This window comes from Pseudoduganella buxea (genome assembly GCF_009720835.1).
Lineage (GTDB): Bacteria > Pseudomonadota > Gammaproteobacteria > Burkholderiales > Burkholderiaceae_D > Rugamonas > Rugamonas buxea.
The window spans coordinates 1-57,084 of record NZ_WNKZ01000006.1 but is presented as its reverse complement, the minus strand read 5'-3'; the positions used below and the strand labels follow the sequence as shown (position 1 = coordinate 57,084).

The 57,084-nt window shown below is 66.9% G+C and carries 50 protein-coding genes (1 of these 50 only partly in view); 31 read left to right on the top strand and 19 right to left on the bottom strand.

Annotated features, from left to right (window positions below; translation table 11 throughout):
* Positions 1-411, bottom strand: the 5' portion of a protein-coding gene (gene hemL, locus GM672_RS03855) for a glutamate-1-semialdehyde 2,1-aminomutase (RefSeq protein WP_155469205.1). It extends 882 nt beyond the left edge of the window; the window shows 411 of its 1,293 coding nt (coding positions 1-411); the start codon lies at positions 409-411; its stop codon lies beyond the left edge, outside the window.
* Positions 412-419: 8 nt separating this feature from the next.
* Complete coding sequence (gene thiD, locus GM672_RS03850; protein WP_170299917.1) at positions 420-1,286, bottom strand: bifunctional hydroxymethylpyrimidine kinase/phosphomethylpyrimidine kinase; 867 nt, start codon at positions 1,284-1,286, stop codon at positions 420-422.
* Positions 1,287-1,393: 107 nt separating this feature from the next.
* Between thiD and GM672_RS03845 the strand changes: the two genes are divergently transcribed.
* The 6 genes from GM672_RS03845 (at position 1,394) to GM672_RS03820 (ending at position 11,008) form a co-directional block, all read left to right on the top strand.
* On the top strand, positions 1,394-1,546 hold the full coding sequence (locus GM672_RS03845; RefSeq protein WP_155469263.1) for a rubredoxin: 153 nt from the start codon (positions 1,394-1,396) through the stop codon (positions 1,544-1,546).
* 188 nt (positions 1,547-1,734) lie between these two features.
* Entirely contained in the window at positions 1,735-2,130 is a 396-nt protein-coding gene (locus tag GM672_RS03840) for a response regulator (RefSeq protein ID WP_155469203.1), read from the top strand.
* A 16-nt stretch (positions 2,131-2,146) separates the two neighbouring features.
* Positions 2,147-2,512 carry a response regulator gene (locus GM672_RS03835; RefSeq protein ID WP_155469202.1) on the top strand — a complete coding sequence of 122 codons (366 nt, stop codon included), beginning with the start codon at positions 2,147-2,149 and terminating at the stop codon, positions 2,510-2,512.
* Positions 2,513-3,112, top strand: a complete 600-nt coding sequence (locus GM672_RS03830) for a chemotaxis protein CheW (RefSeq protein ID WP_155469201.1) — start codon at positions 2,513-2,515, stop codon at positions 3,110-3,112.
* Between the two features lie 38 nt (positions 3,113-3,150).
* On the top strand, positions 3,151-5,457 hold the full coding sequence (locus GM672_RS03825; protein WP_155469200.1) for a methyl-accepting chemotaxis protein: 2,307 nt from the start codon (positions 3,151-3,153) through the stop codon (positions 5,455-5,457).
* A 19-nt stretch (positions 5,458-5,476) separates the two neighbouring features.
* Positions 5,477-11,008 (top strand): hybrid sensor histidine kinase/response regulator, encoded by a 5,532-nt coding sequence (locus tag GM672_RS03820; protein WP_229417541.1) that lies wholly within the window; start codon positions 5,477-5,479, stop codon positions 11,006-11,008.
* 140 nt (positions 11,009-11,148) lie between these two features.
* On the opposite strand, the gene GM672_RS03815 is transcribed toward GM672_RS03820, so the two are convergent.
* Positions 11,149-12,450, bottom strand: a complete 1,302-nt coding sequence (locus tag GM672_RS03815) for a S41 family peptidase (protein WP_155469199.1) — start codon at positions 12,448-12,450, stop codon at positions 11,149-11,151.
* Between the two features lie 28 nt (positions 12,451-12,478).
* On the bottom strand, positions 12,479-13,924 hold the full coding sequence (locus GM672_RS03810) for a cryptochrome/photolyase family protein (protein ID WP_155469198.1): 1,446 nt from the start codon (positions 13,922-13,924) through the stop codon (positions 12,479-12,481).
* Positions 13,925-14,129: 205 nt separating this feature from the next.
* Between GM672_RS03810 and GM672_RS03805 the strand changes: the two genes are divergently transcribed.
* From GM672_RS03805 to GM672_RS03780, 6 genes are all read left to right on the top strand, one after another.
* Positions 14,130-14,786: a YqgE/AlgH family protein gene (locus tag GM672_RS03805; RefSeq protein ID WP_155469197.1), complete on the top strand. Its 657-nt coding sequence runs from the start codon at positions 14,130-14,132 to the stop codon at positions 14,784-14,786.
* A 77-nt stretch (positions 14,787-14,863) separates the two neighbouring features.
* Positions 14,864-15,202 (top strand): Holliday junction resolvase RuvX, encoded by a 339-nt coding sequence (gene ruvX, locus GM672_RS03800; protein WP_371867024.1) that lies wholly within the window; start codon positions 14,864-14,866, stop codon positions 15,200-15,202.
* Between the two features lies 1 nt (position 15,203).
* Positions 15,204-15,725, top strand: coding sequence for a bifunctional pyr operon transcriptional regulator/uracil phosphoribosyltransferase PyrR (pyrR, locus tag GM672_RS03795; RefSeq protein WP_155469195.1), 522 nt, complete (start codon positions 15,204-15,206; stop codon positions 15,723-15,725).
* Positions 15,718-16,683 carry an aspartate carbamoyltransferase catalytic subunit gene (locus GM672_RS03790; protein WP_155469194.1) on the top strand — a complete coding sequence of 322 codons (966 nt, stop codon included), beginning with the start codon at positions 15,718-15,720 and terminating at the stop codon, positions 16,681-16,683. The genes pyrR and GM672_RS03790 overlap by 8 nt, the downstream gene beginning before the upstream one ends.
* A 16-nt stretch (positions 16,684-16,699) precedes the next feature.
* A complete protein-coding gene (locus tag GM672_RS03785) occupies positions 16,700-18,016 on the top strand; it encodes a dihydroorotase (RefSeq protein WP_170299916.1) in 1,317 nt (438 codons plus the stop codon).
* 12 nt (positions 18,017-18,028) lie between these two features.
* Positions 18,029-18,853, top strand: coding sequence for a lysophospholipid acyltransferase family protein (locus GM672_RS03780; RefSeq protein WP_155469193.1), 825 nt, complete (start codon positions 18,029-18,031; stop codon positions 18,851-18,853).
* A gap of 40 nt (positions 18,854-18,893) precedes the next feature.
* Here GM672_RS03780 and GM672_RS03775 read toward each other — a convergent pair whose 3' ends face one another.
* Positions 18,894-19,754, bottom strand: coding sequence for a symmetrical bis(5'-nucleosyl)-tetraphosphatase (locus GM672_RS03775; RefSeq protein WP_155469192.1), 861 nt, complete (start codon positions 19,752-19,754; stop codon positions 18,894-18,896).
* 111 nt (positions 19,755-19,865) lie between these two features.
* Between GM672_RS03775 and rfbB the strand changes: the two genes are divergently transcribed.
* The 10 genes from rfbB (at position 19,866) to GM672_RS03725 (ending at position 31,633) form a co-directional block, all read left to right on the top strand.
* On the top strand, positions 19,866-20,939 hold the full coding sequence (rfbB, locus tag GM672_RS03770; protein WP_155469191.1) for a dTDP-glucose 4,6-dehydratase: 1,074 nt from the start codon (positions 19,866-19,868) through the stop codon (positions 20,937-20,939).
* Positions 20,936-21,847: a glucose-1-phosphate thymidylyltransferase RfbA gene (rfbA, locus tag GM672_RS03765; RefSeq protein ID WP_155469190.1), complete on the top strand. Its 912-nt coding sequence runs from the start codon at positions 20,936-20,938 to the stop codon at positions 21,845-21,847. Before rfbB ends, rfbA begins: the two co-directional genes overlap by 4 nt.
* Positions 21,844-22,389, top strand: a complete 546-nt coding sequence (gene rfbC / locus GM672_RS03760; protein WP_155469189.1) for a dTDP-4-dehydrorhamnose 3,5-epimerase — start codon at positions 21,844-21,846, stop codon at positions 22,387-22,389. The genes rfbA and rfbC overlap by 4 nt, the downstream gene beginning before the upstream one ends.
* Complete coding sequence (gene rfbD, locus GM672_RS03755) at positions 22,386-23,249, top strand: dTDP-4-dehydrorhamnose reductase (protein ID WP_155469188.1); 864 nt, start codon at positions 22,386-22,388, stop codon at positions 23,247-23,249. Before rfbC ends, rfbD begins: the two co-directional genes overlap by 4 nt.
* Before the next feature lie 145 nt (positions 23,250-23,394).
* Positions 23,395-24,489 (top strand): MraY family glycosyltransferase, encoded by a 1,095-nt coding sequence (locus GM672_RS03750; protein ID WP_155469187.1) that lies wholly within the window; start codon positions 23,395-23,397, stop codon positions 24,487-24,489.
* 72 nt (positions 24,490-24,561) lie between these two features.
* Positions 24,562-24,870: an H-NS histone family protein gene (locus GM672_RS03745; protein ID WP_155469186.1), complete on the top strand. Its 309-nt coding sequence runs from the start codon at positions 24,562-24,564 to the stop codon at positions 24,868-24,870.
* A 207-nt stretch (positions 24,871-25,077) separates the two neighbouring features.
* Entirely contained in the window at positions 25,078-26,460 is a 1,383-nt protein-coding gene (locus tag GM672_RS03740; RefSeq protein WP_155469185.1) for a phosphomannomutase/phosphoglucomutase, read from the top strand.
* A gap of 33 nt (positions 26,461-26,493) precedes the next feature.
* Positions 26,494-27,471 carry a lipopolysaccharide heptosyltransferase I gene (gene waaC / locus GM672_RS03735; protein ID WP_155469184.1) on the top strand — a complete coding sequence of 326 codons (978 nt, stop codon included), beginning with the start codon at positions 26,494-26,496 and terminating at the stop codon, positions 27,469-27,471.
* Positions 27,471-28,754, top strand: a complete 1,284-nt coding sequence (waaA, locus tag GM672_RS03730) for a lipid IV(A) 3-deoxy-D-manno-octulosonic acid transferase (RefSeq protein WP_155469261.1) — start codon at positions 27,471-27,473, stop codon at positions 28,752-28,754. The genes waaC and waaA overlap by 1 nt, the downstream gene beginning before the upstream one ends.
* 116 nt (positions 28,755-28,870) lie before the next feature.
* Positions 28,871-31,633, top strand: a complete 2,763-nt coding sequence (locus GM672_RS03725; protein WP_170299915.1) for a glycosyl hydrolase 115 family protein — start codon at positions 28,871-28,873, stop codon at positions 31,631-31,633.
* 72 nt (positions 31,634-31,705) lie between these two features.
* On the opposite strand, the gene GM672_RS29925 is transcribed toward GM672_RS03725, so the two are convergent.
* The 7 genes from GM672_RS29925 to GM672_RS03690 all read right to left on the bottom strand — a co-directional run bounded on the left by GM672_RS29925 (position 31,706) and on the right by GM672_RS03690 (position 39,669).
* A complete protein-coding gene (locus tag GM672_RS29925) occupies positions 31,706-32,782 on the bottom strand; it encodes a M48 family metallopeptidase (protein ID WP_308807487.1) in 1,077 nt (358 codons plus the stop codon).
* Positions 32,728-33,420 carry a lysophospholipid acyltransferase family protein gene (locus tag GM672_RS03715; RefSeq protein WP_371867023.1) on the bottom strand — a complete coding sequence of 231 codons (693 nt, stop codon included), beginning with the start codon at positions 33,418-33,420 and terminating at the stop codon, positions 32,728-32,730. Before GM672_RS03715 ends, GM672_RS29925 begins: the two co-directional genes overlap by 55 nt.
* 67 nt (positions 33,421-33,487) lie before the next feature.
* Positions 33,488-34,081 carry a D-glycero-beta-D-manno-heptose 1,7-bisphosphate 7-phosphatase gene (gene gmhB, locus GM672_RS03710; RefSeq protein ID WP_155469182.1) on the bottom strand — a complete coding sequence of 198 codons (594 nt, stop codon included), beginning with the start codon at positions 34,079-34,081 and terminating at the stop codon, positions 33,488-33,490.
* A gap of 7 nt (positions 34,082-34,088) precedes the next feature.
* Positions 34,089-36,191 (bottom strand): glycine--tRNA ligase subunit beta, encoded by a 2,103-nt coding sequence (gene glyS / locus GM672_RS03705; protein WP_155469181.1) that lies wholly within the window; start codon positions 36,189-36,191, stop codon positions 34,089-34,091.
* Positions 36,192-36,199: 8 nt separating this feature from the next.
* On the bottom strand, positions 36,200-37,108 hold the full coding sequence (gene glyQ, locus GM672_RS03700) for a glycine--tRNA ligase subunit alpha (protein ID WP_155469180.1): 909 nt from the start codon (positions 37,106-37,108) through the stop codon (positions 36,200-36,202).
* 138 nt (positions 37,109-37,246) lie between these two features.
* Complete coding sequence (gene lnt / locus GM672_RS03695) at positions 37,247-38,728, bottom strand: apolipoprotein N-acyltransferase (RefSeq protein WP_229417539.1); 1,482 nt, start codon at positions 38,726-38,728, stop codon at positions 37,247-37,249.
* A 62-nt stretch (positions 38,729-38,790) separates the two neighbouring features.
* Positions 38,791-39,669 (bottom strand): CorC family transporter, encoded by an 879-nt coding sequence (locus tag GM672_RS03690; RefSeq protein ID WP_155469178.1) that lies wholly within the window; start codon positions 39,667-39,669, stop codon positions 38,791-38,793.
* A gap of 152 nt (positions 39,670-39,821) precedes the next feature.
* Between GM672_RS03690 and GM672_RS03685 the strand changes: the two genes are divergently transcribed.
* A complete protein-coding gene (locus tag GM672_RS03685) occupies positions 39,822-40,847 on the top strand; it encodes a transporter (protein ID WP_188915951.1) in 1,026 nt (341 codons plus the stop codon).
* 240 nt (positions 40,848-41,087) lie between these two features.
* On the opposite strand, the gene ybeY is transcribed toward GM672_RS03685, so the two are convergent.
* The 3 genes from ybeY to miaB are packed head-to-tail and all read right to left on the bottom strand — an operon-like array spanning position 41,088 to position 43,982.
* A complete protein-coding gene (ybeY, locus tag GM672_RS03680; RefSeq protein ID WP_155469177.1) occupies positions 41,088-41,564 on the bottom strand; it encodes an rRNA maturation RNase YbeY in 477 nt (158 codons plus the stop codon).
* On the bottom strand, positions 41,548-42,603 hold the full coding sequence (locus tag GM672_RS03675) for a PhoH family protein (protein WP_155469176.1): 1,056 nt from the start codon (positions 42,601-42,603) through the stop codon (positions 41,548-41,550). Before GM672_RS03675 ends, ybeY begins: the two co-directional genes overlap by 17 nt.
* Positions 42,600-43,982, bottom strand: a complete 1,383-nt coding sequence (gene miaB, locus GM672_RS03670) for a tRNA (N6-isopentenyl adenosine(37)-C2)-methylthiotransferase MiaB (RefSeq protein WP_155469175.1) — start codon at positions 43,980-43,982, stop codon at positions 42,600-42,602. Before miaB ends, GM672_RS03675 begins: the two co-directional genes overlap by 4 nt.
* 426 nt (positions 43,983-44,408) lie before the next feature.
* Between miaB and GM672_RS03665 the strand changes: the two genes are divergently transcribed.
* Positions 44,409-44,774 (top strand): hypothetical protein, encoded by a 366-nt coding sequence (locus tag GM672_RS03665; protein ID WP_155469174.1) that lies wholly within the window; start codon positions 44,409-44,411, stop codon positions 44,772-44,774.
* Positions 44,775-44,846: 72 nt separating this feature from the next.
* Here the strand turns inward: GM672_RS03665 and GM672_RS03660 are convergent, their stop codons facing one another.
* Both GM672_RS03660 and GM672_RS03655 read right to left on the bottom strand, forming a co-directional pair.
* A complete protein-coding gene (locus tag GM672_RS03660) occupies positions 44,847-45,689 on the bottom strand; it encodes an HDOD domain-containing protein (protein WP_155469173.1) in 843 nt (280 codons plus the stop codon).
* The gene (locus GM672_RS03655) at positions 45,686-45,859 is read right to left on the bottom strand and encodes a hypothetical protein (protein ID WP_155469172.1); all 174 of its coding nucleotides are present in this window, start codon (positions 45,857-45,859) and stop codon (positions 45,686-45,688) included. The genes GM672_RS03660 and GM672_RS03655 overlap by 4 nt, the downstream gene beginning before the upstream one ends.
* Before the next feature lie 157 nt (positions 45,860-46,016).
* On the opposite strand from GM672_RS03655, the gene GM672_RS03650 reads away from it, so the two are divergent.
* The 4 genes from GM672_RS03650 (at position 46,017) to GM672_RS03635 (ending at position 49,548) form a co-directional block, all read left to right on the top strand.
* The gene (locus GM672_RS03650; protein WP_155469171.1) at positions 46,017-47,582 is read left to right on the top strand and encodes a sensor histidine kinase; all 1,566 of its coding nucleotides are present in this window, start codon (positions 46,017-46,019) and stop codon (positions 47,580-47,582) included.
* Positions 47,583-47,664: 82 nt separating this feature from the next.
* Positions 47,665-48,216, top strand: coding sequence for a DUF1697 domain-containing protein (locus tag GM672_RS03645; RefSeq protein ID WP_155469170.1), 552 nt, complete (start codon positions 47,665-47,667; stop codon positions 48,214-48,216).
* Between the two features lie 30 nt (positions 48,217-48,246).
* Entirely contained in the window at positions 48,247-48,639 is a 393-nt protein-coding gene (locus tag GM672_RS03640) for a DUF3224 domain-containing protein (protein ID WP_155469169.1), read from the top strand.
* A gap of 60 nt (positions 48,640-48,699) precedes the next feature.
* A complete protein-coding gene (locus tag GM672_RS03635; RefSeq protein ID WP_155469168.1) occupies positions 48,700-49,548 on the top strand; it encodes a ChaN family lipoprotein in 849 nt (282 codons plus the stop codon).
* Between the two features lie 42 nt (positions 49,549-49,590).
* On the opposite strand, the gene GM672_RS03630 is transcribed toward GM672_RS03635, so the two are convergent.
* Both GM672_RS03630 and garD read right to left on the bottom strand, forming a co-directional pair.
* Entirely contained in the window at positions 49,591-50,406 is an 816-nt protein-coding gene (locus tag GM672_RS03630) for an NAD-dependent epimerase/dehydratase family protein (protein WP_155469167.1), read from the bottom strand.
* A 97-nt stretch (positions 50,407-50,503) separates the two neighbouring features.
* Positions 50,504-52,063 (bottom strand): galactarate dehydratase, encoded by a 1,560-nt coding sequence (garD, locus tag GM672_RS03625; RefSeq protein ID WP_155469166.1) that lies wholly within the window; start codon positions 52,061-52,063, stop codon positions 50,504-50,506.
* A gap of 220 nt (positions 52,064-52,283) precedes the next feature.
* Here garD and GM672_RS03620 point away from each other — a divergent pair, with 220 nt between their 5' ends.
* From GM672_RS03620 to GM672_RS03610, 3 genes are all read left to right on the top strand, one after another.
* Complete coding sequence (locus GM672_RS03620; protein WP_155469165.1) at positions 52,284-52,991, top strand: FadR/GntR family transcriptional regulator; 708 nt, start codon at positions 52,284-52,286, stop codon at positions 52,989-52,991.
* A 318-nt stretch (positions 52,992-53,309) separates the two neighbouring features.
* Positions 53,310-56,009, top strand: coding sequence for a TonB-dependent receptor (locus tag GM672_RS03615; RefSeq protein ID WP_155469164.1), 2,700 nt, complete (start codon positions 53,310-53,312; stop codon positions 56,007-56,009).
* Between the two features lie 109 nt (positions 56,010-56,118).
* Complete coding sequence (locus tag GM672_RS03610; protein ID WP_155469163.1) at positions 56,119-56,937, top strand: rhamnogalacturonan acetylesterase; 819 nt, start codon at positions 56,119-56,121, stop codon at positions 56,935-56,937.
* The last annotated feature ends 147 nt before the right edge of the window (positions 56,938-57,084 follow it).

The window sequence follows — 57,084 nt, the reverse complement described above, 5'->3', positions numbered from 1 at the left end:
GATCTTGTCGCGGCCCGTGGCGCCGCGTGCCAGGCGCAGCGCGCTCATGGTCGCTTCGGTGCCGGAAGAGACCAGGCGCACCTGCTCGATGGACGGCACCAGGCGGCAGATTTCCTCGGCCATCAGCACTTCGGCCTCGGTCGGCGCGCCGAAGGACAGGCCGCGCGTGGCCGCTTCCTGCACTGCCTGCACCACGTCGGGATGGGCGTGGCCGACGATGGCCGGGCCCCAGGAACCGATGTAGTCGATATAGCGCTTGCCGTCGGCATCCCAGAAGTAGGGCCCTTCGGCGCGGGTGATGAAGCGGGGCGTGCCGCCCACGGAGCGGAACGCGCGCACCGGCGAATTGACGCCGCCAGGCGTGGTCTTCTGGGCGCGCTCGAACAGCGTGTCGTTCTTTGAAATCGTCATTGCTTGTCCTATGTTGGTGCGGCTGTTTTGTTGGCTTGCGCCGCCTGCGGGTGCAGCGCATAAAAACGGTTCGGTACCAGCCGGCCCATGCCGTAGCGGCGCGCATGCTGCAAGGTGCCGTGGGTGTATTGCTGCGCCAGCTGGACGGCGCCGGGCACGTCGACGCCCCGGGCGATATGGGCCGTGATGGCGGCCGACAAGGTGCCGCCGCAGCCGATGAACGGCCCGGCCAGGTGCTGCCAGCGGTCGTGGCGCACGATGCCGCCGTCGCCGTACAGGGTGTTGGCGCGCAGGCCCGTCTCGGCACGCGACGTGCCGGCGGGCGTGCCCGTGACGAGCACGTAGCGGCAGCCCAGGTCGATCAGGTGCTGGGCGTCGTCGGCGACGGTTTCGCCGTTGGCCAGGTCGCGCCACGTCTCGGCCAGGTGCCCCAGCTCCACGTGCGACAGCATCAGCAAGGTCGCCTGCGGCACCAGCAGCTGGCGCAGCACGGTGAGCAGCTCTTCCGGATCGGTATCCTCGGCCAGGGCCGGCAGCTGCGAGCCGAAGGGATCGAGCACGAGCGGCGCATCCGGGTAGTCCGACACCACTTCGGCGATCAGCGAGATATGCTCCATATGGTCGAGCGCACCGATCTTGAAGGCGGCGAACTGCGCATCCTCCAGCACCATGCGGGCCTGGTCGGAGACCCAGTCCGGCTCCACGTGCTGCTGCTCTTCCACCTTGGCGCTGTCGCCGATCAGGAGGGACGTGGTAACCGCCATGCCTTGGCAGCCCAGAGCCGCGAACACCCCAAGGTCGGCATGTACGCCGATCGCGCCGATCGGGTCGGCCACACCGAAGGTCAGAATAAGTGGAGAAGTTTGGTTTTGCACGGCCAGTAGATTAAGATACCTGATTCGGCATTTTACTTGATTGAGGATGGCAGAACGTGAGCAGCAATACCTTGGATAATGGTGCGACGCAGGAATTCAAAAGCTGGATGTGCCTCATTTGCGGCTGGATCTACGACGAAGAGGCCGGCTTGCCGGAGGAGGGCATCGCGCCGGGCACACGCTGGGCCGACGTGCCGATGAACTGGACCTGCCCGGAATGCGGCGCCCGCAAGGACGATTTCGAAATGGTCATGCTGTAATGACGATGCCGGCGCGGCGCCGTGTTCCGACGCGATGCCGGCGGCGCGTGAAAACGCTTCATATTCCCTAGTATAGAAAACCCGTCCGCCATGGGGCGCACCCCTGTGCTATCGTGCTGGCAAAGGCGCGAGGATGGGCGCGATCAGGGGGTGCCGGCCGGGCACGATGGGGTGGATGACAAAGTGATATGACGACAACGCCGCAAGCGACAGGTTTGAAAATCATGGTGATCGACGACAGCAGCACGATTCGCCGGTCCGCCGAAATCTTTCTCAGCCAGGCCGGCTATCAGGTGGTGCTGGCCGAAGACGGCTTCGACGCGCTTGCCAAGATCAACGACCACCATCCCGCGCTGATCTTCTGCGACATCCTGATGCCCCGCCTGGACGGCTACCAGACCTGCGCGCTGATCAAGAAGAGCGCGAAGTTCCATGCCGTGCCTGTATTGATGCTGTCCTCCCGGGACGGCCTGTTCGACCGCGCCCGCGGCGCCATGGTCGGCTCGTCGGCCTATCTCACCAAACCCTTCAGCAAAGACAGCCTGCTGGCCGCCGTGCGCGAGCACGCCGGCACAGGCCAATAAGACCAGCGAGGCAAGCATGGCCATAAAAAAGATACTGATCGTCGACGATTCGCCCACCGAGCGTTACTACCTGACCGATATCCTCGTCAAGCAGGGCTACCAGGTGTCCACCGCCGAGAATGGCGAGGAAGCGCTGGCGCGCATCCGCACCGACAAGCCGGACCTGATCCTGATGGACGTCGTGATGCCCGGCGCGAACGGCTTCCAGGTGACGCGCTCGATCGCGCGCGATCCGGAACTGCAGGACGTGCCGGTGATTATCTGCTCCAGCAAGAACCAGGAAACCGACCGCATCTGGGGCCTGCGCCAGGGCGCCAAGGAATACCTGGTCAAGCCGGTGGACGCGGCCGATTTGCTGTCCAAGATCGCGGCGCTGGGTTAAATGGCGAACGGCGGGCAGGAGATCCTGACGGGCGACGATGGCAGCGCCACGCATGAAGCGAACGATGCCGGTGCACCGGACGGTGCCGAGCGGCGCAGCCGCCTGCGCCAGTACCAGGTGGGCCTGCTCGAGCGGGTGCAGGCGGCGCAGAGCGGGGCCGTCGATACGGGGCGTGCCCTCGGGGTGCTGATCGGCACGCGGCGCTACCTGCTCGAGCTGACGCAGGTGGGCGAGATCGTGCCGAACCAGCCGGTGGCGGCCGTGCCGCTGACGCGCGACTGGTACCTGGGCCTGACCAATGTGCGGGGCAACCTGACGGGCGTGGCCGACCTGGCCCGCTTCCTGGGCGGACCGGCCATTGCGCCGGGGCCGGACACGCGGCTGGTGACCTTCGGCGCGGGTCTGGGGTTTCCCTGCGCGCTGCTGGTCTCGCGCGTGCTGGGCCTGCGCCGGCTGAGCGACATGACGGCGCAGGCCATTGATGCGTCCACCGACGGCTGGTGCGCGCAGACGTTTACCGACAGCGAAGGCCAGGCGTGGCAGCGGCTCGACCTCGGGCAGCTGGTGCACGATCCACGTTTCCTGCACGTGGGCCGATAGCCCGGCCGGGCACCTCAGGTTGAAAACAAGGGGATGTGATGGGTTTTAAGTTTTTCTCGCGGGCCGCCCGGCAGCAGGGGCATGACGGACCGGGATCGGAATTCGGCGGCTTCGGCGATTCGCAGTTCGCCGGCCAGGCAGGCGCCGCGGGCGGCGCGGCCGGCACTGCGGATGAACCGCTGCGCCTGCGCGACGCCCTGCGCCGGCGGGGCGGCGAGGCGCCGGCCGGGCAGGTGCTCGACAGCGCCTCGGGCTTCCGGCTGCCGCTGATCGGCCACCTGCCGCCGTCGCGCCAGTTGAATTACCTCGTCACGGCGCTGGCTGTCAGCCTGGCGCTGTCGGCGGCCTTCGTCGCGCTGAACGTGCACCACAGCGCCATGGGCGCGCTCAGCACGCAGATGGCGGGCGACGCGCTGATGCACTCGCAGCGCATCGGCAAGGCCGCGCCGAACGCCGTGCAGGGCAATGCCGAAGCGTTCCGCCAGCTCGACGAGAGCCGGCGCGAACTGGCCAACGACCTGCGCCTGATGGCCCAGGGCGGCACCTACCAGGGCCGCAGCGTTGGCGCGGCCGGCGGCGACCTGCAGGAAGCGGTGGCGCAGGCGCGCGCCAAATGGAGCGCCACCGACAAGGCGGCCGAGACCATCCTGAACCAGCGCGGCGCGCTGGCCGGCGTCGACAAGACGCTGCAGCAGATGAATGCGGCCTCGCCGCAACTCTTGGCCCTGACCGAGGAAATCGCCGCAGCCAAGCTGCAGCGTGGCGCCACCGCCCGCGAGATGGCGGCGCTGGGCCGGCTGACGATGCTGACCCAGCGCATGAGCAGGAGTGCCGGTGAGTTCCTCACTTCCGGCGGCATCAGCTCGGAAACGGCATTCCAGCTGGGCCGCGACGTCACCGTGTTTCGCACCACGGTGGATGGCTTCCTGAACGGCAGCGCCGCCCTCGGGCTGGCCGCCACGCGTGACGAAGCCCTGCGCCAGCGCCTCGAAGCGTTGCGCGCCCAGTTCGAACCCTACCAGGCCCAGGCCGATGCCATCCTGGCCCGGCTCGACAAGTTCGCCGCCGCCAAGAGCGCCGAGCGGCTGATCTTCGCCCAGAACGAGGACCTGCGCCAGCGCCTGGCCGGCCTGCTGGAACGCTACCGGCATGAACAGGAGGCGCTGAACTGGACCTTCTGGCTGATGATCGCCGGCGGCATGATGACCCTGCTGACGGGAGCGGCGATCGGCCGCGTGCTGCTGCAGGATTCGAACAACCGCACCCGTGGCGCCGAGCGCCGCCGCCTGGAAGCGGAAGCGATGCGCCTGACGGCCCAGCAGCAGGAAGAGGCGGCCAAGGCCACCAATGCGCAGAACCAGGCGGCCATCCTGCGCCTGATGAACGAGCTGCAGGAAGTGGCGGACGGCGACCTGACGGTGCAGGCCACGGTGTCCGAAGACATCACGGGCGCCATTGCCGACTCGGTCAACTACACGGTCGAGGAGCTGCGCGGGCTGGTGGGAAGAGTCACCGTCACGGCCGAACACGTGACGGCCGCATCGACCCAGGCCCAGGGCATTTCCAGCGACCTGCTGCACGCCTCGCAGGAGCAGGCCCGCGAAATCCGCGATGCCAGCGCCACCGTCGTGCGCATGGCGCAGGACATCACCGACGTGTCGCGCTCGGCCAGCGAATCGGCCGACGTGGCGCGCCAGTCCGTGGCCGCCGCGCGGCAGGGCGCCACGGCCGTGCAGAACGCCATCCTGGGCATGCACGAGATCCGCGAGCAGATCCAGGAAACGTCGAAGCGCATCAAGCGGCTGGGCGAATCGTCGCAGGAGATCGGCGAGATCACGGAACTGATTTCCGACATCACCGAGCAGACCAATGTGCTGGCACTGAACGCGGCGATCCAGGCCGCATCGGCAGGCGAGGCCGGGCGCGGCTTCTCCGTCGTGGCCGAGGAAGTGCAGCGCCTGGCCGAACGGTCGGCCGAAGCGGCCAAGCAGATCGGCGCGCTGGTGCGGACCATCCAGGCCGACACGCACGACGCCGTGGCGGCCATGGAGAAATCGACCCAGGGCGTGGTCGAAGGGGCACGCCTGTCCGACGCCGCCGGCGCCGCGCTGACGGACATCTCGCAGGTGTCGAACCGGCTGGCCGAACTGATCCAGGGCATCTCCCATTCGACCGGCATGCAGGCCACGTCGGCCACCGGCGTGGCACACAATATCCAGCATATCCTGCAGGTGACGGAACAGACCAAGGAGGGCACGCAGCAGACGGCGCAATCGGTGCACAAGCTGTCCGTGCTGGCGCAGGAGCTGAAAAACTCGGTGTCGCGTTTCCGCATTTCATCCTGAGTACTAGCCTGAGGCAAGCATGATCCAGAACGATTTTTCGATTCCACCTCCGTTCGATACCGGCCCGCTGTCCTGGGTCATGGGCGAGATCCGCGAAGCGCTGGGCCGTTCCCGCACGGCCCTGTTCGAGGCGGGCGGGCTGGAGCCGGAAGATCAGGCCACGGCGCTGCGCCATGCCAAGTCGCACCTGCACCAGGCCCACGGCGCGCTGCTGATGGTCGACGTCGAGGGCGTCGTGCTGCTCACGCAGCTGGCCGAGGAAGCACTGGAACGCTTCAAGAACGGCACCCTCAAGTGCAGCACGGACAACGTGCAGGTGGTGGCCCGGCTGTACCAGGCCATCGTCGAATACCTGGAAGAGCTGCTTGACGGCGAGCCGTTCCAGCCGGTGCGGCTGTTCCCGTACTACCGCGCGCTGCAGGAGCTGTTGGGCGCGCAGCGCATCCACCCGGCCGACCTGTTCTTCCCCGACCTGTCGCGCTGGCCGGAACTGCCGGCTGCGGGCGCGCCGGCACCGGCCGATTTCGGCGCGCTGCGCCAGCGCTTCGAGCGCGCGCTGCTGCCTTACCTGAAGTCGGGCGAAGCGGCGCACGCGGCGGCGCTGCGCGACGTCGTCGCCGAAGTGGCGGCGGCCCAGGGCGAGCGCCGGCCGCATGCATTCTGGCTGGCGCTGCAGGGCTTCGCCGAACTGGTGGCCAGTGGCCAACTGGGCGCCGGCCTGTATGCCAAGCAGCTGTTCGGCTTGATCAACCTGCAGCTGCGCCGCCTGGCCCAGGGTGCGCCGGAGACGCCGGAAGCGGGACTGCGCGATGCGCTGTTCTTCATCGCCGCCGCCGATCCGGCCACCTTGCCGCCGCTGGCACTGGAGCTGCGCCGGGCCTGGGCGCTGGACGGCCTGGTGCCGCCCGATTACGACGTCAAGCGCTACGGCCAGATCGACCCGGATGCGCTGGCGCGCGCCCGCGAAGGCCTGGCCCAGGCCCGCGCCGTGTGGCAAAGGCTGGAGCAGTCCGGCCCGGCGCCGGCGCTGACGGCCGAATTCGGCCAGGCCCTGGCCCTGGTGGCCGCCGCCAGCGACAAGCTGAACCTGCCGGCACTGGGCGCGCTGATGCGCCAGCTGGTCGTCACGGCCAACACGGTGGTGCCGGCCGGGCGCAGCGAGGAACTGGGCCTGGAGATGGCGACGGCCCTGCTGTTCGCCGGCCATGGGCTGGAACAGATCCGCCACCTGCCGGGCGACTTCACGGCCAACGCCGACACCATCGGCGCGCGCCTGGAGGCCCTGGTGGCGGGCCAGGTGCCGCCGGAACCGGCCCAGTGGCAGAGCGGCCTGACCCAGCGGCTGCGCCAGGACGACACGGTGGTGGCGCTGTCGCTGGAGATGAAGACGGCCCTGCGCCACGTCGAGAAGGTGCTCGACGAGTACCACCTCGACCCGGCCCGGGCGGGCGAACTGCGCGCGCTGGACGGCGTGCTGCACCAGCTGGAAGGGGCGCTGGCGATCGCCGACCAGGACGACGCCGTGGCGGCGGCCCGCCACGTGCGCGGCGCCATCGCGAAACTGGCGGACGACAGCAGCGATGCGGCCACGCTGGACGCCATTGCCCAGAACGTGGGCGCGCTGGGCTTCTTCGTCGACATGCTGGCGCAGAACGCCGACGGCGCGCGCGAACGCTTCGCCTTCGATGCGGCCCAGGGCACGTTCCGCGCCGTACCGTTCCGCAAGATCGCCGGTCCCGATACCATTCCCGTGCTGGAGGAGCAGGTCGCCGCGCCCGCGCCGCAGGCCGTGCCCGAGCCGCCGCCGGAGCCGGCACCGGCGGGCCGCGCCGACCAGGCCATCGAGGCCGAACTGCTGGAGATCTTCATCGGCGAGGCCCAGGAAGTGCTGGCCTTCGTCGGCAGCACCCTGGCCCAGCCCCGGCTGGATGCCGGTTCGGTGGAAAACCTGGCCATGCTGCGCCGTTCATTCCACACGCTCAAGGGCAGCGGCCGGATGGTGGGCCTGAACCAGTTCGCCGACGCCGCCGGCGCCGTCGAGAAGACGATGAACGTGTGGCTGGCCGAGGCCCGCCCCGTCAACGAATCGCTGTTCGGCCTGCTGGAATGGGTGGCCGCCGAATTGAACGGGTGGGTCGACGAGCTGGTGGCGAAGGGTGTCTCGCCCCGTAACGCGACCGCGCTGGTGGAAGCGGCCACGCGCGTGCGCGACGGCGAGCCGTTCGTGCTGCCGCGCGACAGCCGCAGCGTCGAAGCGCCGGCGGCGCCGCCGTACGTGACGGACGAACACGCGGCCGCCGTACCGGTGGAGCAAGCCGATACCGAAGCGCACACCGAAGCCGAAGCCTTCACCGCAGCGGCCGCGCCGGACGAGAACATGACCTTCATCGGCCGCCTGGCCGTGCCCACGCCGTTGTTCGACATCTACGTCGCCGAGGCCCGGCAGCTGGTGGCCCGCATCACGCGCGACTTCGCGCTCTGGCGCCAGGCGCCGGGCAGCAGCGTCGATCCGGACACCCTGCAGGCCGTGCACACGCTGACGGGCACGTCCGCCACGGTGGGTTTCAAGGCCCTGCGCGACCTGTCGTATGCGCTGGAACTGGTGCTGCAGGCGCAGCAGGAGCCGGCCGCCTCGCCCGATCCGGCCCAGCACGACCTGTTCGATTTCGCCATCGAGCGCATGCGCCAGCTGGTGCACGCGTTCGCCGGCGGCGACATGCCGTCCGACCAGCCGGAGCTGATCGCCGCGCTGGACAAGCTGCGCGAGGACCTGGCACGCGCGCCGCAAGCGGATACGGCACTCGACGCGCAGCTCGACAACCTGCTGGCCGAGATGGAAGCGCAGCCGGTGCCGCCGACGCAGGAGCTGGACGACGCCGACGAAGCCGACGACACCCCGCAGCCGCCCGAACCCATCGACGAACTGGCGGCGCGCCTGGACGCGCTGTTTGCCGATACCTACAAGGCCTTGCTGGCCGAACCGCCCCCGGCGCCGGAACGGGGCGCGCCAGCGCCCAAGCCGCAGGTGGCGACGCAGGACGAAAGCATCGACGACCTGTTCGCCGCCGCCTTCGACGACGCCTTCGCCGAACCGCCCCTGACGCAAGCCGCGCCCGTGACCGAGTCCTGGGATGCGGGCGTGGTGGTCGAGCCGCCCGCGCCGCCGGCCGTGGAGACGCTGGTCGGCAGCGCACCGGCACAGGCCGAGCCGGAACCGCCGGCGGCGGCCGAGGTGCCGGTGCAGCCGGAGGACCTGGCAGGGGACGAGCAGGACGTCGAGATCGTCGTGCTGGCGACCAGTTCCGATGCGCTGGCCACGCTGGTGGACGACGAACTCGATGCCGACCTGCTGCCCGTGTTCCTGGAAGAGGGCGCGGACCTGCTGCCCCAGGTGGGTGCCGCGTTGCGCGCCTGGCAGCAGGCGCCGGGCGAGACGGTCCACGCCAACACGCTGCAGCGCGTGCTGCATACCTTGAAGGGCAGCGCGCGCATGGCCGGCGCCATGCGCCTGGGCCAGCACGCCCATGAAATCGAAACGCACGTGGAAAGCATGGCCAACGCCGGCAGCGCCACGCCGCACGCGTTCGAAGAGCTGCTCGCGCACTACGATCACGCGTTGCTGCTGTTCGAGCAGCTGCAGCATCCCCGCAGCGCCGCCGCGGCGCCGGCGTCCGATTCGCCGGTGCACGTCGCGCCTGCCCAGCCGCAAGGCGCGCCGGCCGATGCCGGTGATGCCGCCGCCCAGGTGCCGCTGGTGCGCGTGCGGGCCGACCTGCTCGACCGCCTCGTCAACCAGGCCGGCGAAGTGGCGATTTCCCGCTCGCGGCTGGAAAACGAAGTGGGTACGCTGCGCACGGCCTTGTCCGACTTCCAGGAAAACCTGGCGCGGCTGCGCCGCCAGTTGCGCGAAGTGGAAGTGCAGGCCGAATCGCAGATCGCGTCGCGCCTGTCGGTGGCCGGCGAACGGGAATTCGATCCCCTCGAATTCGACCGCTTCACGCGGTTGCAGGAGCTGACACGGATGATGGCCGAAAGCGTCGACGACGTCGGCTCCTTCCACGACAGCCTGGTGCGCTCCGTCGACAGCGCCAGCGACGACCTGGTGCAGCAGGCGCGCATGACGCGCGAGCTGCAGCGCGACCTGATGCGGGTGCGGATGGTCCCCTTCGGCAGCATCGCCGAGCGGCTGTACCGGGTGGCGCGCCAGAGCGCCAAGGAGCTGGACAAGCGGGTCAACCTGGACCTGCGCGGCGCCGGCGTCGAAATGGACCGGGGCGTGCTGGAACGGATGGCGGCCCCGTTCGAACACCTGCTGCGCAACGCCATCGTGCACGGCATCGAGCCACGCACGGCGCGTGCCGCCGCCGGCAAGGCCGAAACGGGCGAACTGCTGGTGCAGGTGAGCCAGCAGGGCAACGAGATCGTGCTGGCGTTTTCCGACGACGGTGCGGGCCTGGACCTGGACCGCATCCGCGCCAAGGCCCGCAGCCTCGGGCTGCTGGGCGAGGATGCGGCGCTGGACGATGCGGCCGTGGCCGACCTGATCTTCCAGCCCGGCTTCTCGACGGCCGACACCCTGACGGAACTGGCCGGACGGGGCGTCGGCATGGACGTGGTGCGCTCCGAAGCCCAGGCCCTGGGCGGGCGCGTCGAAACCGTCAGCACGGATGGGCAGGGCACGCGCTTCACGATCCACCTGCCCCTGACCCTGGCCGTGACGCAGGTGGTGCTGCTGGCCGCCGGTGGCCGCACTCACGCGCTGCCGGCCGTGCTGGTCGAGCAGGTGCTGCAGGTACGGGCCGGCATGCTCGAGCGGGGCACCCTGGACGTGCACGGCCAGGCGCTGCCCGTGCATTATCTGCCCACCCTGCTGGGCGACACGGGCGCGCGGCCGCTGGCGCAGCGCTCCCACCCCGTGCTGGTGCTGCGCGCCGGCGCCGAGCGGCTGGTGGTGCAGGCCGACGAAATCCTCGGCAACCGCGAAGTGGTGGTCAAGAACATCGGCCCGCAACTGGCCCGCGTGCCGGGCCTGGCCGGCGCCACCGTGCTGGGTTCGGGCGAGATCGTATTAATCCTGAACCCCATCCTGCTGATGCAGCACGTGGCGCAGCATCCGGAACTGCAGGTGGCGGCGCCGGCCGCTGGTGTCGACCCGGCCGCCAAGGCGGCGGCCAGCACCATCATGGTGGTGGACGATTCGCTGACGGTACGCAAGGTCACGCAGCGGCTGCTGGAGCGGGAAGGCTACACGGTGCTGCTGGCCAAGGACGGCGTCGACGCGCTTGAACAGCTGCACGAGCGCCAGGGCGGCGCCTTGCCGGACCTGATGCTGGTCGATATCGAAATGCCGCGCATGGACGGCTTCGACCTGACCCGCAACGTACGGGGCGATGCCCGCACGGATGACATCCCCATCATCATGATTACCTCGCGCAGCGCCGACAAGCACCGCAACTACGCCATGCAACTGGGCGTCAACGCCTACTTCGGCAAGCCGTTCCAGGAGTCGATCCTGCTGGGCGCCATCGCCGGGCTGCTGCCGGCAGGCTGAGCGCGGCGGCGGTGCCAGGAGAAGTCCGGGACAGTCCCGGACTTCTCCGACACGCCACGACCAGAATTCGGGGACAGTCCCCGAATTTTCCCAAGTGCCCCGGACTTTTCCGGGACTGTCCCCGAATTTTCCCGGGAGGCTTAGGCCTTGTCCGGTTCGAGCAGGGCGCCGGGCGGGCCGCCGGCGGGCGGATCGAGCACGAAGCGGGGCACGGACAGGGCCAGTCCCGAATTGGGCAAGGTGAAATTGCGCACGCCGCCTGATTGCGCGCGGCGGGCCGCGCCGCCGGTGCCGGCCAGCGTGGCGAAGCCGAAGTCGCGCATCACGTTGGCGAACAGGATGGCCGAGGAATACGTGGCCGGCCCGATGGCGACGCGCACCTTGCCGGCGAAACGCAGCGGGTGGTCCGGCTGCGGCGGACGCCACGTCGTAATTTCGCCCGTGACGACGTCGCCGGCCCGCTCGCCCTTCGCCGCATTCGTCTCCAGCACCTTCTTGCGATACGTCGATCCCGTGCGGTAGGGCTGCGTCGCCAGGCAAGGCAGCAGGCCGTCGAGCCAGACGGCGTCGTCGCCGCCGCCGTTGGCCGAAATGTCGATCACCAGGCTGCGCGTGCGGCGTTCGCGCAAGGTGGCGAACGCTTCGCGCAGGAAGGCCTGCACGCGCGCGGGATCGGTGGGCCCGAACGAGCCCACCGTCAGCACGGCGCTGCCATCAGGCTCGAAGTCGAGGCTGAACTGGCGTTCGAACGACGCCTCCTGTTGCAGCAGGTCGGGCGTGGCCGCGCTGGCGGGCGTGAAGACGGTCCACGTGCGGCCGTTGTGCGTCAAGGTCAGGTGGTGGCTGGCCGGCGCGCCGCGCAGCTTCCAGTGGTAGAACCACCAGCGCCGGCCCAGCAGGTGCATGCGAAAGCGTGCCGTGTCGCCGTGCACCCGCGCCAGCAGCGCCGCCGTGACGGCGCCGGCCGGTTCGCCGTCGATGGCGACGATGCGCGCGCCCCGCAGCGGCGTGGCCGCGCCGCCCAGCAGGGTGTCGATGGCGAGGCCGCTTGCGTCCAACGTCACCTCATAGGGGAACAGGGTGCCGCCGCCGTCCAGGTGGGCATGCACGGCGCCGCGCCAGTCGGGCCACGTCACGCACAGGTGGGCGTCGGCGAACAGGGGATTGATGGTCGCCAGCAGGGCCCAGGCGGCGTCGCGCGTCATGCCGTCCGTGATCCTGGCCGCCAGCCCGGCCAGCCCTGCGTCGAGCGCGGCGGGGTCAACGGAGAAGCGCAGGTCCGGATGGGTGTCGGCCAGCGTCTTGCGCAGGAAGGCCAGGTCGGCCTGCAGCTGCGCGGCCGTGAGGCCAGGGGAAGCTGCCGGCGCGCGCGGTGCGAAGGCCGCCAGGGCGGCCAGGGAAGTCAGGCCGGCGAGGGCACGGCGGCGGGCGTGATCGGGCATGGGATGGCGGCGGGTTGTGGAGCCGATACTATACGCCGGCCCCGGCCTTGACGACGGCATAGCGGGCCAAGGTGCGTTGCCGCGCCACGTCGTGCTGGACGATGGGGGCCGGATAGTCCGGCGCCTTGCCCGGCGCCAGCCACGGCGCGTGGATTTCCTTTGCGGTCAGCGTCGCCAGTTGGGGCAGGAAGTGCTTGATGAAGCTGCCGTCGGCATCGAATTTCTGCGACTGCGTGACGGGATTGAAGATGCGGAAGAACGGTTGGGCGTCGCAGCCGGATGACGCAGCCCACTGCCAGCCGCCGTTGTTCGAGGCCAGTTCGTAGTCGTTCAGCTTCAGCGCGAAGTACGCTTCGCCCCGACGCCAGTCGATGCCGAGGTCCTTGACGAGGAAGCTGGCCGTCACCATGCGCAGGCGGTTGTGCATGAAGCCCGTGCGGTTCAGTTGCAGCATGGCCGCGTCCACCAGCGGGTAGCCGGTACGCCCTTCGCACCAGGCGGCGAACAGCTCGTCCGCTTCCGGGCCGCTTTCCCACTCGACCTTGTCATAGACCGGCTTGAACGACGAGCGCACCACGTAGGGGAAGTGGAACAGGATCTGCTGGTAGAACTCGCGCCAGATCAGTTCCGACACCCAGATGGCGCCGCCGTCGCCGGCCGCGCCCCGCTCGGCCAATTCGCCCACGGTGCGCAGCAGGTGGCGGACCGACACGGTGCCGAAGCGCAGGTGCAGCGACAGCTGCGACGTGCCCGGCACGGCGGGATAATCGCGCGCCGTGCCGTAGGCCGCCAGCTTGGGCAGGAAGGCCTCGAAGGCTTCGGCGCCGCCTTGCATGCCTGGCGTGACGCCAACGGCAGCCAGGTCGACCTCGTCGAAGCCGATCTCCGCCAGCGCCGGCAAGGTGCTGCGCCCCGGTGCCAGCTGGGCCGCATGCGGGTCGACATGCCAGGGCGCCAGCACCTGCGGGTCGAGGTTGCGTTGCTTGAGCCAAGCGTTCTTGTAGGGCGTAAAGACGGTGAGGGGCCGGCCGGCCTGGGACAGCACCTCGCTCTTTTCGAAGATGACCTGGTCCTTGTAGGCGTGAAAAGCGCGCCCGGCCTGTTCCAGCGCGGCCGCGACGGTCGCGTCGCGTGCGATGGCGGCGGGATCGTAGTCGGCATTGACGTACACGGCGCCGGCGTTCAACGCTTCAGCCAGGGCCGGGATGACGGTGCGGGCGTCGCCATGGCGGGCCAGCAGGTGGCCGCCCAAGCCTTCCAGCTCGGCCGCCAGTTCCGCCAGCGAGGCGTGGATGAAGGCGACGCGGCGGTCGTCGCGCGGCAGCTCGTCGAGGATCGGCGTGTCGTAGACGAAGGCGCAGTACACGGCGCCGCCGTCCTGGCGGGCCTGCACCAGCGCATGGTGCAGGGCGGCGTGGTCGAAGGCGCGCAGGTCGCGGCGGAACCACACCAGGGTCGAATTTCTTGTAGGCATCTAATTTGTTCCAGGTCAAACGACAGGTGGAATTATTGCCTACAATCAGCCTTGCATGGCGCAGTGCAGGCCCCCGAAGTCAGATTCAGTGGCCGATCCGGCAATTCATAGTAAACTGTCGGTATGTCGTACGAAATTTCCATACGGGAAGCTTCCGTGCGGTGTATTCCGACCACGATACAGCCCCCAGCAGAGAGAGCAGCGTATGAAGAAAAGCAAAGTGAGCAAACCTCTACCTGTTCCTGGCCTGTTGCAGGGAAACAGTGACCCTTTGCAGCAATCTGACGCGATGACGACGCCTGCCTTGAACCTGGCCAATCATTTCCTGATCGCCATGCCATCCATGCAGGACCCCGTGTTCGGCGGCACCGTCGTTTACGTGTGCGAGCATAATGAAAACGGCGTGCTGGGCGTGGTCATCAACAAGCCCACGGACATGACGATGGAAACCCTGTTCGAGCGCATCGACCTGGAAGTGACGGCCGGGCGCGAGTCCATGGAAAAGAAGCCCATCATGTTCGGCGGCCCCGTACAGGACGACCGCGGCTTCGTGCTGCACACGCCGGGCGCGCGTTATTCGTCGTCGCTGACGGTCACGGGCGAGGTCGCGTTCACGACGTCGATCGACGTGCTCGAAGCCGTCGCCCGCGGCGCCGGACCGGAGCGCATGCTGGTGTCGATCGGCTACGCGGGCTGGAGCCCGGGCCAGCTGGAAGACGAAATCAGCCGCAACGGCTGGCTGACCGTGGGCGCCGATCCCGGCATCCTGTTCGAAACGCCGATCGAGGAGCGCTACGTCGCCGCCATGAAATTGCTGGGCATCGACCCGCTGATGCTCACCTCCGAAGCGGGCCACGCCTGACGTTCATGCCCGATCCAGTGACCGCACCAGAAACAGTATTCGGCTTCGACTTCGGCATCAAACGTATCGGCGTGGCGATGGGGAACACGATGATCGGCCACGCCAGTCCGCTGGCCGTCATCAAGGGCGAGGACAACCAGACCCGCTTCGCCGCCATCAAGGCATTGATCGACCAGTGGCACCCGGCGAAGATCGTCGTCGGCCTGCCGCTGCATCCGGACGGCGCGGAACACGAGATGACGGCGCGCTGCCGCCGCTTCGCCAACCAGCTGCACGGCCGCTTTGCCCTGCCCGTCGAGCTGGTCGACGAGCGCTATTCCTCCGCCGTGATTTCGGCCAAGCGGGGCGAAGTCATCGACGACCGCGCCGCCGCCATCATCCTGCAACAGTATTTTGATCAGCATCCACCACACTGACATGTCCCAATCCAATCCGAATACCCTCGATGCCGAGGCGCTGTATGCCGCCCTGCTGGAACAGGTCCGCGCCGGCATCGCCGGGGCCCACGAGCCGGCCATCGTCGGCATCCACTCCGGCGGCGCCTGGATCGCCGAGCGCCTGGCGCGCGACCTGGACCTGACGCAGCGCCTGGGCGTGCTCGACGTCTCGTTCTACCGCGACGACTACGCCAAGAAAGGCCTGCCGGCCGAAGTGAAGCCCACCAACATCGGCTTCGACGTCAGCGGCGCCACCATCGTGCTGGTCGACGACGTGCTGTACACGGGCCGCACCACGCGCGCCGCCATCAACGAGCTGTTCGACTACGGCCGCCCGGCGCGCATCATGCTGGCCGCCCTGGTCGACCGGGGCGAGCGGCAACTGCCGGTGGCGGCCGATTTCGTCGCCGCCCACACCCGCATGGGCGAGGGCGAGGCGCTGCGCCTGCAGCAGGCCGAAACGGGACAATTCAAACTGACCATCGAACGCGATCATGCTTAATCCGCAACTGAACAAACACGGCGAGCTGCAGCACCTGCTCACCACCGAAGGCCTGCCCCGGGCCATCGTCAACCAGATTCTCGACACGGCGTCGTCCTTCGTCGGCGTGTCCGACCGCGAGGTCAAGAAGGTGCCGCTGATGCGCGGCAAAAGCGTATTCAACCTGTTCTTCGAGAACTCCACGCGCACCCGCACCACGTTCGAGATCGCGTCGAAGCGCCTGTCGGCCGACGTCATCAACCTGAACATCCAGGCCTCGTCGGCCAGCAAGGGCGAGTCCCTGCTCGACACCATCGACAACCTGTCGGCCATGCACGCGGACATGTTCGTCGTGCGCCACGCTTCGTCGGGCGCGCCCTACCTGATCGCCAAGCACCTGCACGACACGCGCCAGAACCATGTCCACGTCGTCAACGCGGGCGACGGCCGCCACGCCCACCCGACCCAGGGCCTGCTGGACATGTACACGATCCGCCACTACAAGCAGGACTTCACGAAGCTGCGGGTGGCCATCGTCGGCGACATCCTGCACAGCCGCGTGGCCCGTTCCGACATCCACGCGCTGACCACCCTGGGCGTGCCGGAAATCCGCGCCATCGGCCCGCACACCCTGCTGCCGGGCGGCCTGGAACAGCTGGGCGTGCGCACCTTCACGAACATGGACGAAGGCCTGAAGGACGTCGACGTCATCATCATGCTGCGCCTGCAGAGCGAGCGCATGAGCGGCGCGCTGCTGCCGTCGGCGCAGGAGTATTTCAAGAGCTACGGCCTGACCCAGGAACGCCTGGCGCTGGCCGCGCCGGACGCCATCGTCATGCACCCGGGCCCGATGAACCGGGGCGTGGAGATCGAATCGGCCGTGGCCGATGGCCCGCAGGCCGTGATCCTGTCGCAGGTCACGTTCGGCATCGCGGTGCGCATGGCGGTGATGAGCATCTTGGCCGGTAATCAAGGTTAAACCCAGGGGTAATGCAGTGACGTCTATACATATCAAGAACGGCCGCGTGATCGATCCGGCCAACGGCGTGGACGCCGTCCAGGACCTGTTCATCGCCGACGGCAAGGTCGCCGCGCTGGGCCAGGCGCCCGAAGGCTTCACGGCCGCGCGCACCTTCGATGCCACCGGCCTGGTGGTGGCGCCCGGCCTGGTCGACCTGTCCGCGCGCCTGCGCGAGCCGGGCTACGAATACAAGGCCACCCTGGAATCGGAAATGCAGGCCGCCATGCAGGGCGGCGTGACCAGCCTGGTCTGCCCGCCGGACACGGACCCCGTGCTGGACGAGCCGGGCCTGGTGGAAATGCTGAAGCACCGCGCCCGTGGCCTGAACCAGGCCCACGTGCATCCGCTGGGCGCGCTGACGATGGGCCTGAAGGGCGCGGCCCTGACGGAAATGGCCGAGCTGACGGAAGCGGGCTGCATCGGCTTCTCGCACGCCGAAGTGCCCGTCGAGGACACCACCGTGCTGCTGCGCGCGCTGCAGTATGCCAACACCTTCGGCTACACCGTCTGGCTGCGCCCGCAGGACGCCCATATCGGCAAGGGCGGCGTGGCCCACAGCGGCCCGCTGGCGTCGCGCCTGGGCCTGTCCGGCGTGCCCGTGATGGCCGAGACCATCGCCCTGCACACCATCTTCGAACTGGTGCGCGCCACCGGCGCGCGCGTGCACCTGTGCCGCATCTCGTCGGCGGCCGGCCTGGAACTGGTGCGCGCGGCCAAGGCCGAAGGCCTGGCCGTGACGTGCGACGTCGGCGCCCACCACGTGCACCTGACGGACGCGGACATCAATTTCTTCGACCCGAACGCGCGCCTGACGCCGCCGCTGCGCAGCCAGCGCGACCGCGAAGCCATCCGCGCCGCCCTGCTGGACGGCACCATCGACGCGATCTGCTCGGACCACACGCCCGTCGACGACGACGAGAAGCTGCTGCCCTTCGGCGAAGCCTCGCCCGGCGCCACCGGCCTGGAACTGCTGCTGTCGCTGGCCCTGAAATGGGCCGAGGACATCGGCGGCCACCACGGCCCGGGCGACGCGCTGTTCAAGGCGCTGGCGCGCGTGACGTCGGCACCGGCCCGCGTGGCCGGCCTGGATGCGGGCCAGCTGGCCGTCGGCAGCATGGCCGACGTGGTGCTGTTCGATCCGAGCGCGCGCTGGCTGGTGGAAGCGCCGGCGCTGGCCAGCCAGGGCAAGCACACGCCCTTCCTCGGCTACGAGATGGTGGGCCAGGTCCGTGCCACCATCGTCGCCGGCCACGTGGCGTATGAACGGAAGGCCGGCGCGGCCAGCCGCTGAAGAGAGTCCAGCATGCTCCTCGCCCTGCGCGTGATCCGTCTCGTCCTGCACCTGCTGACCGGGATGGCCATCTGCGCCTTGCTGTTCCCGTGGATCGACCGCGACGCGCGTGAAGTGCACGTGCGGCGCTGGTCGCGCCACCTGCTGGCCATCTGCAATGTGCACGTGCAGATCACGGCCGGCAGCGCGGCGCCGAAAGCGCGTGCGCTGGTGGTGGCCAACCATGTGTCGTGGCTGGATATCTTCGTGCTCAACGCGCTGTATCCCTGCCGCTTCGTGGCCAAGGCCGAGATCCGTTCCTGGCCCCTGGCCGGCTGGCTGGTAGAGCAGGCCGGCACTGTCTTCATCGCGCGCGGCAACCGGCGCGACCTGCGCCGCGCCTTCGAGGGCCTGGTGCAGGCACTGAAGGCGGGCGAGCGGGTGGCCTTCTTCCCGGAAGGGACGACGGCACCGCAAGGCACGCTGTTGCCGTTCCACGCCAACCTGTTCGAGGCGGCCGTCGATGCCAAGTGCCGCGTGCAGCCGTATGCGATCAGCTACGTGGACGACCAGAAGAAACCCCATCCCGGCGTCGAGTTCATCGGCGAGACCACCTTCGTGCAAAGCGTGCTGACCATCCTGGGCGGGCGGCCGATCCGCGCGCGCGTGACGATCCTGCGCTCGATCAAGGGCGAAGGCGCGCACCGCCGCAAGCTGGCCGAAGCCAGCGAGACGGCCATCCGCAAGGCACTGGGCATCGCCGACGAAGTGCCGGCAGACGAAGCCGACACGGAGCCACACGACGACGAGGACGAGGTTGACGAGGCCCCGGCAGCGCAGGCAGCCCGCCGGGCCTGACGCCCGCTATTGCTTGAAAAATGGGGACAGACCCCATTTTTCAGGCAACTTTCCCCACCGCCTTGCGAAACTCCGGGCAGTCCACCTGCAGCAGCGAGCGGTCGTCCAGGCACACGGCCGAGAGCTTGCCGCCCCACACGCAGCCGCTGTCGAGCGCGATCAGCCCCGGCTCGATGCGCAGGCCCAGCGCCGACCAGTGCCCGAACACGACGGTAACGTCCTGGGTGCGCCGGCCGGGTACGGCGAACCACGGCATCAGGCCCGTGGCGGGGTCGACCGTGGCGCTTTCTTTCAACTTGAAATCCATCACCCCATCGGCCGTGCAGAAGCGCATGCGCGTGAGTGCGTTGACGATGCAGCGCAGGCGCGCGCCACCGCGCAAGTCGTCGTCCCAGCGGTCCGGCAGGTTGCCGTACATCTCGGCGAGGAAATCCGTCCAGCCGTCGCCGCGCAGCGCCGTTTCCACTTCGCCCGCCAGGGCCATCGTCTGCTGCGCCGTCCATTGGGGCAACACGCCGCCGTGCACCAGCAGGTGATCGTGGCGCAACAGGGCCATGGGCCGGTGGCGCAGCCACTCCAGCAAGGGCTCGCGGTCGGGCGCGGCCAGGATGGGGTCGAGGGTATCGGAGCCGGAACCGGGGCGGATATCATTGGCCACGGCCAGCAGGTGCAGGTCGTGGTTGCCCAGTACGGCATCGATGCGGCCGCCGCTGCCCTGGGCCAGCGCCTGCACATAGCGCAAGGTGGCCAGCGAATCGGGGCCGCGGTTGATCAGGTCACCGCAGAACAGAATCGTCGGGGGCGCCTGTCCCAATTCGCTTTCGCATGCGAGAATAGCTTCCACAAGCGTTATGGTTTCGGCATGGCAACCTTGCAGGTCACCGATGACATAAGTTCGCATGGACTTCGTCCGCATAGCATTCCAGGTAGCACGATTGCATTTGCACGGCGGCGCGTGCGTCACAGACAATCGAGGTTATTACTAAATCAACATGTTAGAGTGGGATACTAAATGATTTTCGTGACTGGTGGGGCCGGTTTTATCGGCTCGAATTTCGTGCTGGACTGGCTGGCGGGGTCGGATGAACCCGTCCTTAACTTCGACAAGTTGACCTACGCGGGCAATGTCAACAACCTCGCCACGCTGAAGAACGACGCGCGCCACATCTTCGTGCGCGGCGATATCTGCGACGGGCAGCAGGTGCTGGCGCTGCTGCAGGAGCACAAGCCCCGTGCCATCGTGCACTTTGCGGCGGAAAGCCATGTGGACCGCTCGATCCACGGTCCGGCCGAATTCATCAATACCAATATCAACGGCACCTTCGCCCTGCTGGAAGCGGCGCGGGCCTACTGGAGCGCGCTGGACGACGAAGCCAAGGCGGCCTTTCGCTTCCTGCACGTTTCCACCGACGAGGTGTACGGCACGCTGGGGCCGAACGATCCGCCGTTCTCCGAGACCACGGCATTCGCGCCGAACAGCCCCTACTCGGCGTCGAAGGCGGCCTCGGACCACCTGGTGCGCTCGTATCACCACACGTACGGCTTCCCGACGGTGACGACGAACTGCTCGAACAACTACGGCCCCTACCACTTCCCGGAAAAGCTGATCCCGCTGATCATCACCAACGCGCAGGCCGGCAAGCCGCTGCCCATCTACGGCGATGGCCAGCAGGTGCGCGATTGGCTGTATGTCAGCGACCACTGCACGGCGATCCGGCGCGTGCTGGCCGACGGCCGGCTGGGCGAGACGTACAACGTCGGCGGCTGGAACGAGATGGCCAACCTGGACGTGGTGCATACCCTGTGCGACATCCTCGACACGCTGAAACCGAAGGCCGACGGCACCAGCTACCGTGAACAGATCACCTACGTGAAGGATCGCCCGGGCCACGACCGCCGCTACGCCATCGACGCGCGCAAGCTGGAACGCGAACTGGGATGGAAGCCGGCCGAGACCTTCGAGACGGGCATCCGGAAAACCGTGCAGTGGTACCTGGACCACCCGGACTGGGTGGCCGACGTGCAGTCCGGCGCCTACGCCAAGTGGGTGGAAACCAATTACTTCAACCGCGAGGCCGGCCAATGAGCGCAACCCTCGATCCGATCCAGCACCGCAAGGGCATCATCCTGGCCGGCGGCTCGGGCACGCGCCTGTATCCCGTCACCACCAGCGTCTCCAAGCAGCTGCTGCCGATCTACGACAAGCCGATGATCTACCACCCGCTGACGACCCTGATGCTGGCGGGGATGCGCGAGATCCTGATCATCTCGACGCCGCAGGACACGCCGCGCTTCCGTGAGCTGCTGGGCGACGGCAGCCAGTGGGGCCTGCAGCTGTCGTATGCCGTGCAGCCGTCCCCGGACGGGCTGGCGCAGGCCTTCATCATCGGCCGCGACTTCGTCGGCGACGCGCCGTCGGCGCTGATCCTGGGCGACAATATCTATTACGGCAACGACCTCGACGCGCTGCTGCGCAGCGCCGCCTCGGAGCCCAGCGGCGCCACCGTGTTCGCCTATCACGTGCACGACCCGGAACGCTACGGCGTGGTTGAATTCGATGCGCGGCGCCAGGCCGTCAGCATCGAGGAAAAGCCGGCCGTGCCGAAGTCGAACTACGCCGTCACGGGGCTGTACTTCTACGACAACCAGGTGTGCGATATCGCCGCCTCCATCAAGCCGTCCGCGCGGGGCGAGCTGGAAATCACGGACGTCAACCAGGCCTACCTGGACAAGGGCCAGCTGCGCGTGGAGCTGATGGGGCGGGGCATGGCGTGGCTCGACACGGGCACGCACGACTCGCTGCTGGACGCCTCGCAGTTCATCGCCACCATCGAGAAGCGGCAGGGCCTGAAGGTGGCCTGCCCGGAGGAGATCGCATATCGCAAGGGGTATATCGACGCCGAGCAGCTGCGCCGCCTGGCCGAGCCCCTGAAGAAGAACAACTACGGCCAATACCTGATGCAGATCCTGCAGGACAAGGTGATCCCCCGATGAAAGTCATCCCAACGCCCATCGAAGGCCTGCTGGTCATCGAGCCGACCGTGTTCGGCGACGATCGCGGTTACTTCTACGAGAGCTTCAATGCCGCGCGTTTCGCCGACCTGACCGGCGTGCGGCTGGACTTCGTGCAGGACAATCATTCGCGCTCGGCGCGCCACGTGCTGCGCGGCCTGCACTACCAGATCAAGCAGCCGCAGGGCAAGCTGGTACGGGTCGTCAACGGCAGCGTGTTCGATGTCGCCGTCGACCTGCGCAAGAGCTCCGCCACCTTCGGCAAATGGTTCGGCGTCGAGCTGTCGGCCGAGAACAAGCGCCAGTTGTGGATTCCGCCCGGCTTCGCGCACGGCTTCGCCGTCACCAGCGAATTCGCCGAGTTCCTGTACAAGGCCACGGACTACTACGCGCCCGAGCACGAGCGCGCCCTGTTGTGGAACGATCCGGCCGTCGGCATCGAGTGGCCGCTGGACGGGACGCCGCTGCTGTCGGCCAAGGACCAGAAAGCGCTGCCGCTGGCGGACGTGGAAACCTTCGCATGAAGATCCTGCTGACGGGATGCAGCGGCCAGGTCGGCTACGAACTGGAACGCAGCCTGCAGGGCCTGGGCGAAGTGGTGGCGGTGGACCGCGCGCGCATGGACCTGTCCGACCTGGACCAGGTGCGCGAAGTGATCCGCGCCGTGCAGCCTGGCCTGATCGTCAATCCGGCCGCCTACACGGCCGTCGACAAGGCCGAAAGCGAGGCGGCGCTGGCGTATCGCATCAATGCCGAGGCGCCCGGCCTGATGGCCGAGGAAGCAGCACGCCTGGGCGCGGCATTGGTGCACTACTCGACCGACTACGTATTCCCCGGCGACGACCCGGCCGCGCGCGTGGAAGGCGATGCCACCGGTCCGCTGAACGTCTACGGTGCCAGCAAGCTGGCCGGCGAGCAGGCCATCGCCGCCAGCGGGGCGGCGCACCTGATTTTCCGCACCAGCTGGGTATACGGCATGCGCGGCAAGAACTTCCTGCTGACGATGCTGCGCCTGGCGCGTGAGCGCGACGAGCTGCGCGTCGTGGCGGACCAGCATGGCGCGCCGACATGGAGCCGCACCATCGCCGACAGCACCGCACAGGTGCTGGCGCACGCCCGGGCCGCCAACTTCGACCCGGCCTGGTGGCGCGAGCACGGCGGCATCTATCACCTGAGCAGCCAGGGCCAGACCACGTGGTTCGAGTTCACCCAGGCCATCGTCGCGCAGGCCGGCATCGACTGCCGGCTCGTACCCATCACGACGGCGGACTACCCGACGCCGGCCCGGCGGCCCCGGTATTCGGTGCTGTCCAGCGAACGCCTGCTGCAGCGCTTTGTCGACCTGCCGCACTGGCAGGATGCACTGCGCCTTTGCATGGCGTAAGGTGCCCCAGGACCGCCGGCCGTGCTGGCCCGGCGGTTTTTCCAGTTTCCCCCCATTAATCCGGTACAATCGCTGGTTGGCATTCGAGCATGCCACTGCTGCAATGCGTCAAAAGCGCCAGCTTCTCACCACGATTAATCCATAAATGTTTTCCTTCCTCGTAAGCTTCATTGCGTCCGCGTTGCTGACTCTTCTGGTCATCAAAGAAGGGCGCCTGCACGGGCCGGCGCTCGACACCGATTTTCACGGCGTGCAGAAAGTCCACGCCCATTCGGTTGCCCGGATTGGCGGCCTGTCGATTTTCCTGGCGGTCGGCCTGTCGGCCTGTATTTCCGTCTGGCGCGTGCCGGCAATGACGACGTGGATGCTGTCGCTGATGGCCTGCTCGGCCTGCGCTTTTATCGGCGGCATCGTCGAGGATTACACGGGCCGCGTCAGCGCACTGCGGCGCCTGATCCTGACGATGATCGCGGCCCTGCTGGGTTATTACCTGCTCGACGCCCGTATCGACCGGATCGACTGGGTGGCCGATGCCTGGCCCTTGCCGTATATATGGCTGACGTTGCCGTTGACGATCCTGTCGGTAGCCGGTATTGCCAATGCCATTAATATCATCGACGGATTCAACGGCCTGGCCAGCGTCGTCACCATTTGCATGCTGCTGTCGCTCGGTTATGTTGCGCTGCAGGTCAACGATATGTTCGTGCTGGTGGCGGCCCTGATGGTGGCCGGTGCCACCGCCGGTTTCCTGATCTGGAACTATCCCGTCGGCCTGATTTTCCTGGGCGACGGTGGCGCTTATTTTATCGGTTTCATGCTGGGGGAGCTGGCATTGCTGCTGGTCATGCGCAATCCGCAGGTATCCACATGGTACGCCGCCTTGCTGTTGATCTATCCGGCATTCGAAACGCTGTTTTCCGTCTATCGCCGGATGTTCATTCGCGGCAAATCCCCGGCCATGCCCGACGGGATTCACTTGCACAGCCTGATCTTCCGCCGCGTCGTGCAATGGGCCGTGGGGCGCAAGGATGCACGCGCGCTGATGCGCCGTAATTCGCTGACTTCCCCTTATCTGTGGATGTTCTCGCTGATGGCGGTTATTCCTGCGACGGTATTTTGGCGCTACACCTGGGTGCTGATGCTGTTTTGCTGCCTGTTCATTATCAGTTATGTCTGGTTATACGTGCGCATCGTGCGTTTCAAAGCGCCGCGCTGGATGATTCGCCACAAAAGAAACTAGTAAAAATTCCTCGTTGGTGTATATTTCCGTCAGAATCACTTTTCCAGTAAAATTTATATAAAGGAAAGCACGATGGATCTGTCGAATTTATCGGCCAAGGAATTGCGCCAACTGCAGGACCAAATTGTCCGCGAACTGAAAAAACGCGAAGGCCAGGATCTGCAGAAAGCCCGCGACGAGATTTTCGCGATTGCCCAGCGCGTCGGCCTGCCCGTGAAAGACCTGATCGCCACGGGTGGTCGCGGTAAAGGCAGCACCGTCGCCGCACGTTATCGCAATCCGGGTGATACTACCCAGCAATGGACCGGCCGCGGCCGCCAGCCGAAATGGGTCAAGGAATATCTCGACTCCGGCAAGTCGATCGAAGACCTGCGTATCTGATCGTTTGATCCGCCGCCCGGGGATTGCCGCAATCCCCTCGCCGGCGCGGCCGCCTTCCCGCCGTATCTGCCGCCGCAAGCTGCCGCGCGGCAGGCCCCACCCGGCCACGGTCGAGCGGGGCTTGCCTGATGCCGGTATCGCACTTACTATACCGATGTTTCCAATCTTGAAAGCCGGCCGTTCGCGCCTGGCATCGCCCACATCCCTATGGTCTCCCTGTCCAAAACTATCTTCAAAGCTTACGATATCCGCGGCATCATCGATAAAACCCTGGATGCTGGCGTCGCCCGCAAGATCGGTCACGCCTTTGGCCTGGCGGCGGTAGCCCGCGGTGAAAAGAGCGTTGTCATCGGCCGCGACGGCCGCCTGTCCGGCCCCGAGCTGTCCGCCAGCCTGGCCGAAGGCCTGCAGTCGGCCGGCGTCGATGTGATCGACCTGGGCATGGTGGCCACGCCGATGGTCTACTTCGGCACGAATGTGCTGGAAGCCCGCTCCGGCATCATGGTCACGGGCAGCCACAATCCGCCCGACTACAACGGCTTCAAGATGGTGCTGGCCGGCGAGGCAATTCACGGCGAGGCCATCACGGGCCTGTACCAGAGCATCCTGGACAACGAAGGCAAGGTCGCGGCGCAGCCGGGTGCCTACCGTACCCACGATATCCGCGCGGCCTACCTGGAACGCATCATCGGCGACGTCAAGGTGGCGCGCCCCATCAAGATCGCCGTGGACTGCGGTAACGGCGTGGCCGGCGCCTTCGCCGGCGACCTGTATCGCGGCATGGGCTGCGAAGTCATCGAGCTGTTCTGCGATGTCGACGGCACCTTCCCGAACCACCACCCCGACCCGGCCCACCCGGAAAACCTGCAGGACCTGATCCGCTGCCTGCAGGAGACCGATGCCGAGATCGGCCTGGCCTTCGACGGCGACGGCGACCGCCTCGGCATCGTCACCAAGGACGGCCAGATCATCTACCCGGACCGCCAGATGATGCTGTTCGCGGCCGACGTCCTGTCGCGCAATCCGGGCGAGCAGATCCTGTACGACGTGAAGTGCACGCGCCACCTGGCGCCCTACATCACCAAGCACGGCGGCCAGCCGCTGATGTACAAGACCGGCCACTCGCTGGTGAAGGCCAAGCTGAAGGAAACCGGCGCCCCGCTGGGCGGCGAGATGAGCGGCCATATCTTCTTCAAGGACCGCTGGTACGGCTTCGACGACGGCCTGTACGCCGGCGCGCGCATGCTGGAGATCCTGACGAAGGAACAGGACCCGTCGGCCCTGCTGAACGCCTTGCCGCAATCGGACAGCACGCCCGAACTGCACCTGCACCTGAACGAAGGCGAGAACTTCGCGCTGATGGACAAGCTGCGCAGCGATGCCACTTTCCCGGGCAACCAGCAGATCATCACCATCGACGGCCTGCGCGTGGAGTACGAGGACGGCTTCGGCCTGGCCCGTTCGTCCAACACCACGCCCGTCATCGTGATGCGCTTCGAGGCCGAAACCCCGGCCGCGCTGGCTCGCATCCAGGGCCAGTTCCGCGATGTCATCCTGGCCGCCAAGCCGGACGCCGAGCTGCCGTTCTGAGGCCGTACCGAAGCCGACGCCCGAAGAAGTCAGATGAATATCCTGCTGGTGCGCGTCTCCTCGCTGGGAGACGTGCTGCATAACCTGCCCATCGTGGCGGACATCCGCCGCCACTTCCCCGATGCGAAGATCGACTGGGTGGTGGAGGAGGGCTACGTCAGCCTGGTGCGCTTGAACCCGCAGGTGCGCAACATCATTCCGTTCGCGCTGCGGCGCTGGCGCAAGAAGCTTGGCGACGCAAGCGTGCGGGCGGAAATCAAGCAGTTCTTCCGCACGCTGCGCGCGCAGGAGTACGACTACGTATTCGACACCCAGGGCCTGCTGAAGACGGGTGTCATCATGGGCGCGGCCCGGGTGGCGCGCGGCGGGCAGAAGGTCGGCCTGGCCAACGGCAGCGAAGGCTCCGGCTACGAAGGCATCTCGCGTCTGTTCCACTCGAAAAGCATTCCCCTCGATCCCCGCACCCACGCGGTGGCGCGCGGCCGGCTGGTCGTGGCCGCGGCGCTGGGCTACGGGGTCGACACGCCGGCCGACTTCGGCCTGCCCGACGTATCGCCGCACGATCCGAAGCCGGGCTGGATGCCGGCCGAACCGTACGCCGTGTACTTCCACGGCACCGCGCGCGACGCCAAGAAGTGGGCGCCGGCCAATTGGATCGCCCTGGGCCACGCGCTCTCGCCGATGCCGATCCTGCTGCCCTGGGGCTCGCCGAAGGAGAAGGCCGAAGCCGAAACCCTGGCGGCAAGCCTGCCGAACGCCCGCGTTCTGCCGCAGCTGTCGATGGCGGATGCCGTGCTGCTGGCGCGCCATGCCGCGCTGGCCGTCGGCGTCGACACGGGCCTGACCCATATCGCCGCCGCGTTCAGCCGGCCGGTGGTGGAAATCTACTGCGACTCGCCACGCTGGAAGACCGAGGGCAACTGGTCGCCCCGCATCGTCAACCTGGGCGACAAGGGTGCGCCGCCGTCCGCACCGGAAGTCATCGAGGCGGCCAAGAGCCTGCTCCGATGATGCGCTTCCTGTACACCCTGGTCTGGTGGCTGGCGCTGCCGCTGGTGCTGCTGCGCCTGTGGCTGCGCGGCCGCCATGAGCCGGGCTATCGCCGCCACTGGAACGAGCGCCTCGGCCTCTACGGGCGCCGCGCCGCCAACGACGAGCCGCCCACCGTGTGGGTGCATGCCGTCTCCGTCGGCGAGACGCGCGCGGCCGAACCGCTGGTCGATGCGCTGCTGAAGCAGTATCCGAAGGGGCGCATCGTGCTGACCCATATGACGCCGACCGGCCGCGCCACCGGCAAGAGCCTGTTCGGCAAGCACGGCGCGCGCGTGGTGCAGTCCTACCTGCCCTACGACATGCCGGCGCTGGTGCGCCGCTTCATCCGCCATTTCGAGCCGCGCGTGTGCATCCTGATGGAGACGGAAGTGTGGCCGAACCTGATCGCCCAGTGCGGTCGCCAGAAGGTGCCCGTGGTACTGGCCAATGCGCGCCTGTCGGAACGGTCGCTGCGCAAGGCGCAGAAACTCGGGGCGGTGATGCGCGAAGCCGCCGCCGGCATCTCGCTGGTGGCCGCGCAGACCGAGGACGATGCGCGGCGCGTGCGCCAGCTGGGCGTCACCAATGTCGCCGTCACGGGCTCGATCAAGTTCGACGTGATGGTACCGCCGGCCATGATGGCCACCGGCACGCGGCTGCGCCAGCAGTTCGGCAGCAACCGCCCCGTGCTGCTGTGCGCCAGCACGCGCGAAGGCGAGGAGGAACTGATCCTCGATGCCTTCCGCTCCGCACTCGACCTGCCGGCTGGGACCCTGCTGGTGCTGGTGCCGCGCCATCCGCAGCGTTTCGACGCGGTGGAGGCCATGGTGCGTGAGCGGTCACTGCCGGTGCAGCGCCGCTCCACGCTCGAAACGGGCACCATCATCGAGCCGCGTACCCGCGTCGTGCTGGGCGATTCGATGGGCGAGATGTTCGCCTATTACGCCGCCTGCGACGTCGCCTTCATCGGCGGCAGCCTGCTGCCGCTGGGAGGCCAGAACCTGATCGAAGCGGCGGCGCTGGGTAAGCCCGTGCTGATCGGCGAGCACACCTTCAATTTCGCCCAGGTGACGGAAGACGCCCTGGCCGCCGGCGGTGCCGCCCGCGTCACCGGCGCGGCCGACCTGATGGCGCAGGCGTCAAGCCTGCTGGCCGATCCGGCCCGGCGCACAGCCATGGGTCAGGACGCCCAGGCCTTCGCCAACCAGCATCGCGGCGCGACCGAGCGCACCATGGCGCTGCTGCCCGCCGTCGGCGAATAGCGCGAAGCCGCGTTGGCAGTTCGGTGTCAGACACCGAACTGCCGGCACTGGTGCTGGCCAATCACTCACGCCGATGAGCGGCGCAGCAGGCCTGCCGGGCGACACCCGATGCTAGTATGCCTGCATCCCCACGTGCGCTGCGCCCCATGCACCTTCGCTGCTGCTTCCTGCTGCTGTTCACGCTGCTCGGCATGACCTGCGCGCGCGGTGCCGTCTTTCCACTGGCGGGCGCTGCCATCCTGGCCGAGGACGACGTGACGATGGCGCTCGCCGCAAAGCTGCTGCAGCGCGACCTGGCGGCCGTCACCGGCACGCCGGCAAGGCGCGCGGCGACCTTGGAGGATTGCGGCGCCGTCTGCATCGTCATCGGGCGCCACGACGCGCCGCTGTTGCACACGATTGCAATAACCGAAGGGCTGGACTTCGCCGCGCTGGCGGGCGGGCGGGAGCGCTATATCCGCGTCGGCATCGACTCGCGCCAGCGGCCTGGCACGCGCCTGCTCGTCATCGCCGGCGCCGATACACGCGGCGCCATCTACGGCACCGTCGACCTGACGCGCGAACTGGGCGTGTCGGCGTGGGAGTGGTGGGCCGACGTCAAGCCCGTGGTGCAGGCAGCCCCCGTGGTGCGCGGCGAGCGCCTGCTGTCGGACACGCCGTCGGTGCGCTACCGCGGCGTCTTCCTGAACGACGAGGACTGGGGCCTGCAACCCTGGGCCGCCGGGTTCGATCCCGCCGGCGACCTTGGCCCCACTGCCTACGCGCGCATCTTCGAACTGCTGTGGCGCCTGAAAGCCAACCTGGTATGGCCGGCCATGCACGATTCGACCCGGCCGTTCTACAGCATCGCCGGCAACGCCGAGACGGCGCGCGACCATGCCATCATCGTCGGCACCTCGCACGCCGAGCCGATGCTGCGCAATAACGTGCGCGAATGGCGCAAGGAGGATGGCCCCTTCAACTTCTTCACCAACCGCGCCGTACTGGCACGCTACTGGCAACAGCGCGTCGAGGCCGTGCGCGGCTTCGAGAACATCTACACGGTGGGGATTCGCGGCGTGCACGACTCGGCCATGGAAGGCGCCACTACGCTGGACCAGGCCCGCGCCGGTGTCGCCGCCGCCATCGACCTGCAACGTGGGCTCCTGGCCGGCGCGCAGCGTCGCCCGGCCGCGCAGGTACCGCAGGTACTGACCGTCTACAAGGAAGTCCTGGAAATCTACAACAGCGGCCTGCGCGTCCCCGACGACATCACGCTGGTCTGGCCCGACGATAACTACGGCTACCTGCACCAGCTTGGCACCCAGGCCGAGGCGCGCCGCGGCGGCGGGGCGGGGCTGTACTACCACTTGTCGTACTGGGGCCGGCCGCACGACTATCTGTGGCTGGCCACGACCCACCCGGGCCTGATCCGCGACCAGCTCCAGCGCGCGTTCGCGACGGACACGGACCGCCTCTGGGTCGCCAACGTGGGCGACATCAAGCCGGGCGAATACCTGACCCAGTATTTTCTCGACGCCGCCTTCGACCGGCGCGTGCTGGAGCGCCCGGCGGCGCAGCACCTGCGCGCCTGGATGGCGACGCAATTCGGTGCCGCGCATGCCGGCGCCATCGCCGATGTCATGATGGGTTTCTACCAGCTGGCATGGGAGCGCCGCCCCGAGTTCATGGGTTTCAGCCAGACCGAGCCCACCACGCCGACGCGGCAAAGCGATTACCTGCAGTCGGGCGGCGAGGAAGCCGAGCTGCGGCTGGAACGCTATGCGGACCTGGTCACGCGCGCGCAATCCATCGCCGCCGCTCTCCCCGAAGAGCGCCGCGACGCCTACTTCCAGCTGGTGCTGTATCCCGTGCGCGCCGCCGCCAGCCTGAATGCGCGCATCCTGAAACTGGACCTGGCCGCCCAGTATGCCCGCGCGGGCCGTCCCGCCGCGAAAAGCCATGCCGCCGGGGCCCGCGCCGCGCAGGCGGCCATCGACGCCGATACGGCGCGGTACAACGCGCAGGCCGGCGGCAAATGGCGCGGCATGATGGACGCGGCGCCACGCCGGCTGCCCGTGTTCGCCTCTCCCGCCTGGCCTGCCTACGAGATGCCGGCCCGCAGCGGCTGCGCCCTGGCATATCCGGCTACGCTGTCGCAGCAGGGCGGCATGCTGTCGTTCACGCGGGGCCGGCCGGCGACGAAGACGTTGACCGTTTTCGCCCACGATGCCACGCACTGGTCGGCCGGGCCCGTGCCCGCAGGCCTGCGGCTGTCGCCAGCAAGCGGCCAGCTCGACGCGGCCAACGGCCAGGAGCAGCGCATCGCCGTCAGCTACGACGGCAGCGATATCGGGCCGCTGGCGCTGGAGTGTGGCGGCAAGACGATCCAGGCGGAGGTGCAGCTGGCCCCCGGGGCAGACGTGGCGACGGAGCATGACCGGATCATCACCTTGCCCGCCACGGCGGCGCGGGCCGATGCCGGCTGGAGCACGGTGGACGTGGGCAGCTTCGGCGCGGCCATGCGTTCCGCCTTCGCGCTGCCGTCGCGTCCCCCGGCCCTGCGTTACAGCTTCCACAGCCATACGGCGGGCCCGGCGCGCATCCGCATCGTCGCGCTCCCGGTGCACCCGCTGACGTCGCGGCATCGGCTGCGTATCGGCGTGGCGCTGGACCGCCAGGAACCGGCGACGTTCGACTTCGCCACGCACGGCCGCAGCGACGAGTGGAAGCGCAATGTGCTGTCGAATACAGCCGTGCGGGAATGGACCGTGCCGGCACTGACGCCGGGCCGGCACGAACTGGTCATGCGCGCCCTCGATCCGGGTTTCATCCTGGACCGCATCGACATCCTGTTCGACGGCGCCCCGGCCTACTACGGCAGGGCCCCTAGCCGCTGAAACCGGGGACAGTCCCCTGTTTCCAGGCAATGATTGCTTCAAAACAGGGGACTGTCCCCGGTTTTGGCGCGTTCAGGTCCACAACACCGGCAACTCCTGCGAGCGCCGCCGCAGTAGCTGCTTGGCTTCCTCGTAGCGCGGGTAGACCCGTTCGACGTGGGCCCAGAAGCGGGGGCTGTGGTTCATTTCGAGAATGTGTGCCAGTTCGTGGGCGACGACGTAGTCGATCAGCGGCAGCGAGTATTGCAGCAGTTTCCAGTTCAGGCGGATCACCCGGCCCACCGTGCACGAGCCCCAGCGCGTGCCGGCCGAGGACAGCGAGAACGACGCGTACTGCACGCCCACGCGGGGCGCGTACAGGTCCAGGCGCTGCTCGAACAGGCCCTCGGCCTGCTGCATGTACCAGTTCTTGACCCGTTCGCGCACCAGCAGCTCGGTGGCGCCCGGAACCAGGCCCATTCTCAGCTCCTGCGTGGCCGGATCGAATTCCGTGCGGTTGCGCGCGGCCGCATACAGGCGCAGGGTGATTTCGCCGCCTAGGTAGGGCAGCCTGGCGCCGTCGATCCATTCGACGGGCGGCTTTTCCAGGCGGGCGGCGCGGCGCTGGCGCCGTTCGTCCAGCTTCGTCATGATCCAGTTGCGCTTGGCGCGGATCGCGTTCTCGATATCGTCGATGGTGCAGCGTTTCGGCGCCGTCACGCGCAGGCCGTCGTCGTCGATCATGAAGCCGATCGAGTTGCGGGGCGAGCGGCGCAGCATGTATTCCAGGATGAATTCGCCCACCAGCAGCTGGCGCTTGTCCAGGCCGGGCAAGGGCGGCGCCACGACGGGATCGGGCCGCCGCAGCGGCACGGGAGGGCGCAGCAGGTTGACCGTGGCCGGTGCCGGGATGGGAAACGAGGAAGGGAACGACGGCGAGGAAGGCGCCTGGGTGGCGCTGGTGGTGCTGGTGGAAATAGCGGAAGAATCGGAAGGCGCGGCGGAAATGGCCGACGATGGCGCCGCGCTGGCGGCGCCGGAAAGGTCCGGCTGGCGGCTTGTTTCGCCGCCTATCGATTGGTCCTGCGCCGCCGGCCTGTCCTTTGCGAGGCTGTCTAGCCAGCGTTGTAGGCGTGGGGCGAAATGACGCGCATTTCTGATTCTATCCACTGTTCCACCTGCTCCATCATGCTGTCGGGCGTGTGCCCTTCCGGCGAGATCGGCTTGCCGACGGAAACCGTGACCTTGCCCGGATATTTGATAAACGAATTCTTCGGCCAGCACTCGCCGGAGTTCAGCGCGATCGGCACGACCGGCGCATTGGTCTCGATGGCCAGGCGCGTGCCACCGCTTTTATACTTGCCGGCCTGGCCGACAGGAATGCGGGTGCCTTCCGGGAACATGATAATCCATTGGCCGTCTTTCAGGCGACGTTTGCCGTGTGCGACCACCATCCGGAACGCATTCTTGCCCTGTTTGCGGTCGATCGGGATCATGCGCAACAACGCGATGCCCCAGCCGAAGAAGGGAATGTACAAAATCTCCTTCTTGAACACGAACACGAGCGGGCGTGGCAGATTCGCCAACAGGAAGATGGTTTCCCATGCCGACTGGTGCTTCGACAGGATGATGGCCGGGCTGTCGGGGAAATTCTCGAAGCCCTTGAATTCGTAGCGGATGCCGCAAATGACCTTGGCGGTCCAGATGATGAATACGTTCCAGCGCGACGTGACCCAGTAACGCTTGTTGTACGGCAGGGGCGCTGCCAGCATGCAGACAAAACACCAGATCACGGTGGCGATTGCCATCACCACCGAGAACAACAGGGAACGCAAAAACAGAACGGCTTTACGCAATGCGGCTCTCCAGACGATTTCAGTTGACCGCCGCGATGGCGGCGGGTTGTTTCAGGATGTCCTGCACGGTGGCGGCCAGGTCGGGGAAGACGCTGGTGCCCGGCGGCAGGCCGCCCGTCACGTGGGTCTTCTCGCCCTTGCCCGTCAGGACCAGGTAAGGCACGCAGCCGCTGATGAAGCCGGCCTGCAGGTCGCGCAGCGAGTCGCCCACCGTCGGCACGCCTTTCAGGCTGACCTTGTAGCGCTTCGAGATCTCGGCGAACATGCCCGGTTTAGGCTTGCGGCAGTCGCAGTTGTCGGCCGCCGCGTGCGGGCAGAAGAACACGGCATCGATGTCCGCGCCCACCTGCAGCGCCAGCCGGTGCATCTTGGCGTGGATCGCGTTCAGGGTCGTGATGTCGAACAGCTGGCGCGCGATGCCCGACTGGTTCGACGCGATCACCACCCGATAGCCCGCCTGGTTCAGGCGGGCTATCGCTTCGAGCGAGCCGGGGATGGGAATCCATTCCTCGGGCGACTTGATGAAGTCCGGGGAGTCGTGGTTGATCACGCCATCCCGGTCCAGGATGATGAGCTTTTGCTGCGTCAGCTTCGGGTGCGGCGCTTGCGGCATCGTTTCCTCAGGCAGCCAGTTTCGAGATGTCGGCCACGCGGTTCATCATGCCGTGCAGGGAGGAGAGCAGCGCCAGGCGGTTGTTGCGCAGTGCCAGGTCGTCTGCCATCACCATCACGTCGTTGAAGAAGGCGTCGACGTCGTCGCGCAACTGCGCCAGCGTCTTCAGGGTGCCGGTGAAATCGCCGGCGGCGAATGCCGCGTCCACTTCCGGCTGCACGCGCGTGACGGCGGCGGCCAGGTTCTTCTCCGCCGTGTCCTGCAGCAGGGCCGGATCGACCGCGCCGGCCTGGGCCAGCGCCGTCTCGTTCTTCTTCAGGATATTGGTGATGCGCTTGTTGGCCGCGGCCAGCGAGCTCGATTCCGGCAGCGCGGCAAAGGCCTGCACCGCTTCCAGGCGCTGGACGATGTCGTCCAGGCGGTCCGGGTTCTGCGCCACCACCGCCTCGATCTCGTTCGGCGTGAAGCCCCGCTCGCGCAGGATGCCGCGCAGGCGGTCCATGAAGAAGGCAGCCACTTCGCCGGACGGGTCCTTGAAGTTGGCCACGCCGGCGAACTGCGCGGCCGCGTCGGCCAGCAATCCGGAAATGGCCAGCGGCAGGCGCTTCTCGATCAGCATGCGCAGAACGCCCAGGGCGTGGCGGCGCAGCGCGAACGGGTCCTTGTCGCCGGTCGGCTGCAGGCCGATGGCCCAGATGCCCACCAGCGTTTCGAGCTTGTCGGCCAGCGCCACGGCAGTGCCTGTGGCCGTCGACGGCAGGGCGTCGCCGGCGAAGCGGGGCTGGTAGTGCTCCGAGGCGGCCAGCGCCACGTCTTCCGGTTCGCCGTCATGACGGGCGTAGTAGGTGCCCATGATGCCCTGCAGTTCCGGGAATTCGCCCACCATGTCGGTCAGCAGGTCGGCCTTGGACAGGCGCGCGGCCCGTTCGGCCAGCGCCACGTCGCCGTTCAGGCGCCCGGCAATGGCGGCGGCCAGCGCCGTCACGCGCTCGCTGCGTTCGGCCTGGGTGCCCAACTTGTTGTGGTAGACGACATTCTTCAGTTGCGGCAGGCGCGACTCGAGGGACTTCTTCTTGTCCTGCTCGAAGAAGAACTTGGCGTCCGACAGACGCGGGCGCACGACGCGCTCGTTGCCGCCGATGATGGCCTGCGGCGTGTCGGTGGCGATGTTCGACACGATCAGGAAGCGCGAGCGCAGCTTGCCGTTCGCATCCGTCAAGGCGAAGTATTTCTGGTTGGTCTGCATCGTCAGGATCAGGCATTCCTGCGGCACGGCCAGGAACTCTTCCTCGAAGCGGCATTCGTACACCACCGGCCATTCGACCAGGGCCGTCACTTCTTCCAGCAGCGCCTCGGGCATCAGCACCTGGTCGGCGCCGGCTTTTTCCAGCAGCGCGCGGCGGATCTGTTCACGGCGCTCGTCGAACGAGGCGATCACCTTGGCCTGCTCCAGCAGGGTGGCGGCATAGCTGTCGGCATGCGGCACCGTCACGGCACGCTGGCCGGGAGCGGTCAGGAAGCGGTGGCCTTCCGTCACGTTGGCGGCGCTCAAGCCCAGCAGGGTCAATGGCAGCACCTGGTCGCCGAACAGGGCGATCAGGCTGTGGGCCGGGCGCACGAACTGCACGGTGGTGCCGTCCGGGCGCTGGTAGCTCATCACCTTCGGGATCGGCAGCTTGGCCACCGATTCTTCGAGTGCCGTCTGCAGGGCCGTGGCCAGTTGCGTGCCAGGCGCCGTGTAGGTATGGAAGAAGCTTTCGGCCTTGCCGTCCTGGGCGCGTTCCAGGTCCGCTACCTGCAGTTCGGGGAAGCCCAGTGCAGCCAGCTTCTTCGCCAGCGGCGGGGTGGGATTGCCTTCCTTGTCCAGCGCCACCGACACAGGCAGCACCTTTTCGCGGATGGATTTGTCCGGCGAGACGTCGCGCACGTTGGTGATCGAGACGGCCAGGCGGCGCGGCGTGGCGTAGGCGGTGGCGACGCTGTCGTCCGACAGGAAGTCGCGTGCCTTCAGGCCGTTCACGATGCCGGCGGCAAAGGCAGCGCCCAGTTTCGACAGCGCTTTCGGCGGCAGTTCTTCGGTCAGCAGTTCAATCAGGAGAGTCTGGGTCATGGCGGTAGTCATTGGGCGGCGGCGCCGTTCAGCATGGGGAAGCCGAGGCGTTCGCGGGAATCGTAATAGGCTTGCGCGACCAGGCGCGACAGGGTGCGCACGCGGCCGATGTAGGCGGCGCGCTCCGTCACGGAGATGGCGCCGCGCGCGTCGAGCATATTGAAGCTGTGCGAGGCCTTCATGATCTGCTCGTAGGCCGGCAGGGTCAGTTGCAGCTCGACGAGGCGCTTCGCTTCCGATTCATGGTTGGCGAATTGGGCGAACAGCAGCTCCGTGTTGGCGTGCTCGAAGTTGTAGGTGGACTGCTCCACTTCGTTCTGGTGGAAGACATCGCCGTACTTCAGCGTCTTCTTCACGCCGGCCTCTTCCCACTCGGTCCACACCAGGTCATACACGTTTTCCACGCCCTGCAGATACATGGCCAGGCGTTCGATGCCGTAGGTGATCTCGCCCAGCACGGGCTTGCAATCGAGGCCGCCGACCTGCTGGAAGTAGGTGAACTGCGTCACTTCCATCCCGTTCAGCCACACTTCCCAACCCAGGCCCCAGGCACCCAGGGTGGGGCTTTCCCAGTCGTCCTCGACGAAGCGCACGTCGTTCTGCTTCAAATCCAGGCCCAGCGCGGCCAGCGAACCCAGATACAGGTCGAGGATGTTTTCCGGCGCGGGTTTCAGCACCACCTGGTACTGGTAGTAGTGCTGCAGGCGGTTCGGGTTTTCGCCGTAGCGGCCATCCTTCGGGCGGCGCGACGGCTGCACGTAGGCGGCGCGCCATGGCTCGGGGCCGATCGCGCGCAGGAAGGTACCGGTGTGGAAAGTGCCCGCGCCGACTTCCATGTCATATGGCTGGAGCAGGGCGCAGCCTTGCTGGTCCCAGTAGGATTGCAGCGTCAGGATAATTTGTTGAAATGTGAGCATTGTATTGGTTCGGTGACGCGCCGGGGCGCGAGCGAGTGGGTAGCTGGAATGCTGAAACGGCCCATTTTAGCGGTTTTTATAACGGACTAGTAGAGCGGGCCTGCCGCCGCAGGCCCCTTCGCGCCGATCACGCCGCGATCACGCCGCCCTGGCAGCCTTGCGCGACCACAGCCAGGCCGCCAGGATGGCCAGCGCCGCCAGCAGCAGGATGGCGCGGTTCTGCAGGTGGATATACGGCGTCTTGCCCGTCATGCCTTGCACGCGCGCGGCCAGCACGCCCGGCTGGTACCACGGCAGGCTGGCCTGGACGATGCCGTGGCTGTCGATGACGACGGTGGCGCCGGAGTTGGTTGCCGCCAGCATCGGGCGCCCCGTCTCCATCGTGCGCATCTGCGAAATCTGCAGGTGCTGCGGGATGGCCACCGACTCGCCGTACCAGGCCAGCTCCGACACGTTCAGCAGGATGGTGGCCTGCGAGCCGTCGTTCAGCTGCTCCGCGATCTCCTCGCCGAAGTTGTTCTCGTAGCAGATATTGGGCAGCACGCGCTGGTCCTTCACGGCGAAGGCCGGCTGCAGCACATCGCCACGGGTCTGGTCGCCCAGCGGGATCGACATCATGTCCGTGAACCAGCGAAAGCCCGGCGGAATGAATTCGCCGAAGGGCACCAGGTGGTGCTTGTCATAGCGATAGGGCTTGCCCGTCGGGGCCAGGCCCATGACGCTGTTGGCGTAGCGGGTCGGGCTGTCGGCCATCGGCATGCCCAGCACGATGGCGCTGCCGCTCTTGCGGGCGAAGCTGCCGAAGCTGTCCAGGTAACCGGGGGGCAGCTGCTGCGGGAACAGGGGAATGCCCGTTTCGGGAATGGCGATCAGGTCGGCCGCTTCGGCCGTCACGGCCTGCTGGTAGTGGCGCAACGTGGCGTGCACGTGGTTCGGGTCGAACTTCTGCGCCAGCGGGATATTCCCCTGGATCAGGCGCACGGAAATGGCGCCACCGACAGGCTGCGTCCACGTCACGTACTGCAGCGCGAAGCCGCCGGCCCACACAGCGGCGATCAGGCCAAGGGCCGTCCATCGGCTGCGGTGCATCAACAGCAGCAGGGCGCCGGCGGTGACGGCGACCAGCCAGCCGATCCCGTACACGCCCAGCACGGGCGCGTAGCCGCCCAGCGGCGAAACGTTATGGGCATAGCCGGAAGCGGCCCATGGGAAGCCCGTGAACAGCCAGCCGCGCGTCCATTCGCTGACGGCCCACAGGGCGGGAAAGACCAGCAGGTTCGCTGCGGGCAGGGGCAGCGCCCATTTCTTGCGCAGCCAGCCCGCCAGGCCCATGGCGGCGGCGCAGTGCCCGCCCATGTAGACGGCCAGCAGCGCAATGGCGATCCACGCCAGCGGCAGCGGCAGGCCGCCGAAGCGGGAGATGGCGATGGTGAGCCAATGCACGCCGGCCAGGCACCAGCCGAAGCCGAAGGCCCAGCCGACCAGCGCGCCGGCCTTGACGGAATCGGCACGCAGGACCTGGTAGAACAGGATAGCGAGGGTCAGCAGCTGGACCGGCCACCAGCCGAACGGCGCGAACGAGAAGATGCTCGCCGCGCCCGCGAGGGCGGCGATGATCATGCGGCTTCGGGTGGAACGCGGTGGCGCGGATGGCTCGCCCGGACGGGCGCGGCGCAGGCGCATCAGTCCTGCTCGTCGATGGCCGGTGGCAGCTTCTCGACCGTCAGCACGTGGATCTGGCGGGCGTCGGCACGCAGCACTTCGAAGCGCAAATTGTCGATGTCGAACACGTCGCCCTTGTGGGGCATGCGCGCCAGGTGTTTCGCCACCAGGCCGCCGATGGTGTCGGCGTCTTCGTCGGACAGGTCCGTGTCGAGTTCTTCGTTGAACTGGCTGATCTCGGTCAGCGCCTTGACGCGCCAGCGCGGGCCGAGCTGGCCTTCCTTGATGGAGATGATGTTGTCTTCTTCTTCATCGAAGTCGTATTCGTCCTCGATGTCGCCGACGATCTGTTCCAGCACGTCCTCGATCGTGATCAGGCCGGCCACGCCGCTGTATTCGTCGACGACGATGGCCATGTGATTGTGGTTGGCGCGGAAGTCGCGCAGCAGCACGTTCAGGCGTTTCGACTCGGGGATGAAGATGGCAGGGCGCAGCATGTCGCGCACGTCGAACGACTCTTCCGCGTAATAACGCAGCAGGTCCTTCGCCAGCACGATGCCGACCACCTTGTCACGTTCGCCCTCGATGGCGGGGAAGCGCGAGTGGGCCGTTTCCAGCACCAGCGGCATCCATTCCTCGATGGGCTTGGAGATATCGATGACATCCATCTGCGAGCGCGGCACCATGATGTCGCGCGCGGACAAGTCCGACACCTGGAACACGCCTTCGATCATCGACAGGGCGTCGGCATCGATCAGATTGCGTTCGTGGGCTTCGTGCAGAACTTCGAGCAGCTCCGAGCGGTTCTCGGGCTCAGGGGAAATCAGGGCGGTGAGTCGCTCCAGGAGCGATCGGTGTGGTTTAGCGTCATTCCTGACGCTACTAGAGTGCTCTTGCATAGTAGGCGTGAGCCATTTGTTTCGAAGGGATATAGGATACACCAAACGGCCCGGCGGGTTCGTTTTTATCAGAATTGCATGCCGTCCCGGCCGTGCAGCGACCACTTGTCACAATCGCCTGCTATGCTGGTGCGGGGGAGGCCGGACGGGGAATGAAAATGCTTTTGGAGGCGGTGGAATACGGATCGGACCAGTGCGGGCTGGTATGCGGCTACCTGTTCGGGCGGCAAGCGCAGCCGATACCGATCGGCGCCGGCGACGCGGTGGCGTGGCTGCGCGAGCGCGCCGCCCATCCGGACGAATTCATCTGGCTGCACTTCAACCTGGCCAATGCCGTCAGCGAAAAATGGCTGCGCGAGCACACGGCGCTGGAGGACGAGTTCTACGACTGCCTGCACGCCGGCTCACGCTCCACCCGCATCGAGCAGGCCGGCGAGACCCTGGTGGCCGTCGTCAACGATGTGCTGCGCGACTTTTCCTTCGAGCCCAGCGACATCTCCAGCATGTATCTGTCGGTCGAGCGCCAGCTCGTCATCAGCGCAAGGCGCAGCCCGCTGCAATCGGTGGAACGGCTGCGCCAGGCCGTGCGCAAGGGCGAGCCGATGGCATCGTCCGTGGTGCTGCTGACGCACCTGCTGCGCGACCAGGCCGATGTATTGATCCGCATCGTGCGCGACGCCACGGGCAAGGTCGACCGCATCGAGGACAATCTGCTGTCCGGCCAGCTGAAGTTCAAGCGGGCCGACCTGGGCGCGCTGCGGCGCGTGCTGGTGCGCCTGCAACGCCTGCTGGCGCCCGAACCGGCCGCGCTGTTTCGACTACTGCAACGCCCGCCCGGCTGGGTCGGCGAGGCGGACCGCCAGGAGCTGCGCGAGGCGAGCGAGGAATTCGCCGTGGCACTGAACGACATCTCGTCGCTGCAGGAGCGCATCAAGCTGCTGCAGGAGGAAATCGCCGCCCTCGTCAACGAAGCGAACAACCGCAGCCTGTACGTGCTGACCATCGTCACCGTGCTGGCCCTGCCGATCAACATCATCGCGGGTCTCCTGGGCATGAACGTGGGCGGCGTACCGCTGGCCGGCGACAGCGGCGGCTTCTGGATCATCGCCGGCATCGTCGCCGTCTTCACGGCCGTGGCGGGCTGGGTGGTGGTGCGCAAGCGGCGCGAGCTGGAGTAGGCGCCGCCACTGCTCAGGCTGTGTCAACATCGGGGGCGAAGCCGGGGTTTCAATGAGCACCGCTCATAGCCAGCGTAGCGGCAAATGGCATGCAGGCCATTTGCCTCTTAAGACCCCGACATGGACACAGGCTCATCTGCAAGTTGCGGCCGAGCTCGTGTCTTTGTCGGGGTCTGACCCCAAGGTGGACACGAGCTCGGCGTTAGCAGGGCGAAAGGGTGGGGAGGGCGGGGCGGGGCGTCAGCCCTGCTTTTCGGCGGCGTAGGGATCGGCGTAGCCGAGCGTGCCGAGGATTTCCGTTTCGATGGATTCCATCTCGTCCGCTTCCTCATCGTCCTCGTGGTCGTAGCCTTGGGCGTGCAGCACGCCGTGGACGATCAGGTGGGCCGTGTGTTCTTCCACCGTCTTGTTCTGCTCGGCCGCTTCGCGCTGCAGCACGTCCGTGCACAGGATGATGTCCGCGCGGGTCGGTTCTTCCTCGGCGATGTCCTCGCCTTCGTTGTAGGCAAAGGTCAGCACGTTGGTGGCGTAGTCCTTGCCCCGGTACTCGCGGTTGAGCTGCTGGCCTTCGGCCGCGTCGACGAAACGGATGGTCAGCTCGGCCGGCGCGAACAGCGCTGCCTTGACCCACTTGCGCAGGGCGGGGCGGGTGATGATGTCCTGCAGGCGCGGGTCGGGGTACTGGACGGACAGGGTCAGCTTATTTTTTTCGGACATTACGGGCAGGGCTCTTCACGGGTTTCAGCAAGGGGGCGATGTCGGCAGTGCTCTGGTGCGCCGTGTCGTAGGCGTCGACGATGCGAGCCACCAGCGGGTGGCGTACCACGTCTTCGCTGGAGAACTGCGAGAACGCGATGCCACGCACGTCGCGCAGCACCTGCACGGCGTCCACCAGGCCGCTCTTCTGGTGCTTGGCCAGGTCCACCTGGGTGACATCGCCCGTGACGACGGCCTTGCTGCCGAAGCCGATCCGGGTCAGGAACATCTTCATCTGCTCGACGGTCGTGTTCTGCGCCTCGTCGAGGATGACGAAGGCGTGGTTCAGGGTGCGTCCGCGCATATACGCCAGCGGCGCGATCTCGATGACCTGCTTCTCGAACATCTTCATCGTGCGGTCGAACCCCAGCAGGTCGTACAGCGCGTCGTACAGGGGCCGCAGGTAAGGATCGACCTTCTGCGCCAGGTCGCCCGGCAGGAAGCCCAGGCGCTCGCCCGCTTCGACGGCAGGGCGCGTGAGCACGATGCGTTTCACCGCGTCGCGTTCCAGTGCATCGACGGCGCAGGCCACGGCCAGGTAGGTCTTGCCCGTACCGGCCGGGCCGATGCCGAAGCTGATGTCGTGCTCCAGGATATTGCGCAGGTAGCGGATCTGGTGCGGCGTGCGGCCGCGCAGGTCGTGGCGGCGCGTCTTCAACGCGGGGCTGGCGATGTCGGGATCGTGGAACGGCGGCTCCTCGTCGTCGTCCGCATCGTTCGGCGCCTGGCTGGTGCGCTGTTCGACCAGGCCCAGCTGCACTTCCTCGACGGGCACGGTCTTGTCGGCCACGGCGTAGAACTTTTCCAGGATCTGCACGGCGCGCTCGGCATTGGTGCCGCTGACGATGAATTTCTCGCCGCGCCGGAAGATCGTCACATCGAGCGCCGCCGAGATCTGGCGCAGGTTCTCGTCCAGCGGGCCGCACAGGTTGGCCAGCCGGGTGTTGTCCAGCGGTTCAGGGATGAAATAGTGGGGCTGAACGGGGATTTTCGTTTTCAAAGGCTAGGTTGTTCCAGGGTAGGCGCGGCGACGGATGATGCAAGAGGCAAAACCAGTTCGCCGCGCAGGGAATAGGACAGGCTCTCGGTAATGCGGATATCCACCATCTTGCCATGGAAGCGCTGCGGCGCGTCGCCACCGTCGAACAGCACGGTGCGGGTATTGCCGGCGCGGCCCGTCAGTTCGTTGCCGCCGTGCTTGGACGGCCCTTCCACCAGCACGCGCATGGTCTTGCCCACCATCGCTTCGCTGTGACGGCGCGTGTTGGCATCGATCAGGGCCTGCAGCCGTTGCAGCCGGGCCAGCTTGGCCTCGTGCGGCGTGTCGTCCACCAGGTTGGCTGCCGGCGTGCCGGGGCGCTTGCTGAAGATAAAGCTGAAACTGTTGTCGAAATCGACATCCTGCACCAGCTTCATCATCGCCTCGAAGTCCTCGTCCGTCTCGCCGGGGAAGCCGACGATGAAGTCCGACGCGATCGTGATATCCGGCCGCACGGCCTTGACCTTGCGGATGATGGACTTGTATTCCAGCGCCGTGTAGCCCCGCTTCATGGCGCCCAGGATGCGGTCCGAGCCGTGCTGGGCTGGCAGGTACAGGTGGTCGGCCAGCTGGGGAATGCGGGCGTAGCAGTCCACCAGGCGCTGCGTGAATTCCTTCGGGTGGCTGGTAACGAAGCGGATGCGCTCGATGCCGGGGATGGCGGCCACGTATTCGATCAGCAGGGCAAAGTCGGCCAGGCCACCATCTTCCATCTGGCCGCGGAAGGCGTTCACGTTCTGGCCCAGCAGCATCACTTCCTTGACGCCCTGGGCAGCCAGCCCGGCCACTTCCGTCAGCACGTCGTCGAAGCGGCGCGACACTTCCTCGCCCCGCGTATACGGCACCACGCAGTAGCTGCAGTACTTGCTGCAGCCTTCCATGATCGACACATAGGCAAAGGCGCCATCGACGCGGGCCGGCGGCAGGTGGTCGAACTTTTCGATTTCCGGGAAGCTGATGTCGACCTGGGGCCGGCCGCTGTGGCGGCGCAGTTCGATCATCTTCGGCAGCCGGTGCAAGGTCTGTGGGCCGAACACCATGTCGACGTGGGGCGCGCGCTTGACGATGGCGTCGCCTTCCTGCGAAGCGACGCAGCCGCCCACGCCGATCAGCAGGGCAGGGTTGGCCTGCTTCAGCTTCTTGAACGTGCCCAGGTCGGAAAACACTTTTTCCTGCGCTTTTTCCCGAACGGAACAGGTGTTCAGGAGAATCACGTCGGCGTCTTCCGGCGTCTCGGTACGGACCAGGCCGTCCGACGCACCCAACAGGTCGGCCATCTTGTCCGAGTCGTACTCGTTCATCTGGCAACCGAAGGTCTTGATAAATACTTTTTTCTGCATCCACGGAGTTTACCGTAATTCACCCCGCGCCGGCCATGCGGCTGTCGTTTCGCGGCCCGCGCCGTCAGCGGCTGAGCAGCTCATCAATGGCGAAATGGCAAGAGTGTGCCGGACATGTCATCATGGCGTAACTATTTCCTGAAAGTTCTTTCGTGCGCCACTACATGATTGCATGTGGTGAAATGACATCGTTGTAAGATTTTTCGCGGAAGATTGATTTCAATTAATCATCGCACTGCATCGCTTGGCTGGAGCGGGCTTGTTTGGGCATAGAATATTGTTGTAAGTGCAATTTTCACCCGGAGGTCGCCGGCCTTTTGCGCCAGTCGTTTTGGCGTAACTCGTTCTGGAACTTATTTGGTAAAACCAAGTCTTCCTTAAGTTCGGAGCTGCATCATTCACCAACTATATAGACGAGGATCAATCATGGCACACCACGCTCTCGCTTCTCAAGAAAGCTATAACCCGAACCACCTGCTGGATATCCTGCTCGGCAAAATGCAGCTGAAAAACGATGCTGCATTGTCGCGTCTGCTTGAAGTGGCTCCTCCCGTCATCAGCAAGATCCGCCACCACCGCCTGCCGGTCGGCGCCTCGCTGCTGATCCGCATGCACGAAGTCACCGGCATGAGCATTCGCGACCTGCGCGACCTGATGGGCGACCGTCGCACCAAGTATCGCCTGTCCGACGCCCAGGGCCGCCCGAAGCCGGAAGACAAGGCTCAGCAAGCCCAGCCTGCACAACAGGCGCAAAAGCCGGAAGGCGGCACCGGCGGCAACTACGCACATTGATGCGTCCCGCACGGGAGGGTACACCCCTCCCGCAAGCGTCCGGGCCCCAAGCCGGGGCGGCAAGGTAGGACCTCAGGCCAGCAAGGCCTGTGCAATTTCCTCGTACTGCAGTTCCGTCTCCCGGAACAACTGAAGGCAACTGCCTTCGTCCAGTTTCAGCGCATTCCATGCCACGTCCGACAGCGGAGGTACCAGTTCATCCGGTGCCTGCGCCAGGTCGAGCGCGTGCGCGATGGCGTCCGCCACGTGGATGATCGTGGCCAGGAAGCCGGCGCCCGTGCGTTCCGGTGCATGGTGCCCGCCGATGGCCAGGCGCATCGTGTCGGAAAAATGCCAGTGCTCCGCCAGCGCCAGTCCCGCCTCGACGTGATCGATCCCCAATACTGCCCGTTCTGCCTCCAGCAAGGTGGTGTCCGCACGCGCGCGCCAGGCCAGCACCTCGCCGTAATGGCGCGGAAAGCACGTCACCAGCACAAGCCGGCCGATATCGTGCAGCAGCCCCGCCGTGAAGGCATAGTCCTGATTGAAGCGCAGGTGGCGCGCCAGCACCTTGGCGCAGGCGGCTGTACTGATGGAGTGGCGCCAGAAGGCCTTGTGATCGAAGCCGGTGCAGCCGCCGGTGGCAAAGCAGCCCGTGACGGCGGCGGCGGTGATCAGGTCGCGCGTGGTCTGGAAGCCCAGGTAGGTGATCGCCTGCCGCACGGTGGTCAGGCGCACCTGCAGGTTGTACATCGAAGAATTGGCCAGGCGCAAGGTCTTGGCCGTCAGCGCCGGGTCGTGCGACACCTTTTCCGCCAGCACGGCAATGTCGATGTCTTCCTGGTCGATGCTGTCGAGCAGCTCCATGACGACGGCCGGCAGGGACGGCAGGTCCCCCAGCGCATTCACCACATCGTCATAGGACAGGGCCGTCATGGCGGGCAGCCGTCGCGCACGCGGTAGGCCAGTACGAACTGGCGCAGCAGGTGGTCGGCGCGCGGTGCGCCTGCCGTCGGCGCCAGGTTGCGGAACAGGTAGTCGACGCGGTCGCGCCGGTGCTGCATGTCCGGTCCGACAGGTGCCTGGGGTGGATTGCTTGCCGTCATGGTGGTCTCCTGGTCCCGTTCGATGGTAGCACCATGCTTGTTAAAAGGGAGCTGCGAACTCTGACAGGGCGAGCAGCCGGCCCGGCCGAATACGGTGAAGATATTGCCAATGTGCATCTGCTGAATTACATTGGGTGGACACTTTCGGGGAGAGCGCATGTTCGGAATCCAGGCCAGGCTGACCTGCCTGTTCGTCGTCATCGTGACGGTGGTGCTGGCCATTTCCGGCACCTATGCGCAGTACAAGCTGGCGCACGAGCTGGAGCTGGCCAACCAGCGGCTGCGCGACGGCGTACTGACCCGCCTGCAAACGAGCCTGCCATCGGCCCTGTGGGACCTGGACAAGGCCAAGGTCGACAATATCGTCGCGGCCGAAATGCTGCCGCCGGAATTGCTGGCCATCCGCGTCTACGACACGTCGGTGGGCCTGTTCTCCGGCAAGCGGCGCAACGCCGACGGCACCGTCCTCGACGCCAACGGCCGCGATGCCGTCGCCGGGACGGCCACCGTGGCGGACCTGGCCTACCGCGACGGCGACCAGGCCGGCCGCCCCCTCATTGTCGGGCGCGTCGTCGTCAATTTCAGCCGCGACCGGATCGAGGCCCGGCTGGCCGCCGAAATCCGCCGCCGGGTCAGCGAGGTGCTGCTGCTGGACCTGATCCTCGTGGTGGCGCTGGCCCTGTCGCTGCGCATCGTGTTCGCGCCCCTGAAGCAGCTGCGCGACCGGCTGCACGAACTGGCCACGCGCGACAGCGAGGAAGTGGACGAGCTGCCGGAGAAGCGGCGCGACGAGCTGGGCGACGTGATCCGCGGCTTCAACGCCATCCTGCGGCGGGTGAAAGCCGTCATTGCCCGCACGCGCGAGGCGGAGGACGAGGCGCGCGGTGCCGCGCAGGAAACGGCCCAGGCCATGAACGAGCTGCGCCAGGCCCAGGAATCGCTGCTGCAGGCCGAGCGCCTGGCGTCGCTGGGCAGCCTGGTGGCCGGCGTGGCGCATGAGATCAACACGCCCGTCGGCATCGCGCTGACCAGCGCCTCCGTGCTGAAGGAGGCCACCGAGGAAATCCACGCGGCCGTGATGGCGGGCGCCGTCAAGAAATCCGAAATCCTGCGCTATATCGACACGGCCGGCGAAAGCGCGCGCCTGATCATGAACAACGCCTACCGCGCCGCCCACCTGATCCACAGCTTCAAGCAGATCGCCGTGGACCAGGTCAGCGAGGCGCGCCGCCGCTTCGAGCTGCGCGAATACATCGGCGAAGTGGTCTCGAGCCTGCAGCCGCGCCTGAAGAAGACGCGCCTGGACGTCGCTATCGACTGCCCGCCCGACGTGGTGCTGGACAGCTACCCCGGCGCGCTGGCCCAGGTCATCACCAATCTGACCCTGAACTGCGTCGACCATGCCTTCGCGCCGGAGCAGGAAGGAAGAATCGCCATCGCCGTGCGCCCGCGCGGCGAATGGATCGAGCTGGCCGTGACGGACAACGGCGCCGGCATCCCGGCCGACCTGCTGGACAAGGTGTTCGACCCGTTCGTGACGACGCGGCGCGGCCAGGGCGGCACGGGCCTGGGCCTGAACATCGTCTACAACCTGGTGGTCAAGCAGTTCGCCGGCAGCATCGCCGTGCACAGCGTGCCGGGGCAGGGCGCCAGCTTCGTGCTGCAGATGCCGCGCGTGACCCCGGGGCCCGAACTCCCGGCCGAAGGCAGTCCTCCCGCGTGAGGACCGGCAAGCACCATGCAAGCCGGGCGCCCGGGTTGGCGCGGCTGTCGCATACTGCGACCAGAAAAACAGGAGAACATGGATGAGCACAACGCGACAGATAGCCCTGCTGCGGGGGATCAACGTCGGCCGGGCCAAGCGCATCGCCATGGCGGACTTGCGCAAGGTGCTTGCCGACCTGGGTTTCACCGGCGTGCGCACATTGCTCAACAGCGGCAACGTGGTGTTCGACTGCGCCGCCCGCGATGCCGCGCAGTCGGCCACCCGCATCGAGGAAGCGCTGGTGCTGAAACTGGGTGTGGGCGCGCGCGTGACGGTGCTGGACGCCCACCAGCTCGACGACGTGGTGCAGGACAACGCGCTCACCGCCCTGGCGGCCGATCCCGCGCGGCTGCTGGTGGCCATCCTCAGCAACCCGGTCGACCGCGCCCGCCTGGAGCCCCTGTGCCATCAGGGCTGGGAACCGGAAGCCTTCGCGCTGGGCCGCTGGGCTGCCTACCTGTGGTGCGCCGACGGCGTGCTGGCCAGCCGCCCGGCCGCCGCGATGGGCAAGCTGCTGGGCGATGGCGTCACCACCCGCAACTGGAGTACCATCACGAAACTGCACGCGCTGGCCAGGGAGCCCGGCGCCTGATCGTCACATCTTCACATGGGAGACACCAGCATGGCGCACATCAGCGGCGAGTTCGACGTGACGATGGAACCGCACCAGGTGGCCGACGCCAACCTGGAAACGGGCATCGTCCGCATGACACTGGATAAACGCTACCACGGCGGCCTGCAGGCCGACGGCCAGGGCGAGTTCCTCGCCTTCCACGGCGCCGTGCCCACGTCGGCCGTGTACGTGGCCATCGAAAAGGTCGAAGGCACGCTCGATGGCCGTGCCGGCACTTTCGCGCTGCAGCATGCCGGCGTGATGGGCGGCGAGCACGCGGGCCTGCGCATCCTCGTCGTGCCCGACTCCGGCACGGGCGAGCTGGCCGGCCTGCGCGGCACGATGGCCATCCGCATCGAGCAGGGCAAGCATTACTACGACTTCGATTATTCGCTGGCCTGACCCGGCGGGGACGGAGGTCGCTTGGGGTAGACTGGGGTTTTACGTCCAACCCGAAGAGCGATGAAGTACAAGACCCTACCCCTGCTGCTGGCCGGCGCGCTGCTGGCCGGCGCCATGCTGGGCGGCTGCGCCGTCTACAAGAAGAACCCCCGCCAGAATCCCGTCGTCTCCGGCGCCACCAAGGGCAACCCGCAGGTGCTGCTGCTGGGCGAAGTGCACGACAATCCGAAGGGCCACAAGGCCCGTTACGAGGAATTGCGCCGCCGCGTGGAAGCGGGCTGGCGCCCCGCCATCGCGATGGAGCAGTTCGACCGCCAGGACCAGGACCTGCTGAACGCGGCCCAGGAAGGCTGCATGGATGCGGGCTGCGTGATCCGCGTGATGGACCGCAAGGGCTGGGATTGGCAGCAGTACTACAACATCATCCAGCTGGCGCTGGACCACAAGCTGCCCATCGTCGCGGTCAACCTGTCGCGTGCGGATGCGTCGAAGGTCGTGCGCGACGGCATCGCCTCCAGCTTCGACGCGAAAACCGTGGCCGAATACCGCCTGAACGAACCCGTGTCGGCCGACTGGCGCAAGGCGCAGGAAAACGAGATCCGCACGGGCCACTGCGACATGCTCCCGGCGATGATGCTGCCCGGGATGGTGGACGCGCAGATGGCGCGCGACATCTGGATGGCAAAGCTGATCCGCGACCAGCAGCCGCGCGACGTCGTCCTCATCGCCGGCAACGGCCACGTACGCAAGGACATCGGCGTACCCCGCTGGCTCGCCGCCGTCGGCGCCAAGCTGACGGTCGAAACCATCGGCTATGTCGAGGGCGGCAACGCCAAGGCGCAGTTCGACGACGTCCGCACCATCCCCGCCCAGAAGCGCCCCGACCCCTGCGCCAAGTTCAAGAAGTAGGCCGCCGCCCTCAATCCGGTGTCGGACACCGGATGCGGGCAACTACTTATACATCGGCCCGTCGAAGATGAACTTGCCGCCGTGGTAGTTGCTGGCGGCGTCGTCCTCGGGCGGGTACTCGCCCGTTTCCGGCACGTCGGCGCGGAACTGTTCGGAGCTGTCCTTCGGCTGGAAGCCCAGATGGGCGGCCTTGCGGTTGTCCCACCACTGGCGCTTGTTGTTCGAGGCGCCGAACAGGATGGTGTGGCCCACGCGGGGCGTCAGCAGCGACACGCGCAGCGCCTCGACCAGGTCGTCGTAGGACAGCCACGTGCACATCATGCGCGGATTGTTCACGGCCGGGAACGAGGAGCCGATGCGCAAGCACACCGTCTCGATGCCGGCGCGGTCGAAGTAGTAGCGCGACAGCTGTTCGCCGAACACCTTCGACAGGCCGTACATGCTGTCCGGGCGCGGCGGGTCGTCCGCGTCGATCACCTGCGTCTGCGGATAGAAGCCGATGGCGTGGTTCGACGACGCGAACACGATGCGCTTGACGCCGTGGCGGTGCGCCGCCTCGTAGATGTTGTACGTGCCCTGGATATTGGCGAACATGATGTTCTCGAAGGTGTTCTCCGTCGAGATGCCGCCGAAGTGCAGGATCGCGTCCACGCCCTCGACCATCTCCAGCACGGCCGCCTTGTCGGCCAGGTCGGCCTGGAAGATCTCCTCGCCTTCGCCGGCCGTGCCCAGGTCGCCGATATCGGACAGGCGCAGCACCTCGGTGAGCGGCTTCAGGCGCTCGCGCAGGATCTTGCCCAGGCCCCCGGCGGCGCCCGTCAGCAGCAGGCGCTTGAATGGTTTTTTCGTCGTCGTCATGTCGTCTCTCGTTCCTATCTGGTTGTCGCTGCGCCATTGGACCAGAAATCGGCCCCGGCGGTGAATCAGTCGCGTGATCGCTTCGGCAGGGCGAACGTCAGGTCACCGGGGCCGGGTTGAACAGCACCAGCGCATTGTGCAGCTTCCAGTGCTCGGCCCATGTCTTCTGGCCGCTGGCGACCGCCAGCATCAGGTGGAACAGCTCCCAGCCCACGTCCTCGATGGAAGCGCCGCCGCTGGCGATGCGCCCCGCGTTGACGTCCATCAGGTCATGCCAGCGGCGTGCCAGGTCGTCGCGCGTGGCCACCTTGATGACGGGGCATTCCGCCAGGCCGTAGGGCGTGCCGCGGCCGGTGGTGAAGATATGCACGTTCATGCCGGCAGCCAGCTGCAGGGTGCCGCAAATAAAATCGCTGGCCGGCGTGGCCGCGTAGATCAGGCCCTTCTGCTTGAGCTTCTCGCCCGGCGACAGCACGCCGGAAATCGGGCTGCTGCCGGACTTGACGATCGAGCCCATGGCCTTCTCGACGATGTTCGACAGCCCGCCCTTCTTGTTCCCCGGCGTCGTGTTGGCGCTGCGGTCGACGCCGCCCCGCTTCAGGTAATTGTCGTACCAGTCCATCTCGCGGATCATGGCCTGGGCCACGTCGGCGTTGACGGCGCGCGACGTCAGCTGGTCGATCCCGTCGCGCACTTCCGTCACTTCCGAGAACATCACGGCCGCGCCGGCGCGCACCAGCAGGTCGGTGGCAAAGCCCACGGCGGGGTTGGCGGTGACGCCGGAGAAGGCATCGCTGCCGCCGCATTGCACGCCCACTACCAGGTCGGACGCGGGGCAGGTCACGCGCCGGCGCCGGTTCAGCACTTCCAGCTGCTGCTCGGCCGTCTGCATGATCGAGTCGATCATCGACATGAAGCCCACGTGGTGGCTGTCCTGCAGGCATACCACGGGCGCCTCGTCGGCCACCGAGTTGTCGGCCATGCGGATCGGGATCGAGCCCTTCGGGAACAGCCGCGTGGGTTGCAGCTTCTCGCAGCCGAGCGAGACAACCATGGCCTGGCCGCCGAAATTCGGGTTCTTGCTGATGTTGTGCAGCGTGCGGATCGGTACGTCGGCGCCGGGCGCCTCGATCGCCACGCCGCAGCCGTAGCTGTGCTCCAGGCCGACCACGTCGTCCACGTTCGGATAGCGCGGCAGCAGTTCGGCCTTGATGCGCTTGACGGCGAATTCCACCACGCCCGACACGCACTGCACGGTGGTGGTGATGGCCAGGATATTGCGCGTGCCGACGGAGCCGTCCTCGTTGCGGTAGCCCTGGAAGGTATAGCCCTCCAGCGGCGGCAGCGGCGGCGGCTTGATGGTGGCGATCGGCAGGTTGTCCAGCTCGCGCGCCGGCGGCATTTCCAGCAGTTGCTCGGACACCCAGCTGCCGCGCGGGATGGCCTTGGCGGCGCGGCCGATGATGACGTTGTAACGGATGACGGGATCGCCCTGGGCCAGGTCGACCAGGGCCACCTTGTGCCCTTGCGGCACGCCTTCCACCAAGGTCAGGCCATCGGCAAAGACGCTGCCGGCGGGCAGGCCGCCATCGTTGACGACGATCGCCACATTGTCGTTGTCATGCATGTGGATACGGCGCGGAGAGCTCGCTGTCATCTTCAATCCTGGAGGGAAACCGGAGGGTTCGTTGCGCTGCTGTGTGGCAGAAGCGCAACATCGATACGCCGTCCGGTGAGTTGTCTGATGACTTCAGTATGACAGAGGCGAATATTTTTGGCTAGTCCACATTGCGATTTTGGTCTGACCGCTTTAGAATGGCCTGACCAGATGACAAGAGCCTGACGCTTGCGCGCCACGCCACCGACGAGACAGCGCGATGCAGAAACGAAGTGCCCCGATGCCGGAGACGGCGACCCACGAACCGCGCCTGTACCGCATCGTGGCCGACCGTATCGGGCAATTGATCGCGGCCGAAGGGCTGCTGCCGGGCGCGCGACTGCCGTCCGAGCGCGACCTGGCCACCCGCCTGGCCGTCAGCCGTGCCTCGCTGCGCGAAGCACTGATCGCGCTGGAACTGGGCGGCGTCATCGAAGTGCGCGGCGGCTCGGGTGTGTATGTCAGCGAGATGCCGCAGGCAAGAGCGCCCCTGCCCGAGGCGGAAGCAGGGCCGGGGCCCTTCGAGGTGCTGTCGGCCAGGCGCCTGATCGAAGGCGAGATCGCCGCGATGGCGGCGCGCACGGCCAGCGACAGCGCCATCGACGCGATCCTGAAGGCGGTGGAGGAAATGGAGACGCATCACGCCAACAAGACCACCAACGAACAGGCCGACCGCAACTTCCACATGGCGATCGGCCGCGCCACGGGCAACGGCGCCATGGCCGGCACCCTGGAATACCTGTGGGACCAGCGCGGGCGCCTGTGGCACAAGCTGAAGGAGCATTTCCAGACCGAGGAGCTGCGGCAGGAAACGCTGAAGGATCACCGCCGCATCTTCGAGGCCATCGCCGCGCACGACCCGGCCGCGGCGCGCAAGGCGATGCGCTCGCACCTGGAACGGGTCACGCGGACGTTCTCGCGCGGCTAGCAGTACCGGATAAATACGCAGGACAGAAAAAAGCAGGACCGGCGCCCAATATAAAAACCAGGGGCGCCGAGGAGACAGGATGGACCCAAGTACCCCCGGGCACAACCCGCCAAGTATGCCGGCAGCATGCGCTTACCCGCCTTTGCGGCGCCGCTGCCGCGCTCCTGATCTCGAACAAATGGTTATCGACCGCGTGCGACCTCGGCCCCTTGTGTGGCTCTCGTGGCAGCGGCACGGAGTACGCGAGGTGCTCCAACAGTCGATCCGCCCCGCGCGGCCGACATAACTTTATTTGGAAAACACAAGGAGACGAGAAGCATGAACAAGCGCGAAACCCTCTGTCAGCCACGGCTGGTACTGACCTCGATCGCACTGGCCGTGCTGGCCGTGGCGAATCAGGCCTCCGCCCAGGACGCCTCGATGCAGCGAGTGGAAGTGACCGGCTCGTCCATCAAGCGCCTGGCCAGCGAAGAAGCCTTGCCCGTCACGACGATCAAGGCCGAAGAATTCGCCCAGCGCGGCATGACCACCCTGGCCGACGTCATGATGGCACTGCCGCAATCGGCCTCGCTGGCGCCATCGAACGCCGGCTCGGGCACCAATATCAACCTGCGCGGCCTGGGCGTGAACCGCACCCTGGTGCTGCTGAACGGCCGCCGCCTGGCCAATGAGGCCATCTCCTCCGGCTACGCCAACCTGGACGTGATTCCGATGAGCGCGCTGGCGCGCGTCGAGATCCTGCGCGACGGCGCCTCGTCGATCTACGGTTCGGACGCCATTGGCGGCGTCGTCAACTTCGTCACGAAGCGCGAATTCGAAGGCGGCCAGATCACGGGACAATGGGTCGAACCGGAACGCAGCGGCGGCGGCGACGAGCAGCGCGCCACGCTCACCTTCGGCAAGGGCAGCCTGGCCCGCGACGGCTGGAATGCCTACGCCACGGTCGACTACCATAAGCGCAGCCGCCTGGCCTCGAAGGACCGCCCGAACCTGGGTTCGGACGAGATCCTGGCCCAGATCGGCCGCTCGCGCACCATCGGCAGCGGCGGCTACGCCATGCCGGCCAACTTCACCACGGCCACCAACAAGGTCGCCCGAAACCCCTACGCCGCCGAATGCGAGGCGCCATATTCGATCGTCGGCGCGAAAAGCACGTGCCTGATCGACAGCAACGAATACGGCACCGCGCTGCACGAGAATTCGCAGCTGAGCTTCTATGGACGCGCCACCAAGCAGATCAGCGAAGACCACACCTTCACCGTCGAATACACCCGCGGCCAGTCGGAAATCCTGGCGGCGCGCAATCCAACCCAGTCCGTCGCCGTCGGCGGCGTCACGGCGCAACTGCCGTCGTCGTCGAAATGGTATCCCGGTAACAGCGGCGGCGTGCCCGCCATGTCCGGCCTGAACGGCGCACCGCTGGTCGTCACGTGGTCCGTGGCCGACCTGGGCATCGCCGTGCAGAAGGACAAGCAGGTCAACCAGCGCCTGGCCTTCGTCGACGAAGGCAAGTTCGGCGACTGGGACTACCGCACCGGCCTCGTGATCGGCATCAGCGACCGCGAAAACTACTACGACCGCGGCTTCGTGCGCGGCCAGGGCCTGCTGGACGGCCTGAAAAGCGGCGCGCTCAATCCATTCGGCCTGCAGGACCAGGCCGGCCTGGACTACCTGAAGAATATCTCGGTGGACGGCATCAAGAACCGCGATTCGCGCACCACCTACACGGGTGCCGATATCACCATCAGCCGTCCGCTGATGGAGCTGGCCGGCGGCGCGATGGCGATCGCCATCGGCGCCGACGCGAACCACAACACGACGCGCGACGACAAGCTGGCGATCCAGAACGAAGTGCAGTACCTGAACAGCACTTCCTCGCACGGCGAAGGCCAGCGCAACGTCTATGCGCTGTACGCCGAACTCGATGTGCCGCTGACGAAGACGCTGAACCTGAACTTCGCCGCCCGCGACGATTACTTCAGTGACTTCGGCAACACCTTCAACCCGAAGGCCAGCTTCCGCTGGGAGCCGAGCAAGACCGTGATGTTCCGCGGCTCGGCCAATACGGGCTTCCGCGCACCGACCCTGTTCGACGCCTACGGTTACCGCCTGCCCGGCGCTACCGGCAAGACCAGCTCGCGCTGGGACGATCCGGTCCTGTGCCCGGGCGGCACGCCAGGCGTGGCCGGCAGCGGCAATCCGCTGCCAGGCTATGTCGAGTCCGAAGTGTGCGACGTCGCGCTGCCCAAGCAGGTCGGCTCGAACGCCAACCTGAAGCCGGAGAAATCGCGCGGCTTCACCCTGGGTGTCGTGGTTGAGCCGATCAAGTCGATGACGCTGTCGCTGGATTACTGGAACATCCGCATGAAGGACATGCTGGCGAACCTGCCGGAGCAGGTCTATTTCCAGGACCCGGCCAAGTACGCCCACCTGTTCGTGCGCAATCCCGACGGCACGCTGGCCTTCATCAACAACACGACGATGAACCTGGGTGGCCAGAAGGCGGCCGGTATCGACATCTCGGCCTCCTACCGCTTCCCGCGCAGCAGCACCTACGGCGACTTCAAGGTGGAACTGGACGGCACCTACCTGACCCAGTTCGACAACCAGCTGTTCCCGGGCGAGGAATGGGTCTCGAACATCGGCCGCTTCGGCAATGCGTCGAACGGCACCACGTCGAGCTTCCCGATCATCACCTACCGCTGGAAGCACACGTTGAAATTCGGCTGGTCCAAGGGTGACTGGACTGCGCAGGCGACGCAGAACTACAACTCGCAGTACGAGGACCAGAACCTGGTGGCGCAGCAGTACTGGCGCGACATCAACTCGTACAAGCCGTGGAACCTGACGGTGGGCTACAAGGGCATCAAGAACCTGCAGCTGATCTTCGGCATCACCAATGTGTTCGACACGGACCCGCCGGTGACGAACCACAGCGGCTACGGCTTCAGCTACCTGTCCAGCGCGGCCAGCCCGATCGGCCGTTCGTACAACCTGCGCGCGACGTACAATTTCTAAGGCCGTGTAATGTGCTGCCGGGATAATCGGCTGTCCGTCCCGGCGTACCCATGACACGCGGCGCCCGCCTGCAACCGCAGCGGGCGCCGTTTTCTTATCGGGAGACTTCATGACCATCAAACTGCTTGCCGCAGCCTTCGTGCTGACCGCTGCCGGCGCGTCCCACGCGGCCGATGCCGCAAACACCGCCAATGCCAGGCCGGTGCGCTTCATCCTCGTGGGCGACTCCACCATGGCCACCGCCAGCGGCTACGGCGACGCCTTTTGCGCCCGCGTGATCCGGGCCGACACATGCATCAACCTGGCCAAGGGCGGGCGCAGCTCCGGCAGCTTCCGCGCCGAAGGCCGCTGGGACGAGGTGCAGGGCCTGCTCAAGGGCGGCAGCGCCTACCGCGCCACCTATGTGCTGATCCAGTTCGGCCACAACGACCAGCCGGGCAAGCCGGGCCGCTCGACCGACCTGAAAACGGAGTTCCCCGTCAATATGGCGCGCTATGTCGATGAAGTGAAGGCCGCCGGCGGCGTGCCGGTGCTGGTGACGCCGCTGACGCGGCGCAGCTTCAAGGACGGCAAGCTGGAAAACAACCTGCAGCCGTGGGCCGACGTCATCCGCGCCGTCGCGGCCAGCGCCAAGGTGCCGCTGCTGGACCTGAATGCCGACAGCGTCGCCGCCGTCCAGGCGATGGGGCCGGACGAAGCGGACACCCTCGCCGTGGCGCCCAAGCCGGCGGCCGCGCCCGCATCCGCTCCTCCACCCGCGGCAGGATCGGCCGCCACGGTGGAGCCGCAAGGCGCGGCGAAAAGCGCCTTCGACTACACCCATGTCGGCGCCAAGGGCGCAGCCTACTTCGCTGCCATGGTCGAGCGCGAGATCAAGGCCGCCATTCCCGCCATCGCCACCGAGTTTCGTCCGGAGGCGGTGCAATGACGGCGCGGCAGGCCACGGCGCTTGCCCTGGCGCTGTGCGCAACCGGCGCCCACGGTCAGGACAGCCGCCAGGTGGCGGAACCGAAGCTGCCGCCGGCCTGCGCCGTGCTGGCAGCCGTGGCGGGCGGCGGCAACGACGCGCCGCGCA

What these genes read in the sequence shown, in the direction of transcription:
- rfbA (WP_155469190.1), top strand. Translation starts at nt 20,936, where the DNA reads ATGAGCGCAACCCTCGATCCGATCCAGCACCGCAAGGGCATCATCCTG.
- GM672_RS03640 (WP_155469169.1), top strand. Translation starts at nt 48,247, where the DNA reads ATGGCGCACATCAGCGGCGAGTTCGACGTGACGATGGAACCGCACCAG.
- lnt (WP_229417539.1), bottom strand. Translation starts at nt 38,728, where the DNA reads ATGATCATCGCCGCCCTCGCGGGCGCGGCGAGCATCTTCTCGTTCGCG.
- GM672_RS03805 (WP_155469197.1), top strand. Translation starts at nt 14,130, where the DNA reads ATGAAGAAAAGCAAAGTGAGCAAACCTCTACCTGTTCCTGGCCTGTTG.
- rfbC (WP_155469189.1), top strand. Translation starts at nt 21,844, where the DNA reads ATGAAAGTCATCCCAACGCCCATCGAAGGCCTGCTGGTCATCGAGCCG.
- GM672_RS03840 (WP_155469203.1), top strand. Translation starts at nt 1,735, where the DNA reads ATGACGACAACGCCGCAAGCGACAGGTTTGAAAATCATGGTGATCGAC.
- GM672_RS03690 (WP_155469178.1), bottom strand. Translation starts at nt 39,669, where the DNA reads ATGCAAGAGCACTCTAGTAGCGTCAGGAATGACGCTAAACCACACCGA.
- GM672_RS03815 (WP_155469199.1), bottom strand. Translation starts at nt 12,450, where the DNA reads ATGCCCGATCACGCCCGCCGCCGTGCCCTCGCCGGCCTGACTTCCCTG.
- GM672_RS03740 (WP_155469185.1), top strand. Translation starts at nt 25,078, where the DNA reads ATGGTCTCCCTGTCCAAAACTATCTTCAAAGCTTACGATATCCGCGGC.
- GM672_RS03745 (WP_155469186.1), top strand. Translation starts at nt 24,562, where the DNA reads ATGGATCTGTCGAATTTATCGGCCAAGGAATTGCGCCAACTGCAGGAC.
- GM672_RS03715 (WP_371867023.1), bottom strand. Translation starts at nt 33,420, where the DNA reads ATGGCAATCGCCACCGTGATCTGGTGTTTTGTCTGCATGCTGGCAGCG.
- GM672_RS03750 (WP_155469187.1), top strand. Translation starts at nt 23,395, where the DNA reads ATGTTTTCCTTCCTCGTAAGCTTCATTGCGTCCGCGTTGCTGACTCTT.
- waaA (WP_155469261.1), top strand. Translation starts at nt 27,471, where the DNA reads ATGCGCTTCCTGTACACCCTGGTCTGGTGGCTGGCGCTGCCGCTGGTG.
- GM672_RS03620 (WP_155469165.1), top strand. Translation starts at nt 52,284, where the DNA reads ATGCAGAAACGAAGTGCCCCGATGCCGGAGACGGCGACCCACGAACCG.
- GM672_RS03655 (WP_155469172.1), bottom strand. Translation starts at nt 45,859, where the DNA reads ATGACGGCAAGCAATCCACCCCAGGCACCTGTCGGACCGGACATGCAG.
- GM672_RS03810 (WP_155469198.1), bottom strand. Translation starts at nt 13,924, where the DNA reads ATGCCTACAAGAAATTCGACCCTGGTGTGGTTCCGCCGCGACCTGCGC.
- GM672_RS03610 (WP_155469163.1), top strand. Translation starts at nt 56,119, where the DNA reads ATGACCATCAAACTGCTTGCCGCAGCCTTCGTGCTGACCGCTGCCGGC.
- GM672_RS03775 (WP_155469192.1), bottom strand. Translation starts at nt 19,754, where the DNA reads ATGCGAACTTATGTCATCGGTGACCTGCAAGGTTGCCATGCCGAAACC.
- GM672_RS03660 (WP_155469173.1), bottom strand. Translation starts at nt 45,689, where the DNA reads ATGACGGCCCTGTCCTATGACGATGTGGTGAATGCGCTGGGGGACCTG.
- waaC (WP_155469184.1), top strand. Translation starts at nt 26,494, where the DNA reads ATGAATATCCTGCTGGTGCGCGTCTCCTCGCTGGGAGACGTGCTGCAT.
- GM672_RS03845 (WP_155469263.1), top strand. Translation starts at nt 1,394, where the DNA reads ATGTGCCTCATTTGCGGCTGGATCTACGACGAAGAGGCCGGCTTGCCG.
- GM672_RS03650 (WP_155469171.1), top strand. Translation starts at nt 46,017, where the DNA reads ATGTTCGGAATCCAGGCCAGGCTGACCTGCCTGTTCGTCGTCATCGTG.
- pyrR (WP_155469195.1), top strand. Translation starts at nt 15,204, where the DNA reads ATGTCCCAATCCAATCCGAATACCCTCGATGCCGAGGCGCTGTATGCC.
- GM672_RS03645 (WP_155469170.1), top strand. Translation starts at nt 47,665, where the DNA reads ATGAGCACAACGCGACAGATAGCCCTGCTGCGGGGGATCAACGTCGGC.
- GM672_RS03630 (WP_155469167.1), bottom strand. Translation starts at nt 50,406, where the DNA reads ATGACGACGACGAAAAAACCATTCAAGCGCCTGCTGCTGACGGGCGCC.
- GM672_RS03685 (WP_188915951.1), top strand. Translation starts at nt 39,822, where the DNA reads ATGAAAATGCTTTTGGAGGCGGTGGAATACGGATCGGACCAGTGCGGG.
- GM672_RS03725 (WP_170299915.1), top strand. Translation starts at nt 28,871, where the DNA reads ATGCCTGCATCCCCACGTGCGCTGCGCCCCATGCACCTTCGCTGCTGC.
- garD (WP_155469166.1), bottom strand. Translation starts at nt 52,063, where the DNA reads ATGACAGCGAGCTCTCCGCGCCGTATCCACATGCATGACAACGACAAT.
- GM672_RS03830 (WP_155469201.1), top strand. Translation starts at nt 2,513, where the DNA reads ATGGCGAACGGCGGGCAGGAGATCCTGACGGGCGACGATGGCAGCGCC.
- GM672_RS03820 (WP_229417541.1), top strand. Translation starts at nt 5,477, where the DNA reads ATGATCCAGAACGATTTTTCGATTCCACCTCCGTTCGATACCGGCCCG.
- glyS (WP_155469181.1), bottom strand. Translation starts at nt 36,191, where the DNA reads ATGACCCAGACTCTCCTGATTGAACTGCTGACCGAAGAACTGCCGCCG.
- rfbD (WP_155469188.1), top strand. Translation starts at nt 22,386, where the DNA reads ATGAAGATCCTGCTGACGGGATGCAGCGGCCAGGTCGGCTACGAACTG.
- GM672_RS03635 (WP_155469168.1), top strand. Translation starts at nt 48,700, where the DNA reads ATGAAGTACAAGACCCTACCCCTGCTGCTGGCCGGCGCGCTGCTGGCC.
- gmhB (WP_155469182.1), bottom strand. Translation starts at nt 34,081, where the DNA reads ATGCCGCAAGCGCCGCACCCGAAGCTGACGCAGCAAAAGCTCATCATC.
- GM672_RS03790 (WP_155469194.1), top strand. Translation starts at nt 15,718, where the DNA reads ATGCTTAATCCGCAACTGAACAAACACGGCGAGCTGCAGCACCTGCTC.
- GM672_RS03780 (WP_155469193.1), top strand. Translation starts at nt 18,029, where the DNA reads ATGCTCCTCGCCCTGCGCGTGATCCGTCTCGTCCTGCACCTGCTGACC.
- GM672_RS03665 (WP_155469174.1), top strand. Translation starts at nt 44,409, where the DNA reads ATGGCACACCACGCTCTCGCTTCTCAAGAAAGCTATAACCCGAACCAC.
- rfbB (WP_155469191.1), top strand. Translation starts at nt 19,866, where the DNA reads ATGATTTTCGTGACTGGTGGGGCCGGTTTTATCGGCTCGAATTTCGTG.
- GM672_RS03615 (WP_155469164.1), top strand. Translation starts at nt 53,310, where the DNA reads ATGAACAAGCGCGAAACCCTCTGTCAGCCACGGCTGGTACTGACCTCG.
- glyQ (WP_155469180.1), bottom strand. Translation starts at nt 37,108, where the DNA reads ATGCTCACATTTCAACAAATTATCCTGACGCTGCAATCCTACTGGGAC.
- ruvX (WP_371867024.1), top strand. Translation starts at nt 14,864, where the DNA reads ATGGGGAACACGATGATCGGCCACGCCAGTCCGCTGGCCGTCATCAAG.
- miaB (WP_155469175.1), bottom strand. Translation starts at nt 43,982, where the DNA reads ATGCAGAAAAAAGTATTTATCAAGACCTTCGGTTGCCAGATGAACGAG.
- GM672_RS03825 (WP_155469200.1), top strand. Translation starts at nt 3,151, where the DNA reads ATGGGTTTTAAGTTTTTCTCGCGGGCCGCCCGGCAGCAGGGGCATGAC.
- GM672_RS03835 (WP_155469202.1), top strand. Translation starts at nt 2,147, where the DNA reads ATGGCCATAAAAAAGATACTGATCGTCGACGATTCGCCCACCGAGCGT.
- ybeY (WP_155469177.1), bottom strand. Translation starts at nt 41,564, where the DNA reads ATGTCCGAAAAAAATAAGCTGACCCTGTCCGTCCAGTACCCCGACCCG.